Here is a 57,671-nt window from a genome sequence, read left to right on the forward strand (position 1 = left end):
TGTGATCATTATGAATTTATTCCGTGCCCCTTATGTGATTCCGAAAATGCGGAAAGAAGCAGCACATCCGGAACGTTATACAGAGGAAGAACGTTATAATCTTGTAAAATATGTGATACGTCTGATGAAGCTTTCCGGAAAAGTCCACACAAAAGCATATGGAACCGAGAATCTACCTGCAGAGGGTGGCTATATCATGTACCCGAACCATCAGGGAAAGTATGATGCATTAGGTATTATTTATACACATAAGGCACCTTGCTCTGTGGTTATGGATAAGTCGAAGTCGAATACCATATTAGTAAAAGAATTTATTGATTTAGTGCAGGGGAAACGGTTAGAAAAAGATAATGTCAGACAGGCGCTTACGATCATCAATGAAGTTGCAGAAGATGTGAAAAAAGGCAAGCGGTATATTCTGTTTCCAGAGGGTGGTTATGAGTTTAATAATAAGAATAAAGTAGCTGCATTTAAAGCTGGAAGTTTTAAATCAGCAATAAAATCAAAGGCTCCGGTTGTACCGGTTGCATTGATTGATTCTTATAAGGTATTTAATTGTTTTTCTATTGGAAAAGTAACGACACAGGTACATTATCTGAAACCTATTTTTTACGAAGAATATAAGAATATGAAATCCGGTGAAATTGCGTTGCTGGTACAGGAACGGATTGAACAGGTGATTGAAGCTTATGCTTAATCGAGTAGGACAGAAAGTGAATACACTTTTCATCCTGCTCAATTTTATTGTTTATCATTTATCACGCAGCCGGACAGCTTTGGCAGCCTGACGACGACGTTCATCAGCCTGGGCGGCATAATGTTTCCTGGTTGTATTTACATCTTTATGACCTAATACATCTGCAACAAGATAGATGTCACCGGTTTCCTGATATAGTGTGGTACCATAAGTGCTTCTTAATTTATGAGGTGTGATATTCTTAAGAGTAGTGACAAGCTGTGAATATTTTTTGACCAGCTTTTCCACAGAGCGGACACTCATGCGTTTCTTCTGCATGGATAAAAAGAGAGCATTTGTACTGCCTTCCATCGGAATGATCTGTTCACGTTCTCTGATATAATCGGATAATGCTTCTTCGACTTCTTCACCAAAATAGACAATAGATTCATAGCCGCCTTTTCTGTGGATCTTAATACCATTGTTTTTAAAATCAACATCAGTCAGATCAAGTCCGACACATTCAGACACACGGATTCCGGTTCCAAGTAATAAAGTCAATAAGGCAAGGTCACGTTTTTTTGTTTGTGCATGATATGCCTTTTGCCGTTCAGTCAGTTTTTCACCGGATTCTACTTCATCTAACAAAATCGCAACTTCATCAATATCTAAACGTATAATATTTTTTTCATGCAGTTTTGGCATTTTTACGAGTTCTGCCGGATTGGTAGAAATACGTTCTGTACGGAAGAAGAAGTGGTAAAAGCTTTTTAAACAGGCTAACTTTCTGGAAATGCCGCGTTCATTGTTCGTATGCTCAATATCATCTTTGATGTAATATTTAAGCCAGTTTAAGTATTCTTCAATGTCCTGTGCACAGATCTGATCTAAAATATCAAGTGGAAAGTCAGAAATCTTCATTTTCTTACAGACCGGATTGTTTTCATGCATGTATTCAAAAAATATCCTCAGATCATATGCATAGGCAATTCTGGTTCTCGAAGAAGTTGTCGGTTCGATCCCGATAAAATAATCTTTACAGAAATGTGGTAACGTCTGTAATAATTCACGCAGCTTTAATTCATTTTCAATATTTACCTTTTCGTAATATGCTTTATCTTTCATGGGAATATGCCTCGATTCCGTTTACAATGGCTGTAAACATTCTGTTTTTCACACCCGGATTGTCTAAGTTAAGCTGCCGGAGCAGCTGCTTTACATATTCACGTCTGGTAAATCCGTCTTTCGGACAGGGATTTTTCTCTACTGGAAGTTCATAACGGTTCTTAAATCCGATAACGTCAACTTCAGGAACATAGATCATAGGGCGGATCACCGTTAAATCCATCCTGTCAAGATAAGTAACCGGAGAAAAAGCATAAAACCGTCCCTCATAGATGAGAGAGAGCAGCATCGTTTCAATCACATCATCCTTATGATGAGCATAAGCAATCTTATTACAGCCGAATTCTTTTGCTTTATCATTTAACGCACCTTTTCTCATTTTGGCACAGAGAGAGCAGGGAGAGTCTTCTTTTCGCTGCTTAAAGATGATATCAGCAATTTCCGTATTGACAATATAATAGGGGACATCTAGCTGTTGACATAATGCCTTGATCTTATCTAAGTTGAAATCTTTGTAACCCAGATCAACCGTAATTGCAATCAGATCAAATTTATTAGGATAAAATTTTTGTAGATGTTTTAAGGCATAAAGCAGTGTTAAACTGTCTTTTCCACCGGAAATACCAATCGCAATTTTATCGTCTGGCTGTATCATTTCATAATCATCAACCGCTTTTCTTGTATAACTTAACAGTTGTTGTAATTTCATCATCAAACCTCCAAAGTTCATGTTACAGTTAAATTATAACCTATTTTTTATTGATTTGATAGACGCAAAACCTTTTATAAGTCCTCACAAATGTTTATAAACCAATGTGAAAATGGCTTAAAATCAAGGTTTTCCGCATATCTTCATTTTTCTTGTCATATCTCCGCATAAGGTGTTTTTGTAAGACCGGGCACCATTTTAGCACCACAGAATATAAGGAGGACGACATGAAAAACGAACTTTTGACTAAGGGTATTATACTTCCGTCCGGCGAAATCGGCAAGGATAAGATAAACCTTGTCGCCGGGGCAATCACGCAGCCGTTCGCGGAAATGGTATGGGTAACGACAGGCGGCGACATGGAAACAATCAACCGCCTTACCAACGTACTTGTAACCATGAACAACCCCACCGACCGGGGCAAGCTGTTCAAAATCATCAAACTGCTTTATGGGCTAATGGGCTTGCCTTTTTCAGAGGAAGCCGAGCCTATGGACGCAGACCCCGACGTTTTGGAATACTTCATCTTTTCTTTCATGGCAGACTTTGGAGAAGTCATGCAAGAACTGATAGCAGAAGAAATGAAATAGCGACCCGCACAGCGGCGTTTCTCACTCTCTCACTGGGAGAACAGGAACGCCGCTATTTTTATGCCCTCATGTTACGCAGTAGGGGCAAAAAAAGCCTTGATTTATCGGGCTTACAGAACGCAAAACAGAGGAAGCAAGGAAAAGATACCTTACCCCTCAAAATCCGCGTTCTACTGCGCAACAAATCTAAAGCAAAGGAGTGATGAAGCTATGGCAGTTTTCCGTGTGGAACGCAACACAGGCTACACCGTAATGAGCAACCACCACTTACGCAACAAGGAGCTTTCCTTAAAGGCAAAGGGGCTGTTATCTCAAATGCTGTCCCTGCCGGAGGATTGGGACTATACCCTTGCAGGGCTGTCCTACATCAACCGGGAAAGTATCGACGCTATCCGTACCGCCGTTTGGGAGCTTGAAAAAGCCGGATATATCACAAGGCGGCAGGGACGCGACGAGAAAGGCAAAATGACCGCAATCGAGTACACCATTTACGAACAGCCGCAGCCGCCGGAATTGGATTGCCCGGTATTGGAAAATCCAACAGCGGATAACCCGACAACGGAAAATCCGACGTCGGAAAATCCAATGCAATTAAATAAAGATATATCAAGAACTAACTTACAAAAAAAAGAAAAATCAAATACGGATTTATCAAGTACCCATTCCATTCCTATCCATTCCCTAAATCCCTTGCCTTATGGCGAGGACGAAGCGGCACAGCCGCCGGAACGGAAAGGAACGGAAAGGAACGACGCTTACAGAGTGTATGAGGAAATCATCAAGGACAATATCGAGTATAACATTCTCTTGCAGGATATGAAGTTTGACCATGACCGTCTGAATGAGATTGTTGACATTATCCTTGAAACGGTCTGTACGTCAAGAAAGAAAATCCGTATTGCAGGGGACGATTACCCCGCCGAGCTTGTGAAGTCAAAGTTTATGAAGCTGGACAGCGAACATATCCGCTTTGTCCTTGACTGTATGCAGGAGAACACCACGAAAATCCGCAATATCAAGCAGTACCTAAAGGCGGTTCTTTTCAATGCCCCGTCTACCATTGACAGCTATTATACTTCCCTTGTCGCTCACGACATGGCAAGCGGCGCATTATCCGGCAAGCCTAAATACGGCGACCCGGACTACTACACCTACAACGAGGGCGAAAGCCTGTAAACGAAAAAAGGAGGATTTACCACATGGCACAGAAAACAGGAGCTTTAATTTTTGACGAAACCGCTGACCGCTACGATATTCGCTTTGATATTGCCGACTATTACGGCGGCTTGCATTGCGGCGAGTGCATGGACGTATTCACAGGCGGCAAATGGAAGCCGACCCGGATTGAGTACGGGGACAACTGGTATCTTGTAGGTATCCGCGCCGAGGACTTGAACGGGCTGCGGGTGCGGATTTAACGGGGCGGCGTGAAGAACGGACGCCCTTTTTTCACGCCCAAAAGCGGCGTACCACCTTAACACTATCACTACTACCGGGAAAGGAGGACGGTAAACATTGCAAGATGAAATCAACGAAAAAGTGGTTGCGCTCTCTGTCAAGGGAGCGAAGCTGACCGCTGAAACGCTGCAAAAGGCAATCAAAGCCATGCTTGCACAGGCAAAAAAGCAGCAGGAAAAACAGCCCCACGGGAAGCAGACCCTAAAGCAGCTTGCGAAGCAGAACGCGGGGCTATCCAACATTGAGATAACCGAGGGCAATATCAAAGCCTTTGAGCAGACGGCAAAAAAATACGGTATCGACTTTGCCCTAAAGAAAGACAGCACCGAAACGCCGCCCCGTTATCTCGTCTTTTTCAAGGGGCGGGACGCGGACGCTCTGACCGCAGCCTTTAAGGAGTTTTCCGCAAAGAAGCTGACACAGGAGCAAAAGCCCTCTATCCGAAAGGCACTTGCCACATTCCGGGAAGCAGCAAAGCAGCTTAACGCGAACCGTCAAAAGACAAAATACAAGGACAGGGAGGTATCGCTATGAAGCCGAATATCAAGAAGCTGCTTATCCTAAACGCCCCCTATCTGCTCTTTGTGTATCTCTTTGATAAAGTCGGACAGGCGGTGCGGCTCTCGCCGGGGGCTGACCTCTCCGGCAAGCTGGTTTCCATTGGCAGCGGCTTTTCCGCTGCCTTTTCAAATGCCCTGCCGAGTTTTAACCCTATGGATTTGCTTATCGGCATTGTCGGGGCTGTCGTTATCCGGCTTGCGGTCTATGTGAAAGGCAAGAACGCAAAGAAATACCGTAAGGGCATGGAGTACGGCTCTGCACGTTGGGGCAATGCCGAGGATATAAAGCCATATATCGACCCCATGTTTGAAAATAACGTGCTGCTGACGCAGACCGAAAGGCTGATGATGAGCAGCCGCCCGAAGCACCCGAAGTATGCAAGAAACAAAAACGTGCTTGTCATCGGCGGCTCCGGCAGCGGCAAAACAAGGTTTTTTGTAAAGCCCAACTTAATGCAAATGCACAGCAGCTATGTTGTCACAGACCCGAAAGGAACGGTTTTAATCGAGTGTGGAAAGCTCTTGCAGCGGGGCGGGTACAAAATCAAGGTGCTAAACACCATCAATTTCAAGAAATCCATGCGGTACAATCCCTTCGCCTATCTGCGCAGCGAAAAGGATATTTTGAAACTGGTAAATACCATTATCGCCAACACCAAAGGCGACGGGGAAAAATCCGGCGAGGATTTTTGGGTGAAATCGGAACGGCTTTTTTACTGCGCCCTTATCGGCTACATCTGGTACGAAGCCCCGGAGAATGAGAAAAACTTTACGACGCTGCTTGAAATGATAAATGCGTCGGAAGCCCGCGAGGACGACCCGGAATTTCAATCCCCCGTTGACCTCATGTTTGAACGCTTGGAGGAAAAAGACCCGGAACATTTTGCGGTGCGCCAGTACAAGAAGTTTTTGCTGTCTGCCGGAAAAACAAGAAGCTCTATCCTCATTTCCTGCGGTGCGCGTCTTGCCCCCTTTGACATTCGGGAACTGCGCGAGCTGATGGAAACCGACGAAATGGAGCTTGACACCTTAGGCGACCGAAAGACCGCGCTTTTTGTTATTATCTCCGACACCGACGACACCTTTAACTTTGTTGTATCAATCCTTTACACACAGCTTTTCAATCTGCTTTGTGACAAGGCAGATGATGTGTACGGCGGGCGGCTACCTGTTCATGTGCGCTGTCTGCTTGACGAGTTTGCAAATATCGGGCAGATACCGAAGTTTGAAAAACTCATTGCCACGATAAGGAGCCGCGAAATCTCCGCGTCCATCATCTTGCAGAGCCAGTCGCAGCTAAAGGCTATCTACAAGGACAACGCCGATACCATTGTCGGCAACTGCGATACGACCCTGTTCTTGGGCGGCAAGGAGAAAACGACCCTTAAAGAAATGTCGGAAATCTTGGGGAAAGAAACCATTGACAGCTTCAACACTTCCGAAACAAGAGGACGGGAGCTTTCCCACGGGCTGAACTATCAGAAGTTAGGCAAGCAGCTTATGAGCGAAGATGAAATTGCGGTCATGGACGGCGGGAAATGTATCTTGCAACTACGCGGGGTGCGTCCGTTCTTCTCCGAAAAATACGATATTACCAAACACCCGAAGTACAAGTACCTTTCCGACTTTGACAAGAAAAATGCCTTTGACATGGAAAAGCACTTGCGCCGCCGTCCTGCAATCGTAAAGCCGGACGAGGTATTTGACTATTACGAAGTTGACGAAGCAGATTTGCAGGAGGACACAGAAAATGAATAAGCGTATCAGAAAGAAAAAGGCAAAACAGCAGCTAATCCGGGCTATCAGCGGGCTTGTGGAAGCTGCCGAGGAAATGCAGCGGGAACAGGAACGCAGGACAAGACAGGCAGGTATTTCCTATATCAAGTATATCGAAGCTGTCCGGGAACGGCAGTACGGCATTATGCCTGTCTACACACCACTTTTTGAAAAGGAGGGAGCTTAAAGTAAAAATAATAAACACGGGCTACATGGTACGCGCCCCTACTCCTTGCGCGTATCGCGGCAGGAAGCCGCACCCTTACAACTGAATACCGCCGCGCCGCAGCAACAAACGCAGCGCGGGGACTTATGACCGCGGCAGTTATCGAAAACTGACCGCCGTTTTTTATGCCCTTTTTCGGGCAGCCGCACAGCGGCAGAAAGGAGTTATATTATGGCATTTTTCAACAGCGCAGTAGGCGTTTTACAGACACTCGTTATCGCTCTCGGAGCAGGTCTTGGCATTTGGGGCGTTATCAACCTCTTGGAGGGCTACGGAAATGACAACCCAGGTGCAAAAAGCCAGGGCATGAAGCAGCTCATGGCGGGCGGCGGCGTTGCCCTTATCGGTGGCACCCTTGTACCTCTGCTTTCCGGCCTGTTCGGTTAAGCGGCGGGGTTAGCCTATGCAGAGCATACTTGACGCGATTAACGAATGGATAAAGGAAATCCTCATTGGAGCCATTAACGGTAATCTGTCAACTATGTTCGGGGACGTAAACGAAAAAGTCGGAACTATCGCCGCAGAGGTAGGACAAATCCCGCAGGGGTGGAACGCAGGCATATTTTCCATGATACAGAGCTTGTCGGAAAATGTGATTGTACCCATTGCGGGGCTTGTCATTACCTACGTTCTATGCGTGGAGCTTATCAGCATGGTAACGGAAAAGAACAATATGCACGATATTGACACGTTCATGTTCTTTAAGTGGTTTTTCAAGGCGTGGGTAGCGGTGTATCTCGTTACCCACACCTTTACTATCACTATGGCGGTGTTCGATATGGCGCAACACGTTGTTTCCGGCGCGGCGGGCGTGATCGGCGGCGATACGAATATCGACGTTGACGCCGCCCTCTCGTCCATGCAAGCCGGACTTGACGCTATGGAAATCCCCGAACTGTTACTGCTCGTTATGGAAACAAGCCTTGTGAGCCTTTGCATGAAAATCATGTCGGTGCTTATCACGGTTATCCTGTACGGCAGAATGATAGAGATTTACCTTTACTGTTCGGTATCGCCTATCCCGTTTGCAACTATGACTAACAGAGAGTGGGGACAGATAGGAAACAACTACTTAAAAGCCCTGTTCGCCCTCGGTTTTCAAGGCTTCCTCATTATGATATGCGTCGGCATTTATGCGGTTTTGGTTGGCAGCATGATTGTAGCGGACAACCTGCACAGCGCGATTTTCTCCCTTGCAGCCTACACCGTGATTTTGTGCTTCTCCCTATTCAAAACAGGCGCACTTGCGAAGTCAATCTTTAACGCACATTAAAGACCGAAAGGAGGTTTTCACTTGGCGTATGTACCCGTACCCAAAGACTTATCAAAAATCAAAACGAAAGTCGCTTTTAATCTGACAAAGCGGCAGATTATATGTTTTGCGGCAGCCCTCGCTATGGGACTACCGCTTTTCTTTTTACTCAAAGACAGCGCGGGAACAAGCATGGCGGCATTTGCAATGATTATCGTTATGCTTCCCTGCTTCCTCTTGGCAATGTATGAAAAACACGGGCAGCCCCTTGAAATCGTGATAAAGAACGTCATTCAGACAAAGTTTATCCGACCAAAGGAACGCCCCTATCAGACGGAAAATTTTTATGCCGTCATAGAAAAACAACGAAAACTGGAAAAGGAGGTATCGGCTATTGTCAATGGCAGAACGAAAAACCATGACCCGCGCGGTAAAAAATCCCGTGAAGCGTAAGCTGACCCGCGCAGAAAAGAAAGAAATCGCCGCCGTGATACAGGCGGCAAAGGGCGACGGGAAGCCCCGCACCGCACAACAGACCATTCCCTACTTGCAGATGTACCCGGACGGGATTTGCAGGGTAACGGAAAAGAAATACAGTAAAAGCCTTGTCTTTGAAGATATTAACTATCAGCTTGCACAGGCAGACGATAAGACAGCCATTTTTGAAAACTGGTGCGATTTTCTCAACTACTTTGACGCTTCCGTTTCGGTGCAGCTCTCTTTCATCAATCAGGGTGCAAGAAAGGAAAAGGCACAGGCGGCTATCGAAATTCCGGCGCAGGACGACGCTTTTAACTCTATCCGCAGGGAGTACGCGGATATGCTTAAAAATCAGCTTGAAAAAGGCAACAACGGACTGGAAAAGTGCAAGTACATTACCTTTTCCATTGAAGCGGACAATCTTGCGGCGGCAAAAGCCCGCCTTTCCCGTATCGAAACCGACGTACTCAATAATTTTAAGGTGCTTGGTGTAACCGCCCGCCCCATGAACGGACAGGAACGCTTGAACGTACTGCATGGGATTTTCCACCCGGAGGGCGAGCCGTTCCGTTTCTCTTGGGACTGGCTTGTACCGTCCGGGCTTACCACAAAGGACTTTATCGCCCCGTCCTCGTTCCGCTTTGGCGACGGCAGGACGTTTCGCATGGGGCGCAAGCTCGGTGCTGTTAGCTTCCTTGAAATCCTTGCGCCGGAGCTGAACGACCGTATGCTTTCGGACATTCTCGACCTTGAAAACGGAATTATCGTCAATCTGCATATCCGCAGTATCGACCAGAGCGAAGCAATCAAGACTATCAAGCGCAAGATAACCGACCTCGACAAGATGAAGATTGAGGAACAGAAAAAAGCGGTACGCAGCGGGTATGACATGGATATAATTCCGTCCGACCTTGCTACTTTCGGCAGCGAAGCAAAGAACCTGTTGCAGGATTTACAGAGCAGAAATGAAAGAATGTTTCTGCTGACGTTCCTTGTGGTAAACATGGCAGACACGAAGCGGAAACTGGATAATGACATCTTTGCTACGGCGGGCTTTGCACAGAAAAACAACTGCGCTCTGACCCGCCTTGACTATTTGCAGGAAGCGGGCTTTATGTCCTCTATCCCTCTTGGAGAGAACCTTATCCCCATTCAAAGAGGATTAACGACCAGCAGCACCGCTATTTTTATCCCGTTCATCACACAGGAGCTTTTTCAGCGGGGCGCAGCCCTTTACTACGGCTTAAATGCGCTGTCAAACAACATGATACTCTGCGACCGCAAGCAACTGAAAAATCCCAACGGGCTTATCCTCGGAACACCGGGAAGCGGTAAATCCTTTGCGGCAAAACGGGAAATGACAAACGCCTTTCTCATTACTGACGACGATATTATTATCTGCGACCCGGAAGCAGAATATTTTTCCCTTGTGCAGCGTTTGGGCGGGCAAGTGATACGCCTGTCGCCTGCCGGAAAAGGCATGGACGGCAAGCCCCAGTATGTGAACCCTATGGATATTAACCTCAACTACTCCGAGGACGACAACCCGCTTGCCTTGAAATCCGACTTTATCCTTTCCCTCTGCGAGCTTGTTATCGGCGGCAAAGAGGGCTTGCAGCCAGTGGAAAAGACCGTCATTGACCGCGCCGTTAGGAATGTGTACCGACCTTTCCTTGCAGACCCCGACCCGGCAAAAATGCCGATTTTGGGCGACCTCTACAACGAACTGCTGAAACAGCCGGAGCCGGAAGCTGCCCGCATTGCGGCGGCATTGGAGCTTTATGTTTCCGGCTCTCTGAACGTCTTTAACCACCGTACCAACGTGGAGCTTTCAAACCGCCTTGTCTGCTTTGATATTAAGCAGCTTGGAAAGCAGCTCAAAAAATTAGGTATGCTCATTGTGCAAGACCAGGTGTGGAACCGCGTTACCGTAAACCGCGCCGAGAAAAAGGCGACCCGTTACTATATGGACGAGTTTCATTTGCTTTTGAAAGAGGAACAGACCGCAGCCTATTCCGTGGAGATTTGGAAGCGTTTTCGTAAATGGGGCGGCATACCGACCGCTATCACGCAGAACGTCAAAGACCTTTTAAGCAGCCGCGAAGTCGAGAATATTTTTGAAAACTCTGATTTTGTCCTCATGCTCAATCAGGCACAGGGCGACCGGGCTATCCTTGCAAAGCAGCTCAACATTTCCCCGCAGCAGATGAAATACGTTACCCATACCGAAGCGGGCGAGGGGCTTATCTTTTACGGGAATGTGGTGCTGCCGTTCATTGACCGCTTCCCGACGGACACCGAGCTTTACCGTCTGCTTACGACAAAGCCGGAGGAAGTGAGCAAGCCATGAAAACAGACGTAATCATCAACCGCGACGCCCTCTATGCCCTGCGGGAGCTTCCGAGCGAAAGCGTGAACTGCTGCGTCACAAGCCCGCCTTACTATGGACTAAGGGACTACGGGCTTGACGCGCAGATTGGACGTGAGGACACGCCGGAGCAGTATATCGGGCGGCTTGTGGAAGTGTTCCGGGAGCTGCGCCGGGTACTCAAAGACGACGGGACATTTTGGCTGAATATCGCAGACACATACTGCGGCAGCGGCATGAAAGCGGGCTGCAAGCAAAAGGATTTAATCGGTATTCCGTGGCTTCTTGCCTTTGCCCTGCGCTCTGACGGGTGGTATTTACGCAGCGATATTATCTGGCTGAAAGAAAACCCTATGCCGGAAAGCTGCCGCGACCGACCGAGCCGCTGCTATGAGCATATCTTTTTACTGACGAAATCAAAGAAATATTACTATGACGCTGCCGCCATTGCAGAGCCGATCGCGCCGGGAACGGCTGCGCGCTACAGGCAAGGGCGCAGCGCAGGACACAAATACGCCGAGGAAGTACCAGGACAGGGCAAGGTACAGGGTATCAATCAGCCCCGCAGCGGCAGCTATTATGACGACGCCCTTATGCCGACCACAAGAAACAAGCGGGACGTTTGGCTTATCAATACCGTACCGTACAAGGGCGGGCATTTTGCCGCCTATCCCCCGAAGCTCGCGGAAACGTGCATACTTGCGGGCTGTCCGAAAGGCGGCGTTGTGATAGACCCGTTCTTTGGAAGCGGCACCACCGGGCTTGCAGCGCAAAGCCTTGACCGCCGCTATATCGGCATTGAACTGAACGCCGAGTATTGCGCCCTTGCAGGGGCGCGGATTGGAGGTGGTAACACTTGAAAGACCCATTAAAGCCCCGCGATAAAATCACGCAGAAAATGACCCGCGACGGGGCTATCGCAGAAAATCAGACCACGGGAGACACGGAACGTATCAGCAACCGCATACGGGACGCGGATTTACAAAAGACCCCGGAACAACAGGCGGCACAGGACGCTATGCAGCTTCCCCCGGTATCTGATACAAGCCCGCTTCCCCATGTGCCGGGAGCTGCCCCCAAAGCGGACACAGGCAAAACGGAGCGCGTCATGAAGCATATCGACGCCGCCCATACACGAAAAGCCAGTAAAAAGGCAGTACGAAAAGCACAGGCAGAAGCTACCGCCGGGACGAAATCTTCCCGGCTGCAATTTACCGACGAGGAACGCGCTGCCCCGGAGCTTGAAAAGTATATCAAGAAATCCGATAAAGCCGCCGACCGCTTGGATAAGGCAAAGGCAGCTATCCCCAAAGAAAAGAAACTGGTAAAAGAGCGCACCTTTGACGAAACCACCGGGAAAGGCAAGACCCGCCTGCACTTTGAGGAAAAGGACAAGCCGCCCGGATTTAAGGAGAAGCACAACCCGCTATCCCGCCCCACACAGGAAGCCGGGATTTTGGTACATAACAAAATCCATTCTGTCGAAAAGGATAATTCCGGCGTGGAGGGCGCACACAAGAGCGAGGAAGCCGCAGAACGGGGATTGAAGTACGGGGCGCGGAAAATCAAGCAGGGCTACCGCAACCATAAGCTGAAACCCTACCGGGAAGCGGCAAAGGCAGAAAAAGCGGCTTTTCGGGCAAATATGGACTTTCAGTATCACAAGACCCTGCATGAGAACCCGCAGCTAACCAGTAACCCCATTTCCCGGTTTTGGCAGAAGCAGAAAATCAAGCGGCAGTATGCAAAGGAAGCCCGCAATACCGCAAAGGGTATCAAGGGCGCGGCAGAACGCACCCGCAAGGCGGCAGCCAAAGCCGCCGAGAAAACGAAGCAGACCGCAGCATTTGTGGCAAGGCACCCGGCGGGTGTGGCAATCGCTGTCGGGGTGCTACTGCTCTTTATCATGGTTATGTCCGGGCTGTCCTCTTGTGGGGCAATGTTTTCCGGCACGTTAAACGGCGTGCTTGGAACGTCCTATACGTCCGAGGACAGCGACCTTGTGGAAGTGGAAAACAGCTACGCAGGATTGGAAAACGAGCTGCAAAGCAGGATTGACAATATCGAGCGCGACAATCCGGGCTATGACGAGTACCGCTATGACCTTGCAAATATCGGACACAATCCCCATGAATTAGCGTCTTATCTGACCGCAAAATACCAAAGCTACACCTGCGCCGAGGTACAGAGCGAATTACAGCGGATTTTCAATCAACAATACAAGCTGACGCTGACCGAGGAAGTGGAAATACGCTACCGGGAGGAAGAACGCACCGACACATGGACAGATGAGGACGGCAACGAGCATACGGACACCTACACGGTACAAGTGCCTTATGAGTATTACATCTTGAACGTCAAGCTGACGAATACCCCACTATCCACCATTGCGGAAAACAATCTGACCCCGGAACAACTGGAAATGTACCGGGTGTACTTACAGACAAGCGGGAACAAGCCCCTTATCTTTGGCGGCGGCTCTCCCGACACTTCCGCGTCGGAAGATTTAAGCGGCGTGGACTTTGTAAACGGAACGCGCCCCGGCAATACCGCTATCGTTGACCTTGCAAAACGGCAAGTCGGAAATGTGGGCGGCTATCCGTATTGGAGCTGGTACGGCTTTAATTCCCGCGTGGAATGGTGCGCCTGTTTCGTGTCCTGGTGCTACGGGCAAATGGGACTTTCCGAGCCGCGCTTTGCCGCCTGCCAGTCGCAGGGTATTCCGTGGTTTACTTCTCACGGACAATGGGGAGCGCGGGGCTATGAAAACATTGCCCCCGGCGACGCTATCTTTTTTGACTGGGATTTAGACGGCAGCGCAGACCATGTAGGACTTGTTATCGGCAGGGACGAAAGCCGCGTCTATACCGTGGAGGGCAATTCCGGCGACGCCTGCAAGATTAAGAGCTATCCCCTTGACTATGCCTGTATCAAAGGGTACGGGCTGATGAACTGGAACTGACACATTTTTTGAAAATCGAAAGGAGAAAAATTTTATGGCAATGAGTAAAATCGAAAGAATTGACAAGGAAATCCAAAAGACCCGTGAGAAAATCACGGAGTATCAGAACAGGCTGCGCGGACTGGAAGCACAGAAAACCGAAGCGGAAAATCTGCAAATCGTTCAGCTTGTGCGCTCTATGCGCCTTACCCCGCAGGAGCTTACCGCTATGCTTGCGGGCGGAGGTATTCCGGGCATTGCCCCTATGCCCGCAGACTATGAGGAACAGGAGGACAATGCAGATGAAGAATAAAATCCTTGCAAGCCTTACCGTACTTTGCGCCGCCCTTGTCCTTGTGGGCGGCTTTTCCGTTACCGCCTATGCACAGACCCCGACGGAAGAAACCGACGACAGCGGCGTAATCGTGGAAACCGAGCCGCAGCCCTTGACCCCGGAGGGCAACATGACCCTTGTGGACGACATTGACGGGGACGCTGCCGAGGATAAGCAGTTTATCGTCGTGAAAAGCAAAGGTGGCAACTATTTTTACATTATCGTTGACCGGGCAGCCGAGGGGGAAAATTCCGTCCACTTCCTAAATCAAGTAGACGAAAGCGACCTTATGGCGATTATCGGGGAGGAACAGACCGAACAACCCCCGGCTGTCTGCAACTGTACCGAGAAATGCAAGGCGGGCGAAGTAAACACCGCCTGCCCCGCCTGCTCTGTCAACATGGATAGCTGCACAGGCAAGGAAGCCACGCCGGAGGAACCCGCCGAGCAGGAGCAGCCCCAGAACGGCATGGGCGGGCTTTTGATTTTCCTTGTCGTGGGCTTGCTTGGCGGCGGCGCAGCCCTCTACTACGTTAAGTTTATGAAACCGAAACAGAACGTGAAAGGCAGCACCGACCTTGACGAGTTCGATTTTGACGAATACGACGAGGACGAGCCGGAAGAAGCTGACAGCGCAGACACCGAACAGGAGGACGAGGAAGAATGAAACTTGTGATTTGTGAGAAACCCAGCGTCGGGGCGGCGGTTGCCGCCGCCCTTGGCGTAAGGGAGAAGAAAGACGGATATATCGAGGGGAACGGTTATGTTATCTCTTGGTGTATCGGGCATTTGGTAGGACTTGCGGAAGCTGCCGCCTATGGGGAACAGTACAAAAAGTGGAGCTATGACAGCTTACCCATTCTGCCGCAGGAATGGCAGTACACCGTAGCTGCCGACAAGGGAAAGCAATTCAAAATCTTAAAAGACCTCATGCAGCGCAGCGACGTTTCGGAAGTCGTGAACGCCTGCGACGCAGGACGCGAGGGAGAATTGATTTTCCGCTTTGTCTATCATCAAGCGGGCTGCAAGAAGCCCTTTACCCGTCTTTGGATTTCCTCTATGGAAACGGACGCCATCAAAAGCGGCTTTGACAATCTGAAGGACGGGCGCAGGTATGACGCTCTCTATCATTCCGCACTATGCAGGGCAAAGGCTGACTGGCTTATCGGCATTAACGCGACCCGCCTTTTCTCCTGCCTGTATGGAAAAACCTTGAACGTGGGGCGCGTTCAGACCCCAACCCTAAAAATGCTTGTAGACCGGGACGCTGCCATTATGAACTTCAAGAAAGAAAAATATTACCATGTGCGCCTTATGCTCCCCGGCGCAGAAGCGGCAAGCGCGAAGATCTGCGCCGCTGATGAAGCGGGCAAACTGAAAGCGGCCTGCGAAGCGTCGGCGGCTGTCTGCACTTCCTTGACCCGTGAAAATAAAACCGCTATACCGCCGAAGCTCTTTGACCTTACCTCTCTGCAAAGGGAAGCAAACCGTATCTACGGGTACACGGCAAAGCAGACCTTTGACCTTGCACAGACACTTTATGAAAAGAAGCTGCTTACTTATCCGAGAACGGACAGCAACTATCTGACCGACGACATGGGCGACACAGCGGCGAGTATCGTATCGCTGCTTTGCGGCAAGCTGCCCTTTATGGCGAGCGCAGCCTATGAACAGAGTATTTCCCGCGTTCTGAACAGCAAAAAAGTATCAGACCACCACGCCATTATCCCCACTATGGAAATTGCAAAAACTGACCTTACTACGCTGCCGGAAAGTGAAAGAAATATCCTTATCCTTACCGGGGCGCGTCTGCTTATGGCGACCGCAGAGCCGCACGTTTACGAAGCGGTAACGGCGGTTTTCTCCTGCGCCGACCATGAATTTACGGCAAGGGGCAAGACGGTAATCGCTGCCGGGTGGAAAAACATTGAACGGCTTTACCGGGCTACCCTCAAAAAGAAGCCGGACAGCGACGACGAAAACGAACTTGTTTTAGATGTGCCGGACTTTACCGAGGGACAGACCTTTGAAAACCCTGCTGCAAAGGTTACGGAGCATGAAACGACGCCGCCGAAGCCCCACAATGAAGCGTCCTTACTTTCTGCTATGGAACGCGCCGGGAATGAGGACACCGACCCGGACGCAGAACGCCGGGGGCTTGGTACGCCCGCTACCCGCGCCGCTGTCATTGAAAAGTTAGTGGGAGGCGGCTTTGTGGAGCGCAAGGGCAAGCAGCTGCTTCCCACCAAAGACGGGACAAATCTTGTCTGCGTCCTGCCGGACAGCTTAACTTCTCCGCAGCTTACGGCTGCATGGGAAAACAATCTGACGCAGATTGCAAAGGGCAACGCCGACCCGGACACTTTCATGCAGGGTATCGAAACTATGGCACAGGAGCTTGTAAAAACCTATGCTTCCGTGTTAGGCGAGAAACAGGAGCTTTTCAAGACAGAAAAAACAGAGCTTGGAAAGTGTCCCCGCTGCAAGTCCCCGGTCTATGAGGGAAAGAAAAACTACTACTGTTCCAACAAAGAGTGCAGCTTTGCCATGTGGAAAAATGACCGCTTCTTTGAGGAATGGAAAACCGTCTTTACCCGGTCGATTGCCGCAGCACTTTTGAAATCCGGCAAGGCAACAGTCAAAAAGCTGTATTCTCCGAAAACAGGAAAAACCTACGACGGAACGGTGCTTTTAGCTGATACGGGCGGTAAGTATGTGAACTACAAAGTAACCATTTCAAAGGACAAAGAACTGGAATAGCAAGCATAGGAAGCGGGTACCCACTTCCGTAAAATCCCTGCCACTCATGTAGAGCTTGGCGGGGATTTTGCTTGTTGGGAAGTTTCCCAAACCCTCTAAAAATCCTCAAAAATCTTTGGCAGAAATGCGGGCGCACCGTAGTAGGACTATGTAACCACAAACGCAGCGTCCGCGCTGCCATACGCGAAAGGAGGTTTTACACATGGCAAGTTTGCGCGACAGCGTAAAGGACTATCAAGAGGAACTTAGGGACGGTATTGCATGGGTAGCATTTTGGAAACAGGGACGTTCATGGAACGCCGAGCTGTTTCATCTTGAAGTGGACGGTACTTTAGAACCGTTTGACAGGAGCCGGTTAGAGGAAATCAAAGCGGCTGACCCCGCCGCCGTTATTCTAAACGGCTACTACTGCGGGCATTTAGGCGAGAATATGAGCCTTGACGAGCTGACCGCCGGAGTGCGCTATCACTATGAAAACGGCAGGAATGACCTTGACGGTTTTATCGGGGCGCATGACGACAGGCTTCCCCCGGAGGTTATCGAGGAAGCAAGAGCCGCCGCCCATGCAGCGGGGCTTCCCTTTTCCGAAAAGCCCTACCGGGACGGGGAAGATTTTGACCCTTATATATTTGACGGAAGCATGAGCATTGAGGACTACGAACTTATGCACCGCATGATTGAAAAAGAAAGGAGCGAGCAAATGGACGAATGGAAAACAGGTTATTCCTCATACGACCATGACAGACTGGAAGCCGCCGACAAGATGAAGATTGAGCGCGGTATCTATTTTGACACGAAAGGCGCGGATATTTCCCCGCTGACCGCCTTACCCCTTGCCGAGCTTGTGAAGCTGCGGGAGGAAAGCGCGGCTGCGGAACAGACCGTTTTTGAAAATCTGAAAGTACAGGCTTCCGCATGGGAGGAACAGGCAGGAAAGACCTTGCTATTTGACAAGGCGATTGAGTATGCGAGAATACCCGAAGTGAAGCATACGGCGAACAAGTGGCAGGACGAGGACAACGACCGCCACACCATCAGCAACCGGGTATATAAAATGAGCTACCATGTGTATGAAAATACCCGCTACGACAGAAAAGCAGAGAAATCTATCCCGTACTCCTATACGTTATCTTGGAACATCTACACCAACAGCCCCCACGGGTACGGACAGGCAAAAATTGCCGGACAGGACAGAAAGGTATTTGCTGACCGGGCAGCTATGGAAAAATATCTGAACGGGCGTATCAAGGCGTATGAAAAACTTTTTACGGAAATCTCCCCGGCTATCCCGCCGGAATACGCGGAACAGTTTAGGGTAAACGGACAGCTCTTACCAGGCTACACCGTAGAGGGCGAGGAAATCAAGCAGCCCGCCGCCGACATTTCCGCCGCTGCACCGAGAACCGAACCGGGACAGGAAACGGAACAGTTTGCAATCCTGATTGACAGCCGCACCCGCTTTGAAACGGGAGAACCGGGTGGCTACTGGCTTTCCATGCCCGCCACAAAGGAAGAACTTCACAAAGCTATGCGAAGCGTCGGCATTACCGCTGACAATCCGCAGGATTTTTTCATTCATGGGTATTCTGACCGGGAGGACAGACACATTGCCCTGCCGTATGACATGGTATGCGCGGCACAGGTGGACGAGCTGAACTTCCTTGCGGCAAGACTGGAAACCCTTGACGCTTCCGGGATTGCCGCGCTGAACGCAGCCACGCAGCGCAGGAATGGTTTTGAGAATATCGGGCAGCTCATTGACTTTACCTATAACGAGGACTTTTTCGTGCATATCCCCGAAGTCCACACGCCCCGCGAATTGGGCGATTATTACCTTAACAAATCCGGCATGGTGCAAATGCCCGCTGAATGGAAAAACAGCATTGACCCTATCGCCTTTGGACGAAACGCCGCCGCGCAGGAAAAAGGCAGCTTTACGGAATACGGCTACCTTGTGGAAAGCGGCGACGAATGGGAGAAACACTTTGAGGGACGGGACGTGCCGGAGGAATACCGCATTATGAGCTACCCGCAGCCGACCATCGAACTGGACGCAGCCCCGGCAGTACAGACGGCGACCATTCCCGAAGCACAGCAGCAGGAGCCGCGCCCGGTTATCCCTATCGTGCTGACGAGCGAGAAGCCAGCCGAAAAGCTCAAAGAGATAACCGACCGCTTGGAGCAAGGCATTACGGAGCTGTTCGACAGCGAGCGTTACAAGGAATATCTGCGCGTCATGTCAAAGTTTCATAATTACAGCTTTAACAATACGCTGCTGATCGCCATGCAAAAGCCCGACGCTTCCCTTATCGCCGGATTTTCCGCATGGAAAAATAACTTTGGACGAAACGTGATGAAAGGACAAAAGGGTATCAAAATCCTTGCCCCGTCGCCGTTCAAGATTAAAAAAGAAATGGAGAAAATCGACCCGCAGACACAGAAAGCCATTATCGGCAAAGACGGAAAGCCCGTAACCGAGGAAAAGGAAATCACAATCCCCGCCTTTAAGGTGGTATCGGTCTTTGACGTATCGCAGACCGAGGGCAGGGAAATCCCCGATATTGCCGTAAATATGCTGACCGGGGACGTGGAGCATTACAAGGAGGTTTTCGCTGCCCTTGAAAAGACTTCTCCTGTTCCTGTCGGCTTTGAAAAAATCGAGGGCGGCGCACATGGTTACTACCACTTGGAGGACAAGCGTATTGCCCTTGATGAGGGCATGAGCGAGCTGCAAACCTTAAAGACACTTATCCATGAAATCGCCCATGCGAAGCTGCACGACATTGACCTAAACGCCCCTTTAGAGGACTTGGAGAACAGACCCGACCGCCGCACCCGTGAGGTACAGGCAGAAAGTATCGCCTATACCGTGTGCCAGCATTACGGGCTTGATACCTCTGATTATTCCTTTGGATATGTTGCCGGGTGGAGTGCCGGACGGGAGCTTGCTGAACTGAAAAGCTCTCTTGAAACAATCCGCAGCACCGCAGCGGAAATCATCAACAGCATTGATGAACATATCGCAGAGCTGCAAAAGACGCAGGAACAGGCGCAGGACGCGCCGAGGGAGAAAGCCGCCATGCCGGAGTACATTTACAAGATTGAAGCCAACCCCCGCACAACGGGCGACAACGGCCGCTTTTTCCTGCAAGCCTATCTCCCGCAGGAAAACGGCAGGGCAAAAATCGGGGACGTGCTGTATATCGGCAGCCTTGCAAAATGCCGGGAACTCATGGGCGGGCTGAACGCCGGAGAGCTGACGCAGGGAGAAGTAAAGGAGCTATATGCAAAGGCACAGGAAGCCGAAGCCGACAAAGACACCTTTTCCATTTATCAGCTAAAGCAAGGGGACGAAACGCGGGACTTCCGCTTCGAGCCTTACGACCGCCTGCAGGCGGCGGGAAATGCGGTTGATAAGGCAAACTATGAGATTGTCTATTCCGCAGAACTTACGCCGGGTACTTCCCTTGAAGATATTTACACCCGTTTCAATATCGACCACCCGAAAGATTTCAAGGGACACAGCCTTTCCGTTTCCGACGTGGTAGTGCTTCATCAGAACGGCGAAAATACCGCCCACTATGTAGACAGCGGCAGTTTTCGGAATGTGCCGGAATTTTTGCAGGAGAAGCAGTCGCAGCTTATCCCCGACGAGCATTTGACCGGGAAACAGATTAGAACGCCGCGCGGCAGTTTTTATGTATCGGATATGAGCGTTGAACAGATGAAAGAAGCCGGGTATGGACTTCATCATCAATCCGACGACGGGAAATATCTGATTATGGGAAACAGTACGCGGGCGTTTGCCGTTGCCGCCGAACAGCCGGAAAAAGCTAACCCGTTAAAACATATCGAGGACACTATCGAGCAGAACGACAATAACTTTGACGGTATCATCAACAACACGCCGCAGACGCCGACCGTGGACGCTCTGGAGCAGAAAGCAAAGGCGGGCGAGGTTATCTCCCTTGTTGACCTTGCCGACGCTATCAAAGCCGACAAGGAACAGGGAAAGACAGCAAAGCCGGAAAAGAAGCCCTCTATCCGGGCGCAACTCAAAGCAGATAAGGAAAAGGCACAGAAGAAACCACAAAAAAGCAAGTCGCAGGACTTAGAAAGGAGCTGACCGATTGGGTAAATTAAGTAAGTTTGAGAATGTGGACGTTATCGCTTCCCTTGAAGCGATTATGAAACAGAATACCGCTTTCTATCAGAGTGATTTTGAGATAGACAAACGGATTTTGCGAGAAGCAGCGTCAAGACCCGCTGCTGAAGAAAAACGGCTGCTATGGTTTTCTCGCCCGTCGGGGACGTGCTGCTTCCGGGAACGCGACGTTTTCCTAAAGGACACAAGGCAGCATAACACATGGCGGTTTTATGGGGAGCAGACCCGCGATAAAATCCTTGCCTATGCGGTGGAGCTGACCGGGAAAGAAAATGGGATAATCAAAGGCAATCTCTATGAGCTTGACTATCCGCAGCACTTCCGGGAAGTAGTCGAAAAATCTCTGCCCGCCGATAATTACACGCTGCTCTATGAGCATGGGGAACGGGTGCAGCCCGCCGGAATGTATTTTGACGGCAACCCCGACCCGCAGCTTGGGAAGTTTGAACGCTTTGAAGCGCAGCCTAATGACCCGGAAGCATTGCATTTTCTCATGCGGGAGGAAAAGCACAGCTATGACCGCTTAAAGCCGGGGGATTTCAAGGCGCATATTACCGCGTTGCATGACAGCCGGATTGAAGCCGAAGCACAGCGCATTGTAGCGGAAATGAAGCGGCAGGACAGCCCTAACAGCCCCAACAAAACACATTTCATGGTGGAGCTTTCGCCTTACTTTATGCAGTTAGCTTCTACAAAGGACACCGACCGTCTGTTTGCTATGCTGCCATACAAAACACTTTCTTTTTCTAAGATTGAGGGCAGGCATGGCACTTTTGCATTTTTAGACAAAAGCGAGGACAGAAGCCGGAATATCCGAAAAGCGCGCCCCTCTGTCCGGGCGCAGCTTACCGCAGACAAGAAAACAACCGCCCCGAAAAAGGCAGCGGCAAAAAGAAAAAATCACGATTTGGAGGTATGAGCATGAATAGATTTACTGTTGAGGAAACAAACCTTTTGAGCATTTACCATGAGGGAAGCAAGGCGCAGCTTATAGAGAACATGACCGCTGCGCTGCCTTACATGGACGCGGGATTACGGGAGCTTGCAAAGCGCACCCTTTCCAAAGTGAACGCGCTGACCGACGCCGAGTACAAAGAACTTTCCGTTTATCCTGCTGATGAAGTATGACCGGGATTAAGCGGCTGTCGCCGCGACAAAGCCGCAAGGTAAACACCCTTGTGAAAAAGGAGTGCTGCAACTGCGAGAATGGCAACTGTATTTTACTGGACGACGGGGACACTTGCGTATGCCCGCAGCTCATTTCCTATTCCCTGCTCTGTAAGTGGTTTCGGATTGCCGTACTTCCTCTTGATAAGCTGCTCTATGCGGAACTCTATCAGACCGAGGACAGAAAGAAATGTACCGTGTGCGGCGCGTTCTTTGCGTCCACCTCTAACAGCGTCAAATACTGCCCGGACTGTCGGAAGCGGATTACCCGCAGACAGGCAGCCGAGCGCATGAGAAAACGGCGCGCTCTTGTTACGCGGTAAGGGCGAAAAAAGCCTTGTTTTACAGGCTTCTGACAACCGTTTCCTCATAGGGCAAGGGCTTTATACCTTTTCCCTTAAAAACGGCGTTCTACTGCGTAACATTTCAGAACTGCACCCATAAGAAAACCGGGGCGCGGATAGTCTTTACTGACTGTCTGCGTCCCGGTTTTTCCTTTGCTATTTTTCCATGTTGATTTGAGGGGTTGCGCCCTTATCTGTGGTAAGTAAACGGTATATCGTAAGGGGGATATACCATGCAGCCACGACGAGCCGCCATATCAAAATGACCCCACCGATAATGCCGCCCAAAATGAAGTTGAGGGCAATGATACCCACCGTTCCGGCTATGTCATACCCATGCGGTACAAGCCATACGAACATACGGCGAATACCAAAGGGAATACCGCAGCACAGCCACACATAAAAGTAATTGGTCTGCCCGTCCTCTGTAAAGACGTTCTTAAACATGAAGAATAAAAACAATGCGATAACGGCGGGCAAAACGGTTCTCTTAAAAAAGTCTTTCCAAATTTCCCCGCGTGTCATGGTATCACTCCTTTTCTATTGGGAATTGTGGGATAGCTTCTAACAGTTTCAGTATGAGCGTTTGCCGTAAATCGTCGTCGATTTCCTCTTTTACGCTTCCGTCCGGCTGACGCTTTTTTACCATTGCAAGGCGGTTGATTTCGTCACCGTAACAAGCAAGCACTTTTTCCAACGCCCATTTTTCGCTCACAACGGCGGCGCGTATCGTTTCATAGTCCGGCATTTCCTGTTCCATTCTCTGACACTTCCTTTGCTGAAAATGTATCACTTTGGTATGTAACTACTGTTTTTGATAGGAACTATTATATCATACAAGTATGAACAAAGCTACTCCCCACGTTCTTTTCCTTTTTCCCGTTCCGGTTCTCTTGGCTGCCGTAAAATGCTGTCTATGTTCTGTTTGATAACGTCGTACTCTTTGACCTGTTTTTTCAGTCTGCCATAGTCGGCGTAAAGGGCTTCTTTCTGTTCCTGGAGCTTTTCATATTCCGATTGCAGCGCGGTGAGGTTCGGGAGCTTGGAAACGCCCGCCGCCTTTAATGCCTTTGCCGCTGCTTCATGCAAGATGATTTCGCGCTCATGGGCTGCCCGGTAACTGTCCTTATTTCTTGCTTTGCGGTATGCGTCATAGGCGGGTTTTGTCTTTTGGAACGTGGAAACATTCTTGATAAGCACCGCCATATCTGCAAGCCGTTTTTCCGCGCTCTTTAATGCGTCTGCCGCCTGTTCGCTCTCTGTCTGTATCTCTGCGATTTTTGCGGTCAAGTCGGTGTATTGTTCAATCTTGTGTTCCGTAATAAAATTCATGGTCTTAGCTGCCTGTTTCAGATTGTGGATTTTCGCCCATTGTTCATAACCCCGGCTCTGCGCCGCCTTGATACTGTTTTCAATATCAATGAGCAGGGACACGCCGCGTTCTGTCTTGGGAGCTTTGGCGGTGCGGGTACGCTTGCCCTCTATCCGTTCCCGGATTGCTTCCTCTGTATAATCTGCGCCGAGGGTTTTCAAACGGGTAAACCGTTCCTGTCCCGGAACCAAACAGGACACATATTTTCCCCGTTTGATTGTGAAGCCTTCTGCCTGTAACCGCGCGAGCAATTCTTCAAAGTCGGACACTTGGGGGATAAGGGTATCGACGGCAAGTTTCAATTTTGCTTTGGCGGTTTTCTCTTTCTTATACACCGCATAATTCTTTCCCTTGCCGCCTTTCTCCGGCACAAGGACGGACAAGCCGTTTTCCCGGCACAGCCTGTCGCTGATGTTGCGTATTCCGTAATAGGTGCGCTTGTTGGAAACATACTTGTGGTAGTCTACAAAGTTTACCGCACAAAAAATGATGTGGTTATGGATATGCCCTTTATCTATGTGAGTGGTAAGGACGTATTCATATTGCCCCTTTGTTACCGCGTCGGCAAGCTGTTTTCCGATTTCATGGGCTTTCTCATAATCGACTTCCCCCGGCTCAAAAGATTGTATCAAATGGTGTGCGAGGTTGTTTCCTCTGTCAAGAGCTTGCGACAATGTAAATCCGAACTCAATATCTGCCGTTTCATAGCTGCACCCGAACGAGGACACCAGCATTTTCCCGTCCGTCTTGTCCGGGTTTTGGATATAGTCAAGGGCTTTTTTTAACGTGCTTTTAATAGGCTTAATCTTTGTAACCGCCATATCTCCGCAAGCACCTCCTTGATTTCTTCTATATCCTCTTGGTAGACGCTGCCCGTCGCATTGACGCGCTTTGCAATCTGATTGACATTGACCCCGATTTTCTGTATCTCCGCTGTCATAGCTTTTATGTCGGCATGGTCTATCTGAATGATATACCCGTCGATTGCCATTTTCCGCAAGTAGGCTTCCATGTTCCGGGTAGGGACGAGCTGCATTTTCTGTTCAATGAACGCCCGTTCTTCCTCTGTTACTCTGAATTTAATTTGTACTGTCCGTTTCCTGCCGTTCATCGGCTCACACTCCTTTCCATTCCGAGGGTTTGGGACACTTCCCAACAAGCAATTTTCAACCGACGCGCCGCAGCGCAGGAGGGCGAAAATACGGAAAGGGTACCCCTTTCCTATGCTTGCTAAGAAACTTTCTCCCTTTATCCCTACTACATGGAAAATCTGATTTTGCCAAAGCAGGACAAAAGAAAAACGCCGCAAACTGCGACGTTTCAAACTGCTTTTTCTATGAAGAAACGAGGGAACTTTATTCCCCCGTTATTTCGTTGTTGGCTTCCTCAATCCCTTTTGCGGTAGCTGACAGGATTTTCAAATCCTTTTCGCTCATGCCGTTGAGCATGGTATCAAGCTGACGGCGGCGTGTGGACTTTTCCTGTTCCCGTTCCGGGAAAAAGAACTGGTCTACCGATACGTCAAGCAGGGTTACAAGCTCATACAAAATCTGCAAACTTGGGTGCTGCCCGCTGTTTTCAATGGACGCGATATATCGCGGCGCAATGTTCAGCTTATCCGCTAACTGGTTGCGGGAAATTCCCTTTGCTTTTCTTGCCGCTTTGATAGCCTGTCCGAAAGCCTTAAAATCAAACTTTTCTTTGCTCTGCTTCATAATCATTTCACCCAACTACATTGTATATTTCATCTCTCTTTCAAGATATGATTACACACATCATAGTATGGATAGAAATAGAGCATATCATGTACTTGCTATTATTCGGTTATCCGAGTATAATTATATTGATAATGTTTGAAGAAAGGACGGTTACGATATGGAATATATGTCTTGTCCCGAAGCAGCGGAAAAATGGGGTATTTCTGAACGGCGTGTGCAGATACTTTGTAAAGAAAATCGAATACCTGGTGTTTCAAAAATCGGTTATATGTGGTTGATACCCAAGAGCGCAGTAAAACCATTTGATAAAAGGATAAAAAGGAGTGTAGACAATGAATGAAAAAATTTTAGTTGTAGATGATGAAAAAGAGATAGCAGATTTACTTGAAGTTTATCTTAAAAACGATAATTATATAGTACACAAATATTACAATGGAATTGAAGCATTGGAATGTATTCAGAAAACGGAAATTGATTTGGCGATATTGGACGTTATGCTTCCTGATATAGACGGATTCCGTATTTGCCAAAAAATTAGAGAAAATTATTATTTCCCTGTTATTATGCTTACAGCTAAAATTGATAATGGCGATAAAATAATGGGGCTAACAATAGGTGCCGATGATTATATAACAAAACCTTTTAATCCCCTTGAAGTCATTGCAAGAGTGAAAACACAGTTAAGACGCTATCAGAAGTACAACAATCCAACAAAAAAGCAGTTTTTTCCAAAAAGTGAATATGACATTAGAGGATTGATTATCAATAAGGACACGCATAAATGCTTTTTGTTCGGAAAAGAAATATCTTTAACTCCTATCGAGTTTTCAATCCTTTGGTATTTATGTGAACATCAAGGCAAAGTTGTTTCAACTGAGGAACTATTTGAAAATATCTGGAAAGAAAAATATTTAGATAATAACAACACCGTAATGGCACATATAGGGCGGCTTAGAGAAAAATTAAATGAACCCGCCAAAAATCCAAAATTTATCAAAACAGTTTGGGGGGTAGGTTATGAAATTGAATAAAAATGAACAAAATTATCTGCTTACAATCCTGTTTAAAAGTTATATCTTACAGAGTGTAATTTGTTCGGGAATTATCTTAGTGTGTACGGTTTCGTTAGATATGGGACTTACTTGGGTACTGGATAGATATGTGGAACATTACTACCTGATATATAGGGGACTTTATGTTTATATGGTAGGGCTTATATTATGGGTAGTTTGCATTTTGTATTTGACTTATAAACTTTTGAAAAAGGTTGTTAATTATGTCTACGAGTTACAAGCTGCAACAGGAAAACTATTTGATAAATCAGTAGATTATATTGAACTCTCACCGGAACTAAGCGAAATTGCTATCAACATAAATCGCTTAAAGCAAGAAGCAGAAAACAATGCGCGACTTGCACAGGAAAATGAACAGCGCAAGAATGATTTGATTATGTACCTTGCACATGATTTGAAAACGCCGCTTTCTTCCGTCATTGGCTATCTAACACTACTGCATGATGATGAACAACAAATATCACAGGAGTTAAGAGAAAAGTATCTTTCTATTTCTCTTGATAAAGCAGAACGTCTTGAAGATTTGATAAACGAGTTTTTTGAAATCACACGATTTAACTTATCTAACATAACATTACAATACAGCAACATAAATTTGACCCGTTTATTAGAACAACTTATCTATGAATTTAAGCCCATATTAAAGGAAAAAAATTTGAAATGTACTCTCAATAGTACAAGCGACATTATGCTACATTGCGACGCAAACAAAATACAACGTGTGTTCGATAATCTCTTGCGTAATGCGGTAATTTACAGTTATACAGATACAGAAGTTGCAATAACCACAGAACTTCAAGAGAACACTATTGTAATTACTTTTGAAAATTTTGGGAATCCTATCGCAGAAGAAAAACTAAAACTAATATTTGAGCAGTTTTACCGAGTTGACACATCAAGAAATACTACAAGTGGTGGTGCCGGATTGGGACTTGCGATTGCGAAACATATTGTAGAACTACATAAGGGGACTATTGTTGCTCATAGTAAAGACGAGTGTATAAAATTTATAGTTACACTTCCACTTTCGTAGGAAAATCGTAAGAAATTCCGTAGCAAAAAAGAGGATTTTCTTGCGAACAATCATCAAAATTAAGGCTTTTATTTTGATATAATTATTGTATCAAGGTGAAAGCCTTTTATCTTTAAACGAAATATAATATACAATAACAAGGAGGTATGTTGGTGAAATACCAAAATCGAATTATGGCGTTACCTATGCTATGTATGATAATAATTGTGTTATCTGCCTGTTGTTTTGACGAGCAGAAAAATGAAACCAGTAACGTAAATCCAAAAGTACAATCCGTTGAAACGGTATCCGTTACTCGCGGTAATCTTACTCCAACGGTATCTGCTCACACAACTATTATTCCGGCTTTGGATTTTGTTTTATGTTCTTCTGTTGAGGGTACTTTTGAAGCCTGTTCCTCAGCCGGCAACAAAATTACTGAGGGTGGTGTGATTGGGAAAGTATCTGAAGAAGAAATAAAATCCCCAGTTGACGCAACGATTCTTTCTATTATCTCATCTAATGAGAGTGTTCCCAAAAATTATCCCTTAGCAACAGCTAAGTACACAGGTTTTGCTCTCAATATTGAAGCTGAAAATTTTTTGAAAATATTGCCGGAAAATGCAGCATTAAAAGCAAAGTTTCAAGTAGTTGATGGTGTGGGACCTACGGAAGCGATTGCAGTTGTAGTACCAGTATCAGAAAATGCAGAAAGCACATTGCAATGTTTAATTGGAAAAGATATTGATGTAAAACCCGGACAAAGTGCTACCGTTGTCATAACAGCCGAAACTAGAAAAGATGTGCTTTTGTTACCACTTTCAGTCATTGCGGGCAGACAAGGTAAGGGAATGGTAACCGTAATAAATGACGGAAAACAAATTCAAACAGAAGTTATGCTGGGTGCAACTGATGGTGCATATATAGAAATATTGTCGGGTGTAAATGAGGGCGATACAATTTCTTCTATTCCCCCAAACCTTGACCCAAGGAGTAAGGAGTAATTTGTAACATGGAAAAAACGAATGGAGGAAATTTAATTCAAATAAAAAACTTGGTAGCGACTGTTAATTTGAATAATGGTGATACCTTAGTAACTGTAAACAAAGCAAATATGGAACTAAAGCGAGGAAACAGCTATGCTATTGTAGGCAAATCGGGTTCAGGAAAAACAAGCCTTATATCAATTATAGGTTTACTCAACCACTCATATCAAGGCGAATTTCTTTATAATGGTATGTCTGTTTCCACTTTAACAGATAGCCAGCTATCTATGCTTCGAGCAAGTAATATCGGTTTTGTTTTTCAAAACTATTCTTTAATTAAACATTTAAGAGTTTGGGAAAATATTGAGCTTCCTTTACTTTATTCCAAAAAGAAAATGAATACAAGACAGCGGAAAGAAGCAATACGAAATCTTTTGCAAAGTGTTGGATTAGAAGGAAAAGAAAATGATTATCCATCTAATTTATCAGGAGGCGAACAACAAAGAGTGGCGATTGCCCGCGCACTTGCAGTATCGCCGGAAGCCATTTTATGTGATGAACCTACTGGTGCTTTAGATAAAAAAACCGGAAAACAAATTATGGACCTTTTACATCAAGTTGTGCTTAAAAATGGCATTATGCTTTTAATAGTAACTCATGACCTCGATATTGCAAAGACTTGTAATACAATTTTTGAAATGGACGGAGGGAGGCTTCAATGTGTTAAATATGATTCTTAAAGACCTTCGTATTTCTCCTCTAAGAAATATCTTAACAGGTATATCGATGTTTGTAGGAATTATTGCAATGATTAGTTCTGTCTTGGTGGGAACGCTTGGTAAAGAATATTTGATTTCTGTCAATGCACAGATGTATGGATGGAGTCCTACATATTCTTTTTCAATTACAGGATCAGATTTTCAAGATACCATTAAAATGGAGAATTTTTTTCGAGAAATTTACAATACTGATCATTTTGTGGCTGTTACCTTTTCCATGCTGGAAGAGATAACAGTTGCTCCAGTAGCGTCTGTCTCTTCTCTACAAGACATAAGTGACACTGTTTACAAAAAGACTGTACCCGTAGATGTTGTTTTTACTACAAGCACATATAACAAAATCTATAATTTGCCTATGTCATCAGGGGATTGGTTTGATTCTTCGGAAATAAATAAAACTCTGTGCATGGTAGTAAATAAAGCAGCACAGAATTATTTTGATACTTCATATGCTGTTGGAAATGTAGAAAGTAGTCTTTCATTAACACCATTTAATGTGGTAGGTACTGTGAATGACGGGACAGATATACCAACTGTATATCTTGACGCCCATTCAATAGAACTACTTGTTCCGAATATGTGGAAAGTAAAAAATGCAACTGTTCATTGGCATTCAGAAGCGGGAATTACCATGAGACAGATGTATTCGTCATTACATGACATTTTAGAAGATACAATAGGAGGAAATTTGGATATCATAGGGAAAAGTGATATTGGAGATACTTATAATTCCGTACTTTCTGTACTTCAATTAGGACTTTTGGTAACATCATTTTTATTGTTATTTGTTTCTGTATTAGGACAAATTAACATAGGGTTATCATCCTTGGAACAACGTACTCACGAATTACTAATTAGACGGGCGATTGGCGCTTCTCGTGCGAATATTGTTACTTTAGTGTTAGGCGCACAATTAACTATATCAGTGTTTGTTTGTATTGTTTCAATCCTGATATCCTTTTTCTTGGTTCAAGGCATGGGGTTATTTCTGCCTGTGGATTCTCCCGTAGCGGCACTGGAATATCCTATTCTTTCGGCAGTGGTAGCTGTTATAACATCCGTTGTTGTAGCGTTGCTTGGAGGACTATTGCCAGCGTTAAAAGCTGCAAAGCTTGAACCTGCATTGGCGCTTAGATAAAATAAATTTTATAAAATTGGAGGAAAAACATGAAAATATTATCTATGAAAACAACGATTTTTTTAGGAGCAATGCTTTCTTTATTGGTATGTCTGATGTTTACAGGTTGTTCAAATTCTGAAACAAATTCTACTTCAAGAGGACTCACGGATTTTGCACACATTGAAGAAGAATATCTTGCAACCATTGACAGTTTGAATTGGCCTGATGGCATTGCACTTCCTGATAAACTGGAAGATGAAGATACAGGAGCTTCCTTTCAGGTTGGTTATGGAGAAACGAGAGCTTCTTATTTGTGGGAATATTCATGGATGAAAGAATGGCTTGATACTTATAATACAGATCCAGAGCGAGCCGAAAAAGCATTAGAAGAATTGGAAAAAGCCTTCGACATGCCATATATGGGAATAGACCGGTGTGATGACGCAACTCGTAATTATTTGCGCGAAAATATAGATAAAGCAAAATTAGGTGACCCCTCTGGATTTACAGAAAGTATAAGAGCAAATTATGCCAATTAGATTTACCTATTAAATCTGACTGATTACTGTCGGAGGTGCAATTTATGAAAAGAAAATACAAGAGAAGGACGTCTCGTTTCGGAATATTTTTTGTTTTCCTTACTGCTGTAACGATAGCAGGTGTATTTTTCATACCGTGGGCAATGAAACCTGACAATTTTCGCAATGAGAAGAATAAAATCAACTCTTGGCTGAATGGAATTTTCTTTCAAGATTTTTATAATGCAAAATCCCTCATATTAGTTGACCTTTCTAATGACAATATATTTATTTCAAAGCGAGAAAACGAGCAACAGCTTCCTGCCAGCTTAGCCAAATTATTTGTCATTGAATACGCAGCAACACTTGCGGATTTAGATAGTATTGTTCCTGCAAATTATGAAGCAATCCAATTAACTAAACCTGGTTCATCTGTTGCGAATATAGACGCGAAAAAATATTTTCTCCACAATTTGTTTGCTGCCATGTTGGTTCCATCTGGAAATGACGCTGCTTATGTAGTCGCGGATTATTGTGGTTCTATTCTTTCACCACAAGCTAAGAATAGTCAAGAACGTATTAATGTTTTTATGGAACATCTAAATAATTACTTACAAAATCAAGGGTATGAAAACACAATTTTATATGACCCAAGCGGATATGATGTCAATGCTCTCACTACCGTTTCAGACCTAAAATCAGTATCTACTCACCTTTTAGAGAAGCAATGGTTTAGAGATATTGTTTCAAAGAGTAATTATACAGCTACTTTACCTGACGGAAGTACGCAGACATGGAGGAATACTAATACTTTTCTTGACCAAACATCAGAATATTACAATGAAAATGTTAAAGGTATCAAGACAGGTTCCTTATCTAATGACTATAATTTAGTTGTTCTTTATCAACAACATGGAAAGGAATTTTTAATATGTAGTTTAGGCTCTCAATCGGATTCTTCAAGATATGATGATGTGAATTATATTCTTAAAACAATAGATGAATCTGACTATTTAACTAAATGATTTCATCTGCCGGACGACGGCAAAAGAAAAAAAGCCGTCGCAGAGCAGACACATTTTCACGCGCCTACTCTATTTCGGCGGCTTTGATTATCAGAGCCGCCGTTTCTTTTTATCCATCTAAATTCCAACGACGACCCTCTACCATGTAAAGGCATGGCGGCTTTAGGAGGTAGCCGCCATGCACTTATCAACTTATCGACACAAATCGACATTCCCCCAATTATCAAAAAAAGTCTATCCCCTGCAACGGGGTATTTCGGGCATAAAGATGAACAATCACATCATCTAAATACTTTTTATGTTTCCTTTGCGTCTGTCTGCGCCTTGCAGATGGGCGCATTTTGCATTTTACAGAACTTTTTTCAAAGAAATTTTTGCTTTCGTCCGGCGTTTGAAAAAGTCGTCTGTATTATCACGCGAAAAGGGGAGGTACTACCACCTTTCGACAGAAAGGAGGTGAGAACATGGAACCTAATCGCAGAGAATTTCAAAAGCAATGTGCCTTTCAAAGTTTCTGTAAACGGGTGCTGCACAACGAAGCGTGCAACGCCCACGACGAAATCCGGCGACGCAGGAAACGGGAAGTATCGTTTTGCGACCTTGCCTTGCATGAGGAACGGCAGCTTTACACCGTTGACAAGTATTTTCAAGACGAAGAAGCTGAACCGCGTTATCAAATGGCAGGAAAAGAGATAACCCCGAAACTGCTGCTTGAAGCAATCCGCACTTTGCCGGAGGAAAAAAGGACTGCTATCCTGCTGTACTATTTCGAGGGCATGACCGACGTGGAAATCGGAAAGATGTTCAATACGTCGCGCAGCACGATACAGTACAGACGGACAAGCTCTTTTGAACTGTTAAAGAAATATTTGGAGGGACACGCTGATGAATGGGAAGAATGGTAAACAATCCGACTACCCGGAAATCGCCCTTGTTCCCTATCCCGTCATTGTGGCGGCGAGCAAAGGCGACCCGGACGCTATGAAAATAGTCTTGCAGCATTTCAGCGGCTACATAGCGAGCCTGTCCATGCGGAAGCTCTACGACGAGCGCGGCAACGTCTACTATGGCGTTGACGAGGACATACGGGAACGGCTGCAAGCAAGACTGATGAGGGCTATCCTCACATTTCGGGCTGATGAATAGTTGAGCATGACCGTAAAACGTCTTGTAACCCCTTTTCCGTTTTACGGCAAGCAGAACAGCCATCTTGTTCTTTGAAAAAGAAAGCGGCGCAAGAGAACGGCGACGCAGTATAGGGCAAATCGGATACGTTCCTTTTGTGCCGAGCCATACGGCGGGTGCGCCATGACTTCCCTTTCGGGAACGAGCGAACAACACTACACCGCAAAGCAAGTCAGCAGCTTGCGGGCGACGACACACAAGAGGGATAATGATACTCCCTTACAGCCACAGTCCGAGCGTTAGAAGCGTCGCAGGCAATGGGTAGGGCTGCGTGAGAACCACGCAGGAGTGAAATTCTCGTGGAGCTATGCTAATAGCCGTTCGATTAAAGCCCCTTTTATTCAAAAACATACCTTTGAGCCATTTTGAAAGGGGGTATTCCTATGGCTAAAAAGGAAACTACAAACCATGCCGCCCCTGTTTTGCCTATGCTGAAAACAGTAGAGCAAATGAGCAAGGTTAGCGGTATTGGAGAAAATAAATTACGCGAGCTTATGGATAACGGCGAACTGGAATACGTTCAAAACGGAAACCGCCGCTTGATTGCCGATACCGCTATATGGGATTGGTACGAGCGAGCGAAAACCGCCGTAAAGCCCCCGGCAGAGCAAGGGGGTTAAGTTATGGCAATCTCAACAAGACAGGTAAAAAACAAACGCGACAGCAACGGCGTACTGACCGGACGACCCGGCACAGTCTACGACGTAAACATAAAGTACACCGCCCCGGACGGAAAAAAGAAGTCGTATGCAAAAAAGGGCTTTGCCACCAAAAAGGAAGCAGCACAGCATGAAGCGGAAATGAAAACGAAGCTCCAAAATCCGGGGCAAGTTGCTTCTATTACTTCACAGAGGAAACAGACTGTCGCTGCCTATCTCAATGACTGGGTGGAAAGCTATGCAAGAGTGAACTTGCGCCCCTCTACTTATGACGGGTATAAAAAGACGATTGCAAACTATATCAATCCGTATATCGGCGGCGTTACCCTCAATCAGCTTACCCCTGCTATGGTAGACAAGATGTTTCAGCAGATTATAGACAAAGGCTTGAAGCCGTCCACCGCAGCCGGGGCAAAACGTGTTTTGAGTGTGGCGTTGAGCCATGCCCGCAAATACCGCTATATCGAAACCAACGCGGCAAAAGATACCCTTACGAAGTTTGGGAAAGGCGACAAGACCCCTGACCCTTACACGCCGGAACAGGTGAAAGCCTTAATGCAGCGCGTCGAGGGTACTGTTTGGGAAATGCCTGTTATCTTGGGCGGGCTTTACGGTATGCGCCGTTCTGAAATCTTAGGCTTGCGTTGGCGCAATGTGGATTTGGAGAACAACACCTTTGATGTTACCGAGCAGCTACCTTTCAAGGTACCGCCAAAAACAAAAGTCATTGAAGAAATGGCACCGCCGAAATCCAACGGCAGAAAGCTACCCATTACGGAGCTTGCCCGCCCGTTCTTCCTCAAACAGCTTGCCATGCAGGAAGTACAGAAAGAACAGGCAGCAAAAGACGGAAAGCCTTACTATGACAATGACCTTGTTGTAGCAAAGCCGGACGGCGCACCTATCGCCGCGTCGTGGGTGTCCTCTCAATTTGGAAAGCTGCTTGAAGATTTGGATATGCCGCACATTCGTTTTCACGATTTACGACATACGGCAGCGACCAATATGCACCAACTGACAGGCGACTTCTATACGGTTGGCGAAGTCTTGGGGCATACGCTTGCGGGTATCGGCGCGTCGCTTGGGCTTTCCATGAACTTTGAAGCTGTTACCGCCCGTTATGTGGACGTGCGGCTTGAACGAAAAAAAGAAGTTTTGGACGCTTACCATAGCGCGGTGGAAAAAGCAGCCCCGGAGAAACCAAAGGAAGCCGAGCCGAAAAAAGGAAAACGGGCAGCAAAGAAAAAACACAGCGAAATAGACCTTTAACCGCTGTATCTCTTTACTGCTCTTTACAACCTTTTATATGCCCGCGTGGAATTTGGGCACCATTTGGGCACCATTTACGGAAAAAGCACCATGAAAACAGAGGGTAAAAGAAACGCCGACAACTCACAAAAACGTAGTGTTCATGCGGGTTTTCGGCGTTTTCCTATCCCTTAACGGGCTTCTATTCATCTTGTGCGAGAGAGAAAAATTCTACTATTTTTTATATAAAATCTATGATATAATTAAGGAAAAGACTAACCGAAAGGGGAAAAGGTATGGGCACTGAAACAAATCAAAAGTTAAACAAACAGGAGGAAGAAGATAATATTCCGCTGATCGCAATCTGTTCCTTTGCTGTGATCACGATCATTATGATATTGCTTGGCATTATGATGTGTGAACTTCCGGTCGTAATGGTATGCAGTATCGTAATTTTAGAAACATTGATCGCTGTATGCCTGCATAATCTGCCAATCTGGGTACATGTGATGATCCTCGCAGCAGAAGTGACCGCAGGTATTTTATGTACACAGCTTGTCTTTATCGTCCTTGCATGTATTGTTTACGCAACTGCGATTTTAGCACTGCATTTTATTGAGGAATAACAGTGATGGAAGAACAGGCAGTCTGCAAGGTCAGTTATACCCGGCTGAAAGATCTGGCATTAGAGAACAGAGAGTTGTATTCTTATCAGAAGAAACTGGCAATGTGGATGTTAAAACAGAGTTTTTTAGATTTTTTTCAGATGGAATTGAAAGAAGAAGCGGTAGGCAGGACTTCATATGGAAAGCCATATTATAAAGAGGCGGAAAACTGTTATTTTAATATCAGCCATTGCAGACAGGCAGTATGCGTGGCAGTATGCCGGTATCCGGTAGGTATCGATGTAGAGAGTATGCGGAAAATCGGTCTGCCTGCAGTAAAAAAATGCTGCAGCAAAAGAGAATTGCAATATGTTTTTGCAGACAGGCAGATGTACAGCTGTGATCAGCAGTTATCGTTAGAAGGAACGAAACGTTTTTTGCATTTGTGGACGCTAAAAGAGAGTTATGTCAAAATGACAGGCGAAGGAATCCGAATGCCGCTGAATACGATTGATTTTGCATTAGGGGTGGTATCGGACAGGCAAAAACCTTTCACAGTTTTAAAATCTGGTGAGAAAGGCAGTACGTCTAGTCTGTATCTGGAAAATGAATTGATTATGGCATTGTCCATAAAAAAGGGCGATATTAAAACAGGGAGAGAGGTCATCTGGCAGGAATATGAGAAACCTGCATGGTAAGGAGGACGCATATGTATTCAGGGAAGAAATTGAAAAAAAGATTTTGTTCACTGTTTCTATCTGTGACAATGGTTCTGACAAGTGTACAGATGGTAGCAGCAGAAGAAACATCGTCGGATGTGATTGTTATTTCTACAGCAGAGGATTTAGCAAAGATCGGTACAGATAAAAAGTATCCGATGAATGGAGATTATGAATTAGCCGGCGATATTGATTTAAGCACAATGAAGTGGACACCGGCAGGCGGATATGTCGGAACAAAGGGAACGATCAGTGCCAAAGAAGCAAATGTATTTTCCGGTACATTTGACGGAAATGGTCATGTGATCAAAGGCTTGACGATCGATTTAGATGGTACAGTGTCTGCTGGAAAATATGCACAGGTCGGGCTGTTCAGTGTGATCGCTGGTGGAAGTGCAGATGATTATGCCATTGTAAAAAATCTGATCTTTACAGATGTAAATATTAAAACAGATTTTTCAAGTGGATATTCTACGATCGGAACATTAGCCGGTGAGGTCAATGGATATGCGAAGATCGATCAGGTTGCAGTTTTAAACGGACAGATTGAAAGTAATCCATCCAGACAGAATGACACCGTTGGAACCGGCGGCCTGATCGGTGAATGTCGTACAGACATAGATAACACAAAAGTAGACAATAGTAATATTTATATTACTAACTGCTATAACGGAGCGGATATTAATGCAAACGGCAGCCGGACAGATCTGCTCTATGCAGGCGGTATCATTGGAAGAATCGCAAAATCTGCCTGTGGTACAGTATCACAGTGTATCAATACAGGTTCTGTACAGTATGATGGATATAACGGATATGGTATTGCAGCAGCAGAAGCAGGAAATCAGGCATGTGTATCAACAGTTTCTAACTGCTATTATATTGATGGAAAAGAATTATCGACAGAGAATGGTGAAGCATCTGCCATTTCAGAAGCAGTATTAAAAAGCGGCAGTCTGCCGGAAGGATTTTCTTCTGAGATCTGGACGGCAAAAGAGAATTGTTATTTTATGCCATCTATCTGTTATCAGTCAAGTGCCGCTGAAATGATCTATCTATCAGGTTTATCCTTAGAGTATGTAGATGGAGAGAGTGAGAAATCAGTATCAAAGCCGATCACTCTGCCGCTTGAGACAGCAGACATCCCACTGACATGGACAAGCAGTAATGAAAAAGTTCTGACGATTTCAGGAGGTCAGGCAGTTCCAAATACAGACCAGATTCCGACAAATACACTTGTAATCCTGACAGCAACGACTCCCTCAGGATTTCAAAAGACCTACCGGATCACAGTCACAAGTTCCATCCAGAAAAACGCTGCATTTAGTGAAGGCTATGCAAAGGTCGGTACACCGCTTACAGTTACGATAGATAATGCAGCAGAAGATGAACAGTTTACCTATATATGGAAGATTGACGGAACAACAATAGAAAATACAAAAAACAGCTATACACCAACGGAAAATGATTTGGAAAAATTCATCGAAGTGAATATTGAAAGTTCCGATGGTATCTGCAGCTGGGATTTAAAAACTTATTGCAGCGAACTTCCGGTCATTTATATCGATACTGTAGACGGTACATCCGTTGACAGCAATACCGTTGCAGAAGCTGCTGCGATAAAAGTACAGGGAAATGATGAATTTTCCCAGTCAAAATACTGGTATGAAGGTGATACCACGATCAAAGGCAGAGGAAATTCCACATGGACAGAATCTGTCAATCAGGGTGTAAAACGGCCCTACAAATTAAAATTAGCATCCAAAGCCAATCTGTTAGGTCTTGGAGCCGGAAAAAGTAAGCACTGGGTACTGCTTGCAAATATGATCGACCATACGAATATGAGAAATGAGCTGGTGAATGAGTTTGCAAAAGATATCGGTATGGAATATGCCGTATCAGATACGGATGTCGTTCTGATCTTAAATGGAGAGTATCAGGGTATCTATGAACTTGCGGAGCATCTGCGCGTAGCATCCGACCGTGTCAATGTATTTGACTGGGAAGATCTTGCAGGTACGATTGCAAAGAAAATCAGTAAGAAAGATGCTTCAGTCAATGAAGATGCTCTGAAAACAGCAATGGAACAGGATTATAGCTGGTTAAACGGTTCTTTTACTTTCCAGAACAAGACTTATCAGATTGCAGACTATTACAAAGATACAATCCCTGAAGTGACAGGTGGATTTATGCTGGATATGGATTTTCGGAGTACCTATTCTTCTTATGCCGATAAATATATCTCGACATTCCGGTCCTCAAATGGAATACCAATGTTTTTCAGGGCACCGGAATATGCAAAGACAAGTCCTGCAATGATGGCTTATGCATCAAATTATATCAACACCTATGAAGCTTCTTTAAAAAGTGAAGACTACATGACTACTTATGAGGGAAATGAGATCAATTATACAGATCTTTTTGATATGGATTCACTGGTTCAGTACTGGCTGGTCTGCGAATATACAAATAACTGGGATTCCATGAAAAACAGCACCTATCTGTATAAAGACCTTACCGGAAAAGCAAAGATGGGACCTGTCTGGGATTATGACTGGGCATTTGGAAATATCAATATGTACAGTATGACAGGACCGTTTGTAGTAGATAACTGGCATACGACTTTAACGGGTATCTCAACCGGACAGGGCGGTTTTTGTGAGCAGTCTTACCAGTCAAAGCAATGGAACCGTTATCTTGTCAAAGATCCGTATTTTGTGACAAAGGCATATGAAACCTATCAGAAGAACCGTCCGACTGTCATAGAAGATATGATCAAAGACGGCGGCAGGATTGATACCTTAGAAAAGAAATACGAAACAGCCTCTCTTGCAAATGATGATAAGTGGTCATATTCTTATCGTAATTACAGTGGATTTGCATATGTCAATGGAGAAAAACAGTATACGAACAGCCAGACATACCACGATGCAGTAGCTTCCTTAAAAACATTTATCACAAAGCGTGTAAACTGGATGGATCAGCAGTTTACAAGTGTAGAAGATCTGTACAGATCACTTGGCAATACTGTTTCCGATAAGGTTGCCATTACACAGCATACCGACGAAACAACCGGAAAGACCATTGTCGATATCAATGTATCTGACAGCGAGGCCGCATATGTGGAACTGCTTATCAATGGAAAGCCGCTGAAAGCAGAAGATGGCAGTAATTTCCTTGCACTTACATCAGGAAAGGCACAGGCAGTTCTTTCTGACAGCCAGTTAGAAACACAGAGCGATGTAAGAAATACATTACAGGTACTTGCATTAAATACACAGAAAAATTACCTGAGTAACATCACGAATTTCATCAATTTTACGAAGAAGCTCACAAGTGATCCGGATAAAAAACCAGACACAGGCGATACGACCGATCCGGATAAAAAACCGGACACAGGCGATACGACCGATCCGGATAAAAAACCGGACACAGGCGATACGACCGATCCGGATAAAAAACCGGACGCAGGCGATACGACCGATCCGGATAAAAAACCAGACACAGGCGATATAGCTGCTCCAGATAATAAGCCGGCAACAGGTGATACGACCAGTTCTGACAATAATAATCAGACAGGAACAACGGATAGCAGTCAGTCAGGGCCTTCGACAACAGTTAAAACAACGAAGCCGTCGATCAAAGTGACAGGCAGATCATCTGTAAAACGGAAAAAATCGATTACCTTAAAATTAAAGATCACAGGTATTTCCGGTAAGGTAAAAGTATCCTTAGATAAAACAGGCAAAAAATTGTTAAAGGTTACAAAAGCAGATAAAAAGAAAGTCACCTTAAAAGCAAAGAAGAAAAAAGGAACGGCAAAAGTGACGATCCGCTGTGGAAAATACAAAGTGACAAAAAAGATTAAAGTAAAATAATAAGACAGAGCCGGCAGGAAAAAACTGCCGGCTTTATTTTACATATGTTTCTGATACCATTTTTCTAATATACGGATCGCACCGTAAAGTCCCATGGCAATGATACATAAGATCAGAATGGATAGGATCACCCAGTCTAATTTAAAGATCTGGCTGCCATAGATGATCAGATATCCCAGACCGCATTTCGAGGCGATAAACTCCCCAATGATCACACCGACAAGGCAAAGGCCGATATTGCTTTTCATCAAACCGATGATATTGACAAGATTCGCCGGCAGGATCACTTTTAAGAGTGCATGATTTTTACTGCCGCCTAATGTCTGGATTAATTTTAGTTTTTCAGGATCGACTTCACGGAATCCGATGTACAGATTTAATATGGTACCAAATATAGCAACTGACATACCGGTTAAAATGATCGTTTTGTAATTGGCACCCAGCCATACGATCAGAAGCGGTGCGAGTGCAGATTTTGGCAGGCTGTTTAATACAACAAGGTAAGGATCAAGTGTTTCGGTAAGTGTTTTACTGTACCAGAGCAGGATCGTGACAAGCAGGGAAGTGACCATAACCAGAAAGAAACTGATCAGCGTTTCTGCCAATGTGATGACGATATGATAAAATAAAGTATTTTCTTTTGTCATGCGGCAAAAACATAACAGTAATTTTGATGGACTGCTGAAGATAAAATCATCCACAAGTCCCATGCGAGTACTGCCTTCCCATAATACCAGAAATAAAAATAGTATGCCAAAACGGTATAGCTGGATCTTGATCTTATGTACTTTGTGAGCATTGACATAGGCAATCTGAGCCGCTGATAGATGATTATGGTTCATGGGGGTTTAACTCCTTCCAGATAAGATTAAAATAATCCTTAAATTCACTGGTATTCCGACGCTCTAACGGTGACATGTCTTTTGGGAAATCTGTCGTGATGATCTTTTTTACCATTGCCGGAACGGCCGTCAGCACGATGATCCGGTCACCAAGACTGACAGCTTCGGACAGGTCATGTGTGACAAGGATTGCTGTTTTTTTTGAATTTCTGATGATACTTCCAATATCATCGCTGACCTGTAAGCGTGTCTGGTAGTCAAGAGCGGAAAACGGTTCATCTAATAAAAGTAATTCAGGATGCAGAAGCAATGTACGGATCAGTGCGGCACGCTGGCGCATTCCACCCGAAAGCTGCGAGGGTTTTGCATCTTTAAATGGATAAAGACCATAGAGTTTGAGCAGATGGTCAGCTTCCTGTATGCTTTCTGGTGATAATTTCTTTTGTATTTCAAGACCAAGAAGAATATTTTTTCTAACGCTCCGCCACTCAAAGAGATGGTCATGCTGTAACATATACCCGATATTAGAACGGTTTTTATTAGACAGAGGTTCTCCGCAAAATTCGATCGTGCCGGATTCCGGTTCTAACAGACCACATAAAAGTGATAAAAGTGTAGATTTTCCGCAGCCTGATGGGCCGACAATACTTACAAATTCCCCTTTTTTTACCTGAAAATCAATGTTGCGCAGTGCAGGCGTTTCTCCCTGTAATGTGTGGTAAGTATAATTAACATGATTACATGTGATCAGAGGTTCCATGAATGTTCCCGCCTTTTTGTGTATATAATGTAGTTTATGTCGGTTGCTATTTTTTGACACATAAGGTAAAATAGATACAGTTCGCAAATTGCCTGTAAATGGAAATGCATACGAAATGGAGAAGATTAAGATGAACCGGAATTACCAGAAAGAGTTAGATCAACTCTTAGAACGATTACAGCAGGAAGAAAAAGTTCCCAAATTGCTTCTGCACAGTTGTTGCGCACCATGCAGTTCTTATGTAATCGAATATCTTTCTGCATATTTTCATGTGATGGTTTTTTATTACAATCCGAATATCTATCCAGATGCCGAATATGATAAACGTGTTGCCGAACAGCAGCGCTTTATAAAAGAATTTCCAACAAAATATCCGGTAGACTTTATCAGCGGTACATTTGATAAAGAACGGTTTTACCAAACCGTAAAAGGATATGAGCAGATCAAAGAGGGCGGCGAACGGTGTTTCCGCTGTTATGAACTTCGCTTATCAGAAACAGCAAAGTTAGCGAAACAGTTAGGTGTGGATTATTTTACGACAACATTGTCGATCAGTCCGCTTAAGAATGCAGTAAAGTTAAATGAGATCGGAGAAAAATTAGCAGAAGAATATCAGATTCCCTATTTAAACTCCGATTTTAAGAAAAAAAATGGATATAAACGTTCCGTAGAACTTTCGAATGCATATGGCATGTATCGTCAGGATTATTGTGGATGCATTTTTTCAAAACAGGAACGGGAAGCAGAAAAAGAAAGGAGAATATAGATTATGGCACAGTTATGGGGAGGACGCTTTACAAAAGAAACTGATAAGTTAGTATATAATTTCAATGCGTCCATATCATTTGACCAGAAATTCTATAAACAGGATATTGAAGGCAGTAAGGCACATGTGGCAATGCTTGGAAAACAGGGCATTTTAACACAGGATGAAACACAACAGATCACAGCTGCCTTAGATGAGATCTTAGCAGACGTAGAGTCAGGAAAACTTGCGATCACCGATGAATATGAAGATATTCACAGTTTTGTAGAGGCAAATCTGATCGACCGTTTAGGGGATACCGGTAAAAAATTACATACCGGAAGAAGCAGAAACGATCAGGTTGCTTTAGATATGCGTCTGTATACAAGGGCAGAAGTGAAAGAAACCGATGAATTGGTAAAAAAACTCTTAGAAACAATCCTTGGCATTATGGAAGAACACACCGAAACGATTATGCCGGGATTTACTCATTTGCAGAAAGCACAGCCGATCACCCTTGCACATCATATGGGTGCATATTTTGAAATGTTTAAACGTGACCGTCTGCGTCTGCATGATATTTATGAGCGTATGAATTACTGCCCATTAGGTTCGGGTGCATTAGCCGGAACCACATATCCTTTAGACAGGGATTATACAGCAGAACTCCTAGGATTTTACGGACCGACATTAAACAGTATGGACGGTGTATCCGACAGAGATTATCTGATCGAATATTTATCAGCATTAGCAACGATCATGATGCATTTAAGCCGTTTTTCCGAAGAAGTGATCATCTGGAATTCAAATGAATATCAGTTTGTGGAAATTGACGATGCATACAGTACCGGAAGCAGTATCATGCCGCAGAAGAAAAATCCGGATATTGCAGAATTAGTCCGGGGTAAGACAGGCAGAGTCTATGGTGCTTTAGTTTCCCTGCTTACTACAATGAAGGGAATCCCACTTGCATACAATAAAGATATGCAGGAAGATAAAGAACTGACATTTGATGCGATCGATACAGTCAAAGGCTGTCTTGCCTTGTTTGAGGGAATGTTAGCTACGATGAAGTTCAATAAAGAAGTGATGAGAAAAAGTGCAAACCATGGATTTACCAATGCAACCGATGCAGCAGATTATCTGGTAAATCATGGAGTGCCATTCAGGGACGCACATGGTATCATCGGACAGATCGTATTGTATTGCATTGATAAGAAAATTGCGATCGACGATATGAGCATCGAGGAATTCAAGCAGTTTTCCGATGTGTTTGAGCAAGATGTTTATGATGCGATCTCCATGGAAACCTGTGTCAATAAACGTTTGACGATCGGAGCACCGGGTAAGGCTGCAATGGAGAATGTCATCGCATTAGAAAGAAAATATTTGAATGAAAATCCGTAATCGGTTACAGATATTTCAAAAATTTGGTACATATGTATAAGAAAAGTGCAATTCACCTGATATTTTTTGATAATATGTGAATTGCATTTTTGATTGATTCATTTTAAGATATTTAAAGAAAGACAAATGTACGTGTAGGACGTACAGGAAAACTGAGGAGATAAGAACATGAGCGAAAAATTAAAAGTGGGCATTTTAGGTGGAACAGGAATGGTAGGACAGAGATTTATCTCTCTGTTAGAGAATCATCCATGGTTTGAGGTAACAACCATTGCAGCAAGTCCAAGAAGTGCAGGAAAAACATATGAAGAAGCAGTTGGCGGACGCTGGAAAATGGATACACCAATGCCGGAAGCTGTTAAAAATATCATTGTAAAAAATGTAAACGAAGTAGAAGCAGTAGCAGCTTCTGTAGATTTTGTATTTTCCGCTGTTGATATGACAAAAGAGGAGATCAAAAAGATCGAAGAAGATTATGCAAAGACAGAAACACCGGTTGTTTCTAACAATAGTGCACACCGCTGGACACCGGACGTACCGATGGTAGTACCAGAGATCAATCCGGAACATATGAAAGTAATTGAGTTCCAGAAGAAACGTTTAGGAACAACAAGAGGTTTCGTAGCTGTAAAACCAAACTGCTCGATTCAGAGTTATGCACCAGTTTTAACAGCATGGAAAGAGTTTGAACCATATGAAGTAGTTGCTACTACTTATCAGGCAATTTCAGGAGCAGGAAAGACATTTAAAGACTGGCCGGAAATGGTAGGAAATATCATTCCATATATCGGTGGAGAAGAAGAAAAGAGTGAGAAAGAGCCGCTTCGTATCTGGGGCGAGATCAAAGATGGTGTGATCGTGCCGGCTGCCTCTCCAGTGATCACATGTCAGTGTATCCGTGTTCCGGTATTAAACGGACATACAGCAGCTGTATTTGTAAAATTCAAAAAGAAACCGACCAAAGAGCAGTTGATCGCAGCATTAGAAAACTTCAAGGGAGTTCCACAGGAATTAGATCTTCCAAGTGCTCCAAAGCAGTTCATCCGCTATTTAGAAGAAGACAACAGACCACAGGTTGCATTAGATGTCAACTTTGAAAATGGTATGGGAATCAATGTCGGAAGATTAAGAGAAGATACCGTATACGATTGGAAATTTGTAGGTTTATCCCACAATACCGTACGTGGTGCAGCAGGTGGAGCTGTATTGTGTGCAGAACTGTTAAAAGCACAGGGATACATTACAAAGAAATAAGCAGACAGTATGGTCATTGTTTATGGGTAAGATAGTGAACTGTAACAGATAGCTGTTACAGTTCACAGGTATCCCTGCGAACTGCAACTTCGCAGCCCCATTTAAATTTTGCTACGCAAAAGGGGGGCTGCTCACGCCCGAATCACGGTCATACGCACCTAAACAGCAAGGTGTTTAGGTGCTGTCTGAACAGTAACAGATAGCTAGCATTCGATAGTCCGTCAGGCAGATTTGTTTGACGGGCTATCTTTATGTGTGCTACAATAAAATGATGGTAGTAACCGGCAGCATGGTAATTATAAATGTGCCGGCTAGTGATTTATGATGTCAGAAAAAGGGTAGGATGATATGTCAGAGAAAACGGCAGAAGTCAGATTATTAGAATATCAGTACCAGAAGAAAACGGATCAGATATTCGTGCTTTATGGTACAAAGGGCTGTGGAAAAGAAGAATATCTCAGGGAATTTCTAAAAGAAAAAGATTATTTTTATTATAGAGCCAGAGAACTATCTGATTTAGAGCAGAAAAGAGTCTTTATAAGAGAATTACAGGAAAAGTATTCCAAGGAAACGGCGCAAACGGAGTATTTAGAATGTCTGCAAAGCTTATTAGAGGACAGAGAGGGAAAATTTGTCCTTGTGATCGATGAATTTCAATATCTGATCAAAAAAGACAGCGATTTCATACAGACACTGTCACAATTAAAGAAAACAGAAGCCAAAAGCGGTGGAACGCTTCTGATCCTGCTCTGTAGTTCATCTGTGGTATGGGTAGAACAAAAAATGCAGGCAGCCCTAAAAGATGCATTTTTCCTGATCGATGATATCCATAAGATCACAGAGAAGAAGTTTTTAGATATCGTCAGAAGATTTCCGGATTACGGAGTCAGTGAATGTGTTGAAGTATATGGGATCATAGGAGGCATGGAAGAATATCTAAACTGCTGGGATGGAGAGAAATCCACAAAAGAAAATGTCTGTGAACAGATCTTGTCGGCAGATGGACGGCTGTTTGGTGAAGCAGAACAATATATCCGAATGGAACTTCGTGAATTATCCGTTTATAATACGATCTTATCAGCAATCGCATCCGGTCATAGAAAGTTGAATGAATTATATCAGTTTACCGGATATTCCAGAGCCAAGATCAGTGTCTATATGAAACATCTGATGGAATTAGGCGTGATCGAAAAAGTGGTTTCATTTGAAACCGGTGGCTGGGAGAATGCACAAAAAGGTATCTATCAGATCCGGCATACCTTTATCAATTTCTGGTTTAAGTTTGTATTCCCTCACTTATCAGACTTATATCTGCATACGCCACAGGAATTTTATGACCGTCATATAGAAGGGGCATTAGAAGAATATCTAAACCGCTATTTTACCGGTGTCTGTATGGAATATATGGAATTGTTAGATCAGATACATAAACTTCCGGTCGAAATCAAAAAAATCGGAACATGGATTGGAAAACAGGGAAATATTGATATCATTGCACAGAATAGCATACGTGAAAACGTGGTCGGTATCTGCAACTGGTCAGAGGAGAAGATGTCCTATGCCCGTTATGAGCAGTTAGAAGAATTGTTAAAACAGGCAAGGATCAAGGCAAAGCACTATTTTCTCTTTTCGGCAAAGGCGTTCGATGAAGAACTGATCAAAAAGTCAGAGGAAGATGAGCGATTTTCCTTAATCGATATGACAGAATTATAGAAAGAGGGTAACTATGAGGATAAGAGATAGTTATAAAAAGAGGACTTAATTTATGGGGAAATCGTTATATATAGCCGAAAAGCCGAGCGTTGCACAGGAATTTGCCAAAGCCTTGAAGATGGATATGAGAAGCTATAACGGTTATCGCGAAGGAGAGGGAGCAGTTGTAACATGGTGTGTAGGACATCTTGTCACTATGAGTTATCCAGAAGTTTATGATATGAAATATAAAAAATGGAGCCTTGCAACACTTCCATTTATCCCACAGGAATTTAAGTATGAAGTGATCAAAAGTGCTTCTGCACAGTTTCAGATCGTAAAGGGGCTTTTAAATCGGGAAGACATTGATACGATCTATGTCTGTACAGACTCTGGACGTGAAGGGGAATATATCTACCGTTTAGTCGAACAGATGTCAGGAGTGAAAGACAAAAAAAGAAAACGCGTCTGGATCGACTCACAGACAGAAGAAGAAATCTTAAGGGGAATACGGGAGGCAAAAGATCTCTCAGAATATGATAATCTTGCAGACAGTGCATATCTTCGGGCAAAAGAAGACTATTTGATGGGAATTAATTTTTCAAGACTTTTAACATTGAAATATGGAAATGCGATCGCATCTTATCTGCATGAAAAATATTCCGTGATTTCAGTCGGACGAGTAATGACCTGTGTGCTTGGAATGGTTGTACGAAGGGAACGGGAGATCAGGGAATTTGTAAAAACACCATTTTACAGAGTGCTTGCAAAATTAAATCTTCAGGGAAGGAAGATTGATGCCGAATGGAGAGTGAATCCAGATTCTATTTATTTTCAATCCCCGAAATTATATAAAGAAAACGGTTTTTTGAAGGAAGAAACCGCAAAGGAACTGATCGTATCTTTAGAAAATCTTCCAATGTATGTCGAAAAAGTAGAAAAGAAAAAAGAAACAAAAAATCCGCCATTGTTATATAATCTTGCAGAATTACAAAATGACTGTTCAAAATTTTTTAAGATCAGTCCAGATGAAACCCTTGCCACTGTGCAGGAGTTATACGAGAAAAAGCTAGTAACCTATCCACGTACCGATGCGAGAGTTCTTTCCACAGCAGTTGCAAAAGAGATCCATAAGAATATCGGTGGGCTTCGCAATATTCCGGGAATGCGTCCTTTCGCAGAAGAAGTTTTAGAAAAAGGAACTTATCAAAATATTGCGAAAACAAGATATGTCAATGATAAGCAGATCACAGACCATTATGCGATCATCCCGACAGGACAGGGATTTGGTGCACTAAAAAGCGTCAATGAACGTGGCGTCAATGTATATGAAGCCATTGTAAGACGGTTTTTAGCCATATTCTATCCTCCGGCAATTTATCAGAAAGTGACATTGACAACTGCGGTAACAATCGAAAAAGCTTCTGAAAAACAGCAGAAAGAACAGTTCTATGCAAGTTTTAAAGTGCTCGCAGATGCAGGATATTTAAAAGTAATGAATTATTCCTTCCAGAAAAAGAAAACGGCAGCCAAAGAAGATGCAGAATCTTCAGAATCTGGTGAGGAGATCGGAGATGAAGATCTTTTAGCACATATTTCTTCGTTGAAGAAAAAAGATCTGCTTGACATGGAAGGATATGAGATCAAAGAGGGCGAAACTTCACCGCCAAAACGTTACAATTCCGGTTCGATGATCCTTGCAATGGAAAATGCCGGACAGTTGATCGAAGATGAAGAACTGCGTGCACAGATCAAAGGAAGTGGAATTGGTACAAGTGCTACACGAGCAGAAATCTTAAAGAAATTAGTGGCAAACAAATACCTGGCACTTAATAAAAAAACGCAGATCATTACCCCGACGCTGATGGGCGAAATGATCTATGATGTGGTAAATGCGTCAATAAGGTCATTATTAAATCCAGAATTAACAGCAAGTTGGGAAAAAGGACTGACCTATGTGGCAGAGGGAAGCATCACTTCAGACGAATACATGGAAAAGCTGACGAATTTTATCAAAAGCCGTACTAGTGGTGTGCTGGGACTGAACAACCAGTATTTACTGCGAGGACAGTTCGACAAAGCAGCACAATTCTATAAGACAAAGAAATAAATAAATCTAGATTTAATAAAGGAGAATCAAAAATGGAACAGTGTAAAGTAACCAATTTATATGATCTGAAAGAAACAATCGCAGCCGAATTATTAGAAAGCGTGGAATATCCATGGGAGGCGTTAAAAGGGATCAGTGATTTTATCCGTAAGATCGGACCAACATTAGATACCGATATCTATGAACAGAAAGGGGAAGAAATCTGGGTAGCAAAAAGTGCAAAAGTTGCTCCAACCGCATATTTAAATGGACCATTGATCATTGATGAAGATGCAGAGATCCGTCATTGTGCATTTATCAGAGGAAGTGCGATCGTAGGAAAAGGTTCTGTCGTAGGCAATTCCACAGAATTAAAAAACGTGATCATCTTTAATTCCGTACAGGTGCCGCATTATAATTACGTCGGAGATTCTATTCTCGGACATAAATCCCATATGGGTGCAGGTTCCATTACCTCTAATGTAAAATCAGATAAGACATTAGTTGTAGTAAAAGATAACAATGAAGAAATTAAAACAGGTTTAAAGAAATTTGGAGCCATGTTGGGAGATCATGTAGAAGTTGGATGTAATTCAGTTTTAAATCCGGGAACTGTTATCGGAAGATGCAGTAATATCTATCCATTATCCATGGTCAGAGGAGTCGTTCCGGCAAATTCTATATATAAGAACAAAAACGAAATCGTGACCAAAGCAGTAAAGTAAACAAAAAACAATAAAAGTACTTTACGAATCCAAAAAAATATGCGAAAATAAGAAGCAGTGTGCAGAATATGTTGATATATCTGCATCTGTATAATGATTTAGTCGAAAGGAGTCTTATAATGATTTACACTAAGGAAGTCGAAAACATGTGTCCGGTAGCAAAAGGCGCAAAACATGAACCAGCTCCAATCCCAGAAGAAGGAAAATGGGTTCATTCCAAAAAAATTGAAGATATTTCAGGATTTACACACGGTGTAGGCTGGTGTGCACCACAGCAGGGTGCCTGTAAGCTTTCATTAAATGTAAAAAATGGTGTAATCGAAGAAGCATTAGTAGAAACAATCGGATGTTCCGGTATGACACATTCCGCAGCTATGGCAGCAGAGGTTTTACAGGGAAAAACAATTTTAGAGGCATTGAATACAGACTTAGTCTGTGATGCGATCAATACAGCAATGAGAGAATTATTCTTACAGATCGTTTACGGACGTACACAGAGTGCATTCTCTGATGATGGACTTGCAATTGGTGCTGGTCTTGAAGATTTAGGAAAAGGACTTCGTTCTCAGGTTGGTACAATGTACGCAACAAAAGAAAAAGGTGTTCGTTACTTAGAGATGGCAGAAGGATATGTAACAGGTATTGCTCTTGATGCCGACAACGAAGTTATTGGTTATCAGTTCGTTTCCCTTGGAAAAATGACTGACTTCATTAAAAAAGGTGATGATCCTAATACAGCTTGGGAGAAAGCAAAAGGACAGTATGGCCGTGTAGCTGATGCTGTTAAGATCATTGACCCAAGACAGGAATAGGAAAGGAGAACGAAAGCAATGGCATTATTTGAATCATATGAAAGAAGAATTCCACAGATCAACGCTGTGTTGAATAGTTATGGAATCAGCTCTATCGAAGAAGCTGAAAAAATCACAAAAGATGCTGGACTTGATGTATACAATCAGATCAAAGGGATCCAGCCTATTTGTTTTGAGAACGCTTGCTGGGCTTACACTGTAGGTGCTGCAATTGCAATCAAAAAAGGTGCTGTAAGAGCAGCAGACGCTGCAGCAGCAATCGGAGAAGGCCTTCAGGCTTTCTGTATTCCGGGATCTGTTGCTGACCACAGAAAAGTAGGTTTAGGACATGGTAATCTTGGAAAAATGTTATTAGAGGAAGAAACAGAGTGTTTCTGCTTCTTAGCAGGACATGAATCTTTCGCAGCTGCTGAAGGTGCGATCGGAATCGCTGAGAAAGCAAACAAAGTTCGTAAAAAACCATTACGTGTTGTATTAAACGGACTTGGAAAAGATGCTGCACAGATCATTTCCCGTATCAACGGATTTACATTTGTTGAAACAAAATATGATTATAAAGAAGCAAAATTAAATGTTGTATATGAAAAAGCATACTCTGATGGACTTCGTGCAACTGTAAAATGTTACGGTGCTGATGATGTTCAGGAAGGTGTTGCTATCATGCATCACGAAAACGTAGGTGTATCTATCACAGGTAACTCTACAAACCCAACACGTTTCCAGCATCCGGTAGCAGGTACATACAAAAAAGAATGTATCGAGCAGGGTAAGAAATACTTCTCAGTTGCATCCGGCGGTGGTACAGGACGTACACTTCATCCGGACAACATGGCTGCAGGACCAGCTTCTTATGGTATGACAGATACTATGGGACGTATGCATTCCGATGCACAGTTCGCAGGTTCTTCTTCCGTACCGGCTCACGTAGAAATGATGGGTCTGATCGGTGCAGGTAACAACCCAATGGTTGGTATGACTGTAGCAGTAGCAGTAGCTATCGAAGAAGCACACAAAGCAGGAAAATGCTAATATTTGATACAATCAGATAATCGGGTTCGAAAGAACTTAAAAAGAAACTTCTTACATTCTTAGGAATGTCGGAAGTTTCTTTTTTTGTATGGTTTCTTTTGGTATATGAAAAGCAGATGAATTTAACAGTAAAATTTCTTGTAATCTGAAATCCGTTGGACTATAATAATCGGTAATATACAGAGTCGAACAGAAATGAGGAATGATTATGAAGAAAAAAATTTGTTACAGCCTTTTACTTCTCGTATCAGTTCTGATACTTTTTGCAGGCTGTGGAGAAAGCAAAAAAGAAACAAAAACCGTTCATAAACAGCCGGTCAGACAGGAAAAGCCGGAAGAAGAATCCGAAGTAAAAGCCGCCTTTAGCGAAGAAGAAACAGAAGAAGGCAGCGAAGAACAGACAGGAACAGAACTTCCGACAGAACAGATCGAGGCCACAGAAACAGAGGATACAGAAGCATCCGCAGAGATCGATGCCATTGTAGCAACCAAAGATACCTATGATTACGTTGCTCTTGGTAATTCCATTACCTGTAATGATATTGATGATGAGGGTTTATGGTGGGGTAACTGGGGTATGGCAGCATCAAATGAAGATAATGACTACATCCATATTGTTTCGAAATGGTTAGGTGCCCAGTCCGTAAAACCGGTAACAACAACCGTACTTGATTTAAAAAAATGGGAACTTGCATCAGACCGGAATACGATCCAAAAGGATTATGAAGAATATTTCAATGAATATACCGATCTTGTGACGATACAGACAGGCGAAAATATTACAGAATATATGGAAACATTAGGTATGGACTACGACAGTTTAGTCAAAATGATCAGGGAAAAAGCACCAAATGCCCAGATACTGATGTTAGGAGAAGTCCTCTGGCCATCCGAGGATATCGAATCCGCAAAACATGCCGCCTGTGATGCCTACGGCGTTACATTTATAGATATGACGGAATTTTTAAACGGCTATGAAAGCTTTTATAAATCTGCGATCGGTGCAGAAGTGGCAGGGACAGACGGAGAGAGCCATACGATCACAAATGAAGTCGTTGCGGCACATCCGAATGATGAAGGAATGGCATGTATTGCCCAGCAGGTGATCAACCAGATACAGATCCAGAACTGATCACAGTAAAAGCAGTCAGTAAACAGATTTTCTTATTTAAAACATGAAAAAGATGAAAGATCCAGAAAACGGATTTTTCATCTTTTTTTGTTTCCAACAATATATAGTTAATATATGAGTAATGGCAGACATATATAGTAAAAACACACAAATAATTCTGGAAATAATTATCATATATCACGAAAATTACAAATGAAGTCGAAAAAAATTCTCTTTTACTCGTCAATCTGTTAAACTATGAGCATGGTTCGTTATTTCGGACACTATATATACATGGAGGGGTAATATGCTAGAACAATCATATTATGACAAGGCAGATGAGATCATCAGCCAGCATGGCAAGATGCAGAAGTTTTTAATCCCGATCATTCAGGATATACAGACTTACTACCGGTATCTTCCGCCAGAACTATTAAGCTATGTTGCAAAATGTTTGGGGATCAACGAGGCAAAGGCTTACAGTGTTGCAACCTTTTATGAAAATTTTTCTTTTGAAGCAAAAGGAAAATATGTAATTCGTGTATGTGATGGAACCGCCTGTCATGTACGGAAATCAACAGCTATATTAGAGCAGATCTATAAGGAAACCGGTCTTAAAAAAGGCAAGCATACAACAGAAGATATGCTTTTCACATTAGAAACGGTATCGTGTTTAGGAGCCTGTGGACTTGCTCCGGTATTAACTGTAAATGATGTTGTACATCCGGCAATGACACCGGAAAAGGTGCATGAATTATTTGAAGAATTGAAAGGTGCAGAGAATAAATGAGATTAGAAAATAGGGAATCTTTAGCAAAAAAGCGTGAAGACGCAAAAGCGGCGATGAAACAGCCGAAACATCGTATTTTAGTCTGTGCAGGCACAGGCTGCTTAGCAGGCGGTTCTGCAAAAATCTATGACAGATTCGTAGAACTTGCGGCAAAAGAAGATGGCGTGGAAGTTGCATTTGGTGATGAAGCACATCAGGGCATCCATACGGGAGTAAAGAGAAGCGGATGCCATGGATTCTGTGAAATGGGACCATTGGTGCGTATTGAGCCAAGCAACTATTTATATATCAAAGTCAAAGAAGACGACTGTGACGAGATTTTTGAAGAATCAATCTACAATGACCGTCCGGTAGAACGTCTTTTATATGAATCCGAAGGTGTTAAATACGAAACACAGGAAAAAATACCTTTTTATGCAAAACAGACTAGATTAGTGTTAAAAAACTGTGGACATATCGATGCAGAAAACATAGATGAATACCTTGCAGTAGGCGGATATCGGGCATTAGAAAAAGTTTTATTTGACATGACACCGCAGGAAGTCATCGATGAGATCTTAGAATCCAATCTAAGAGGAAGAGGCGGCGGCGGTTTCCAGACCGGATATAAATGGAAACAGGTTGCCAGACAAAAAGAGACCGAACGCTACGTTGTTTGTAATGGTGATGAGGGTGATCCGGGAGCATTTATGGACAGAAGCGTTATGGAAGGCGATCCGCATAAAATGTTAGAAGGAATGATGATCGCAGGCTATGCAGTCGGTGCGGCCGAAGGATATATCTATGTGCGTGCAGAATACCCATTAGCGATCAATCGTCTGAAACTTGCGATCGCACAGGCAAATGAAGCAGGCTTATTAGGAGAAAATATTTTAGGAACAGGATTTCATTTCCAGATACATATCAATCGTGGTGCAGGAGCATTTGTCTGTGGGGAAGGAAGCGCACTGACAGCTTCGATCGAAGGCGAACGTGGGATGCCACGAACAAAACCACCAAGAACTGTTGAACAGGGACTTTTTGGAAAACCAACCGTATTAAATAATGTAGAAACCTATGCAAACGTTCCAATGATCATCAATGAAGGTGCCGCATGGTATCATACGATCGGAACAGAAGGAAGTCCGGGAACAAAAGCATTTGCATTGACGGGAAGTGTAAAAAATACAGGACTGATCGAAGTGCCGATGGGAACAAACCTGCGTGATATCGTCTATGATATCGGTGGTGGTGTCAAAAATGACGTTCCATTCAAAGCAGTGCAGATCGGCGGACCATCCGGTGGCTGTTTGGTGACGAGAGATCTTGATGTAAAATTAGATTTTGATTCTTTAAAAAAATTAGGTGCAATGATCGGTTCCGGTGGACTTGTCGTAATGGATGAGAATACCTGCATGGTAGAAGTTGCCCGTTTCTTTATGAATTTTACACAGAATGAAAGCTGCGGAAAATGTGTACCATGCCGGGAAGGAACCAAACGGATGTTAGAGATCCTTGAAGATATTGTAGCCGGTAAAGGAACCGAGGAATCCCTGACAATGCTTGAAGAATTAGGTGAGGCAATTACGAATACCGCACTTTGCGGATTAGGAAAGAGTGCAGCACTTCCGGTACTTTCCACGCTTCGGAATTTCAGGGAAGAATATTTAGAGCATGTGGTAGAAAAACGCTGCAAGACAGGAAACTGTCAGGCATTGCAGAATTATAAGATTTTACCGGAAGTCTGTAAAGGATGTTCTAAGTGTGCAAGAAATTGTCCAGTTAATGCGATCAGCGGAAAAATAAAAGAACCTTTTGTAATCGATCAGGCAGTCTGTATCAAATGTGGAACCTGTTTGGAAAACTGTCCATTTGGTGCAATCGTAAAGGAAAGTTAGGAGGGAACGTGACATGGATTATATTACAATAGATTCTAAAAAAGTGCCGATCGAGGGAGAAAAAAATGTCCTTTCCCTGATCCGTAAAGCAGGCATTGACCTGCCGACATTCTGTTATCATTCAGAATTGTCCATTTATGGAGCCTGCCGTATGTGCGTGGTAGAAGATGAGAGAGGAAAGATATTTGCCTCCTGTTCCGAACAGCCAAGACCGGGAATGGTGATTTATACAAACACAAAACGGATACAGAAATACAGAAAACTCATTATGGAATTACTGTTGGCTTCACATTGCAGGGATTGTACCGTCTGTCATAAAAACGGCATGTGCGAACTGCAGTCTTTAGCATACAAAGTCGGTGTGCATGATGTGCGTTTTCCAAATACACGCGAAGAGCGGCCGATCGATATGAGTTCACCAAGCATCGTGCTTGATCCAAACAAATGTATTTTGTGTGGTGACTGTGTGCGTACCTGTGATGAAATTCAGGGAGTAGGTGCGATCAATTTTGCATTTCGTGGCTCAAAGACACAGGTAATGCCGGCATTCGATAAAAAAATCAGTGAAACAGAGTGTGTCGGCTGTGGACAATGTGCAGCCGTCTGTCCGACAGCAGCGATCTCGATACGTTCTAATGTATCCGTCGTATGGGATGCGATCGAAGATAAAAACATACGTGTGGTAGCACAGGTTGCACCGGCAGTCCGAATTGCCGTCGGCGATCATTTCCAGATCCCAAAAGGAGAAAATTCTTTTGCAAAATTAGTCGAAGCACTTCGTATCATGGGATTTGACCAGATCTACGATACCAACTTTGCGGCAGATTTAACCGTAATGGAAGAATCCGCAGAATTTGCGGCAAGATTAGAAAAAGGAGAAAAATTACCATTATTTACATCCTGCTGTCCGGGATGGGTAAAATACTGTGAAAATAAATATCCGGAATTTGCAGAAAATATTTCGACCTGCCGTTCCCCACAGGGAATGTTTTCCGCAGTGATCAAAGAATATTACAAGGAATCAGATGAAAAAGAAGGCAAAAAGACCGTTGTCGTATCGATCATGCCTTGTACCGCAAAAAAAGGCGAGATCTTAAGAAAAGATAATTTTACTGATGGCAGACAGGACACGGACTATGTACTGACGACAACCGAAGTCATCCGTATGATCAAACAGATGGGTATCCAGTTCGATAAGATCTCCGGTGAATCGGCAGATATGCCATTTGCCTTAGCATCCGGTGGTGGTGCGATCTTTGGAACAACAGGCGGTGTGACAGAAGCCGTTTTGCGAAGGCTTTCCCCAAACAAAGATTATCAGACCTTGCGGGATATCAGTTTTACAGGCGTCCGCGGTGAGGAAGGTATCAAAGAAACCGTTGTAGACTATCAGGGCAGAGAAGTAAAAATTGCTGTTGTAAACGGACTTGCAAATGCCGGGAAACTGCTTGACCGTATCAAAGCCGGTGAAGTGACTTACGATTTTGTGGAAGTGATGGCATGTAAACGAGGATGCATCATGGGTGGCGGACAGCCGGGACCTGCAGGACCTAGAACGAAGCAAAGACGTATGGAAGGCATCTACAAAGTCGATAAGAGCAGCAATATCAAGTCCTCCGATGAGAATCCGGCAGTCGTTGCGCTGTATCAGGATTTCTTAAAAGGAAAAGAGCATCGCTTATTACATAGAAACCTAAAATAAAAACATAAAGT

Annotated in this window: 56 protein-coding genes (1 of these 56 cut by a window edge); 47 read left to right on the forward strand and 9 right to left on the reverse strand. The window is 44.3% G+C overall.

What is annotated here, in order from left to right; translation table 11 throughout:
• Positions 1–697, forward strand: the 3' portion of a protein-coding gene (locus H8S17_RS05750; protein ID WP_186866587.1) for a lysophospholipid acyltransferase family protein. It extends 17 nt beyond the left edge of the window; the window shows 697 of its 714 coding nt (coding positions 18–714); its start codon lies beyond the left edge, outside the window; its stop codon occupies positions 695–697.
• 54 nt (positions 698–751) lie between these two features.
• Here the strand turns inward: H8S17_RS05750 and H8S17_RS05755 are convergent, their stop codons facing one another.
• The gene (locus H8S17_RS05755) at positions 752–1,801 is read right to left on the reverse strand and encodes a tyrosine-type recombinase/integrase (protein ID WP_186866588.1); all 1,050 of its coding nucleotides are present in this window, start codon (positions 1,799–1,801) and stop codon (positions 752–754) included.
• Positions 1,791–2,510, reverse strand: a complete 720-nt coding sequence (locus H8S17_RS05760) for a tRNA lysidine(34) synthetase (RefSeq protein WP_186866589.1) — start codon at positions 2,508–2,510, stop codon at positions 1,791–1,793. The genes H8S17_RS05755 and H8S17_RS05760 overlap by 11 nt, the downstream gene beginning before the upstream one ends.
• 227 nt (positions 2,511–2,737) lie before the next feature.
• Between H8S17_RS05760 and H8S17_RS05765 the strand changes: the two genes are divergently transcribed.
• The 19 genes from H8S17_RS05765 to H8S17_RS05855 all read left to right on the forward strand — a co-directional run bounded on the left by H8S17_RS05765 (position 2,738) and on the right by H8S17_RS05855 (position 22,910).
• Positions 2,738–3,100 (forward strand): hypothetical protein, encoded by a 363-nt coding sequence (locus H8S17_RS05765; protein WP_005422970.1) that lies wholly within the window; start codon positions 2,738–2,740, stop codon positions 3,098–3,100.
• A 210-nt stretch (positions 3,101–3,310) separates the two neighbouring features.
• Positions 3,311–4,276, forward strand: coding sequence for a DUF6017 domain-containing protein (locus H8S17_RS05770; RefSeq protein ID WP_005928536.1), 966 nt, complete (start codon positions 3,311–3,313; stop codon positions 4,274–4,276).
• A 23-nt stretch (positions 4,277–4,299) separates the two neighbouring features.
• The gene (locus tag H8S17_RS05775) at positions 4,300–4,518 is read left to right on the forward strand and encodes a DUF5348 domain-containing protein (protein ID WP_005422968.1); all 219 of its coding nucleotides are present in this window, start codon (positions 4,300–4,302) and stop codon (positions 4,516–4,518) included.
• Between the two features lie 97 nt (positions 4,519–4,615).
• Entirely contained in the window at positions 4,616–5,092 is a 477-nt protein-coding gene (locus H8S17_RS05780) for a PcfB family protein (RefSeq protein WP_005928540.1), read from the forward strand.
• Entirely contained in the window at positions 5,089–6,876 is a 1,788-nt protein-coding gene (locus tag H8S17_RS05785; RefSeq protein WP_005928544.1) for a VirD4-like conjugal transfer protein, CD1115 family, read from the forward strand. Before H8S17_RS05780 ends, H8S17_RS05785 begins: the two co-directional genes overlap by 4 nt.
• A complete protein-coding gene (locus tag H8S17_RS05790; RefSeq protein WP_005928546.1) occupies positions 6,869–7,081 on the forward strand; it encodes a hypothetical protein in 213 nt (70 codons plus the stop codon). Before H8S17_RS05785 ends, H8S17_RS05790 begins: the two co-directional genes overlap by 8 nt.
• Before the next feature lie 210 nt (positions 7,082–7,291).
• Positions 7,292–7,507 (forward strand): Maff2 family mobile element protein, encoded by a 216-nt coding sequence (locus tag H8S17_RS05795; protein WP_005928550.1) that lies wholly within the window; start codon positions 7,292–7,294, stop codon positions 7,505–7,507.
• Positions 7,508–7,523: 16 nt separating this feature from the next.
• A complete protein-coding gene (locus H8S17_RS05800; protein WP_186866590.1) occupies positions 7,524–8,393 on the forward strand; it encodes a VirB6/TrbL-like conjugal transfer protein, CD1112 family in 870 nt (289 codons plus the stop codon).
• Positions 8,394–8,414: 21 nt separating this feature from the next.
• Complete coding sequence (locus H8S17_RS05805; protein ID WP_186866591.1) at positions 8,415–8,825, forward strand: PrgI family protein; 411 nt, start codon at positions 8,415–8,417, stop codon at positions 8,823–8,825.
• Complete coding sequence (locus H8S17_RS05810; RefSeq protein ID WP_186866662.1) at positions 8,773–11,202, forward strand: VirB4-like conjugal transfer ATPase, CD1110 family; 2,430 nt, start codon at positions 8,773–8,775, stop codon at positions 11,200–11,202. The genes H8S17_RS05805 and H8S17_RS05810 overlap by 53 nt, the downstream gene beginning before the upstream one ends.
• The gene (locus H8S17_RS05815; protein WP_005928563.1) at positions 11,199–12,080 is read left to right on the forward strand and encodes a DNA-methyltransferase; all 882 of its coding nucleotides are present in this window, start codon (positions 11,199–11,201) and stop codon (positions 12,078–12,080) included. The genes H8S17_RS05810 and H8S17_RS05815 overlap by 4 nt, the downstream gene beginning before the upstream one ends.
• Before the next feature lie 38 nt (positions 12,081–12,118).
• A complete protein-coding gene (locus H8S17_RS05820) occupies positions 12,119–14,182 on the forward strand; it encodes a C40 family peptidase (protein WP_035393412.1) in 2,064 nt (687 codons plus the stop codon).
• 34 nt (positions 14,183–14,216) lie between these two features.
• Complete coding sequence (locus H8S17_RS05825) at positions 14,217–14,474, forward strand: DUF4315 family protein (RefSeq protein ID WP_005928569.1); 258 nt, start codon at positions 14,217–14,219, stop codon at positions 14,472–14,474.
• A complete protein-coding gene (locus H8S17_RS05830; RefSeq protein WP_015542401.1) occupies positions 14,464–15,162 on the forward strand; it encodes a DUF4366 domain-containing protein in 699 nt (232 codons plus the stop codon). The genes H8S17_RS05825 and H8S17_RS05830 overlap by 11 nt, the downstream gene beginning before the upstream one ends.
• The gene (locus H8S17_RS05835) at positions 15,159–17,255 is read left to right on the forward strand and encodes a DNA topoisomerase 3 (protein WP_186866592.1); all 2,097 of its coding nucleotides are present in this window, start codon (positions 15,159–15,161) and stop codon (positions 17,253–17,255) included. The genes H8S17_RS05830 and H8S17_RS05835 overlap by 4 nt, the downstream gene beginning before the upstream one ends.
• Before the next feature lie 202 nt (positions 17,256–17,457).
• Positions 17,458–21,381: a YodL domain-containing protein gene (locus H8S17_RS05840; protein WP_186866593.1), complete on the forward strand. Its 3,924-nt coding sequence runs from the start codon at positions 17,458–17,460 to the stop codon at positions 21,379–21,381.
• A gap of 4 nt (positions 21,382–21,385) precedes the next feature.
• On the forward strand, positions 21,386–22,339 hold the full coding sequence (locus H8S17_RS05845) for a hypothetical protein (protein WP_117688310.1): 954 nt from the start codon (positions 21,386–21,388) through the stop codon (positions 22,337–22,339).
• Positions 22,336–22,548: a transposon-transfer assisting family protein gene (locus H8S17_RS05850; RefSeq protein WP_117688309.1), complete on the forward strand. Its 213-nt coding sequence runs from the start codon at positions 22,336–22,338 to the stop codon at positions 22,546–22,548. The genes H8S17_RS05845 and H8S17_RS05850 overlap by 4 nt, the downstream gene beginning before the upstream one ends.
• Positions 22,545–22,910: a cysteine-rich VLP domain-containing protein gene (locus H8S17_RS05855; protein ID WP_117688308.1), complete on the forward strand. Its 366-nt coding sequence runs from the start codon at positions 22,545–22,547 to the stop codon at positions 22,908–22,910. Before H8S17_RS05850 ends, H8S17_RS05855 begins: the two co-directional genes overlap by 4 nt.
• A 177-nt stretch (positions 22,911–23,087) precedes the next feature.
• Here H8S17_RS05855 and H8S17_RS05860 read toward each other — a convergent pair whose 3' ends face one another.
• The 5 genes from H8S17_RS05860 to H8S17_RS05880 all read right to left on the reverse strand — a co-directional run bounded on the left by H8S17_RS05860 (position 23,088) and on the right by H8S17_RS05880 (position 26,018).
• Complete coding sequence (locus tag H8S17_RS05860) at positions 23,088–23,456, reverse strand: DUF6050 family protein (RefSeq protein ID WP_005928622.1); 369 nt, start codon at positions 23,454–23,456, stop codon at positions 23,088–23,090.
• Between the two features lie 4 nt (positions 23,457–23,460).
• Positions 23,461–23,691 carry a helix-turn-helix domain-containing protein gene (locus H8S17_RS05865; protein WP_117688307.1) on the reverse strand — a complete coding sequence of 77 codons (231 nt, stop codon included), beginning with the start codon at positions 23,689–23,691 and terminating at the stop codon, positions 23,461–23,463.
• A 92-nt stretch (positions 23,692–23,783) separates the two neighbouring features.
• Positions 23,784–25,124, reverse strand: coding sequence for a relaxase/mobilization nuclease domain-containing protein (locus H8S17_RS05870; RefSeq protein ID WP_117688306.1), 1,341 nt, complete (start codon positions 25,122–25,124; stop codon positions 23,784–23,786).
• A complete protein-coding gene (locus tag H8S17_RS05875) occupies positions 25,085–25,414 on the reverse strand; it encodes a plasmid mobilization protein (RefSeq protein WP_005422959.1) in 330 nt (109 codons plus the stop codon). Before H8S17_RS05875 ends, H8S17_RS05870 begins: the two co-directional genes overlap by 40 nt.
• A 244-nt stretch (positions 25,415–25,658) precedes the next feature.
• A complete protein-coding gene (locus H8S17_RS05880) occupies positions 25,659–26,018 on the reverse strand; it encodes a helix-turn-helix transcriptional regulator (RefSeq protein WP_173907081.1) in 360 nt (119 codons plus the stop codon).
• Between the two features lie 160 nt (positions 26,019–26,178).
• On the opposite strand from H8S17_RS05880, the gene H8S17_RS05885 reads away from it, so the two are divergent.
• The 15 genes from H8S17_RS05885 (at position 26,179) to H8S17_RS05955 (ending at position 40,825) form a co-directional block, all read left to right on the forward strand.
• The gene (locus tag H8S17_RS05885) at positions 26,179–26,361 is read left to right on the forward strand and encodes a helix-turn-helix domain-containing protein (RefSeq protein ID WP_005422953.1); all 183 of its coding nucleotides are present in this window, start codon (positions 26,179–26,181) and stop codon (positions 26,359–26,361) included.
• Complete coding sequence (gene vanR, locus H8S17_RS05890) at positions 26,354–27,052, forward strand: VanR-ABDEGLN family response regulator transcription factor (RefSeq protein WP_186866594.1); 699 nt, start codon at positions 26,354–26,356, stop codon at positions 27,050–27,052. Before H8S17_RS05885 ends, vanR begins: the two co-directional genes overlap by 8 nt.
• Positions 27,039–28,127, forward strand: a complete 1,089-nt coding sequence (locus H8S17_RS05895; protein WP_005422949.1) for a sensor histidine kinase — start codon at positions 27,039–27,041, stop codon at positions 28,125–28,127. The genes vanR and H8S17_RS05895 overlap by 14 nt, the downstream gene beginning before the upstream one ends.
• A gap of 146 nt (positions 28,128–28,273) precedes the next feature.
• Positions 28,274–29,110, forward strand: a complete 837-nt coding sequence (locus H8S17_RS05900) for an efflux RND transporter periplasmic adaptor subunit (protein ID WP_005422947.1) — start codon at positions 28,274–28,276, stop codon at positions 29,108–29,110.
• Between the two features lie 8 nt (positions 29,111–29,118).
• Positions 29,119–29,832: an ABC transporter ATP-binding protein gene (locus H8S17_RS05905; protein WP_005422944.1), complete on the forward strand. Its 714-nt coding sequence runs from the start codon at positions 29,119–29,121 to the stop codon at positions 29,830–29,832.
• Complete coding sequence (locus tag H8S17_RS05910) at positions 29,822–31,009, forward strand: ABC transporter permease (protein WP_005422943.1); 1,188 nt, start codon at positions 29,822–29,824, stop codon at positions 31,007–31,009. Before H8S17_RS05905 ends, H8S17_RS05910 begins: the two co-directional genes overlap by 11 nt.
• A gap of 29 nt (positions 31,010–31,038) precedes the next feature.
• Positions 31,039–31,530, forward strand: a complete 492-nt coding sequence (locus H8S17_RS05915; protein WP_227235243.1) for a hypothetical protein — start codon at positions 31,039–31,041, stop codon at positions 31,528–31,530.
• Between the two features lie 44 nt (positions 31,531–31,574).
• A complete protein-coding gene (locus tag H8S17_RS05920) occupies positions 31,575–32,534 on the forward strand; it encodes a D-alanyl-D-alanine carboxypeptidase family protein (RefSeq protein WP_005422939.1) in 960 nt (319 codons plus the stop codon).
• A 464-nt stretch (positions 32,535–32,998) separates the two neighbouring features.
• Positions 32,999–33,439 (forward strand): RNA polymerase sigma factor, encoded by a 441-nt coding sequence (locus H8S17_RS05925; RefSeq protein ID WP_065532039.1) that lies wholly within the window; start codon positions 32,999–33,001, stop codon positions 33,437–33,439.
• A complete protein-coding gene (locus H8S17_RS05930) occupies positions 33,420–33,680 on the forward strand; it encodes a helix-turn-helix domain-containing protein (protein ID WP_022263773.1) in 261 nt (86 codons plus the stop codon). The genes H8S17_RS05925 and H8S17_RS05930 overlap by 20 nt, the downstream gene beginning before the upstream one ends.
• A gap of 422 nt (positions 33,681–34,102) precedes the next feature.
• Entirely contained in the window at positions 34,103–34,339 is a 237-nt protein-coding gene (locus tag H8S17_RS05935) for a MerR family transcriptional regulator (RefSeq protein WP_065532041.1), read from the forward strand.
• 3 nt (positions 34,340–34,342) lie between these two features.
• Positions 34,343–35,647: a tyrosine-type recombinase/integrase gene (locus H8S17_RS05940; RefSeq protein WP_117613365.1), complete on the forward strand. Its 1,305-nt coding sequence runs from the start codon at positions 34,343–34,345 to the stop codon at positions 35,645–35,647.
• Between the two features lie 275 nt (positions 35,648–35,922).
• Entirely contained in the window at positions 35,923–36,252 is a 330-nt protein-coding gene (locus H8S17_RS05945; protein WP_178051905.1) for a hypothetical protein, read from the forward strand.
• Between the two features lie 5 nt (positions 36,253–36,257).
• Positions 36,258–36,929 (forward strand): 4'-phosphopantetheinyl transferase family protein, encoded by a 672-nt coding sequence (locus H8S17_RS05950; RefSeq protein WP_186866595.1) that lies wholly within the window; start codon positions 36,258–36,260, stop codon positions 36,927–36,929.
• 11 nt (positions 36,930–36,940) lie between these two features.
• The gene (locus H8S17_RS05955) at positions 36,941–40,825 is read left to right on the forward strand and encodes a CotH kinase family protein (protein WP_186866596.1); all 3,885 of its coding nucleotides are present in this window, start codon (positions 36,941–36,943) and stop codon (positions 40,823–40,825) included.
• 38 nt (positions 40,826–40,863) lie between these two features.
• Here the strand turns inward: H8S17_RS05955 and H8S17_RS05960 are convergent, their stop codons facing one another.
• Together H8S17_RS05960 and H8S17_RS05965 are read right to left on the reverse strand one after the other, a co-directional pair.
• Positions 40,864–41,667: an ABC transporter permease gene (locus H8S17_RS05960; RefSeq protein WP_186866597.1), complete on the reverse strand. Its 804-nt coding sequence runs from the start codon at positions 41,665–41,667 to the stop codon at positions 40,864–40,866.
• A complete protein-coding gene (locus H8S17_RS05965; protein ID WP_186866598.1) occupies positions 41,657–42,427 on the reverse strand; it encodes an ABC transporter ATP-binding protein in 771 nt (256 codons plus the stop codon). The genes H8S17_RS05960 and H8S17_RS05965 overlap by 11 nt, the downstream gene beginning before the upstream one ends.
• Before the next feature lie 115 nt (positions 42,428–42,542).
• Between H8S17_RS05965 and H8S17_RS05970 the strand changes: the two genes are divergently transcribed.
• From H8S17_RS05970 to H8S17_RS06025, 12 genes are all read left to right on the forward strand, one after another.
• Positions 42,543–43,193, forward strand: a complete 651-nt coding sequence (locus H8S17_RS05970) for an epoxyqueuosine reductase QueH (protein ID WP_186866599.1) — start codon at positions 42,543–42,545, stop codon at positions 43,191–43,193.
• 3 nt (positions 43,194–43,196) lie between these two features.
• Positions 43,197–44,579 carry an argininosuccinate lyase gene (gene argH / locus H8S17_RS05975; protein ID WP_186866600.1) on the forward strand — a complete coding sequence of 461 codons (1,383 nt, stop codon included), beginning with the start codon at positions 43,197–43,199 and terminating at the stop codon, positions 44,577–44,579.
• Between the two features lie 168 nt (positions 44,580–44,747).
• Positions 44,748–45,833, forward strand: coding sequence for an aspartate-semialdehyde dehydrogenase (gene asd, locus H8S17_RS05980; RefSeq protein ID WP_178051007.1), 1,086 nt, complete (start codon positions 44,748–44,750; stop codon positions 45,831–45,833).
• 348 nt (positions 45,834–46,181) lie between these two features.
• Positions 46,182–47,546, forward strand: coding sequence for an ATP-binding protein (locus tag H8S17_RS05985; protein ID WP_186866601.1), 1,365 nt, complete (start codon positions 46,182–46,184; stop codon positions 47,544–47,546).
• A 52-nt stretch (positions 47,547–47,598) separates the two neighbouring features.
• The gene (locus H8S17_RS05990; protein WP_186866602.1) at positions 47,599–49,635 is read left to right on the forward strand and encodes a DNA topoisomerase; all 2,037 of its coding nucleotides are present in this window, start codon (positions 47,599–47,601) and stop codon (positions 49,633–49,635) included.
• A 32-nt stretch (positions 49,636–49,667) separates the two neighbouring features.
• The gene (locus H8S17_RS05995) at positions 49,668–50,339 is read left to right on the forward strand and encodes an LbetaH domain-containing protein (RefSeq protein WP_186866603.1); all 672 of its coding nucleotides are present in this window, start codon (positions 49,668–49,670) and stop codon (positions 50,337–50,339) included.
• A gap of 119 nt (positions 50,340–50,458) precedes the next feature.
• Positions 50,459–51,151 (forward strand): iron-sulfur cluster assembly scaffold protein, encoded by a 693-nt coding sequence (locus H8S17_RS06000; protein WP_178051011.1) that lies wholly within the window; start codon positions 50,459–50,461, stop codon positions 51,149–51,151.
• Positions 51,152–51,169: 18 nt separating this feature from the next.
• Positions 51,170–52,180, forward strand: coding sequence for a GGGtGRT protein (locus H8S17_RS06005; protein ID WP_186866604.1), 1,011 nt, complete (start codon positions 51,170–51,172; stop codon positions 52,178–52,180).
• Positions 52,181–52,388: 208 nt separating this feature from the next.
• Positions 52,389–53,312 carry an SGNH/GDSL hydrolase family protein gene (locus H8S17_RS06010; RefSeq protein WP_186866605.1) on the forward strand — a complete coding sequence of 308 codons (924 nt, stop codon included), beginning with the start codon at positions 52,389–52,391 and terminating at the stop codon, positions 53,310–53,312.
• A 286-nt stretch (positions 53,313–53,598) separates the two neighbouring features.
• Positions 53,599–54,081 carry a complex I 24 kDa subunit family protein gene (locus H8S17_RS06015; RefSeq protein WP_178052000.1) on the forward strand — a complete coding sequence of 161 codons (483 nt, stop codon included), beginning with the start codon at positions 53,599–53,601 and terminating at the stop codon, positions 54,079–54,081.
• Positions 54,078–55,958: an NADH-quinone oxidoreductase subunit NuoF gene (locus H8S17_RS06020; RefSeq protein WP_186866606.1), complete on the forward strand. Its 1,881-nt coding sequence runs from the start codon at positions 54,078–54,080 to the stop codon at positions 55,956–55,958. The genes H8S17_RS06015 and H8S17_RS06020 overlap by 4 nt, the downstream gene beginning before the upstream one ends.
• Before the next feature lie 13 nt (positions 55,959–55,971).
• Positions 55,972–57,660, forward strand: coding sequence for a [FeFe] hydrogenase, group A (locus tag H8S17_RS06025; protein ID WP_186866607.1), 1,689 nt, complete (start codon positions 55,972–55,974; stop codon positions 57,658–57,660).
• Positions 57,661–57,671 lie beyond the last annotated feature (11 nt).

Source organism: Roseburia zhanii (assembly GCF_014287635.1).
Classification (GTDB): domain Bacteria; phylum Bacillota; class Clostridia; order Lachnospirales; family Lachnospiraceae; genus Roseburia_B; species Roseburia_B zhanii.

Coding starts and splice junctions, on each gene's coding strand:
- H8S17_RS05955 (WP_186866596.1), top strand. CDS start 36,941: ATGTATTCAGGGAAGAAATTGAAAAAAAGATTTTGTTCACTGTTTCTA.
- vanR (WP_186866594.1), top strand. CDS start 26,354: ATGAATGAAAAAATTTTAGTTGTAGATGATGAAAAAGAGATAGCAGAT.
- H8S17_RS05900 (WP_005422947.1), top strand. CDS start 28,274: ATGTTGGTGAAATACCAAAATCGAATTATGGCGTTACCTATGCTATGT.
- H8S17_RS05760 (WP_186866589.1), bottom strand. CDS start 2,510: ATGAAATTACAACAACTGTTAAGTTATACAAGAAAAGCGGTTGATGAT.
- H8S17_RS05790 (WP_005928546.1), top strand. CDS start 6,869: ATGAATAAGCGTATCAGAAAGAAAAAGGCAAAACAGCAGCTAATCCGG.
- H8S17_RS05925 (WP_065532039.1), top strand. CDS start 32,999: ATGGAACCTAATCGCAGAGAATTTCAAAAGCAATGTGCCTTTCAAAGT.
- H8S17_RS06025 (WP_186866607.1), top strand. CDS start 55,972: ATGGATTATATTACAATAGATTCTAAAAAAGTGCCGATCGAGGGAGAA.
- H8S17_RS05800 (WP_186866590.1), top strand. CDS start 7,524: ATGCAGAGCATACTTGACGCGATTAACGAATGGATAAAGGAAATCCTC.
- H8S17_RS05870 (WP_117688306.1), bottom strand. CDS start 25,124: ATGGCGGTTACAAAGATTAAGCCTATTAAAAGCACGTTAAAAAAAGCC.
- H8S17_RS05755 (WP_186866588.1), bottom strand. CDS start 1,801: ATGAAAGATAAAGCATATTACGAAAAGGTAAATATTGAAAATGAATTA.
- H8S17_RS05995 (WP_186866603.1), top strand. CDS start 49,668: ATGGAACAGTGTAAAGTAACCAATTTATATGATCTGAAAGAAACAATC.
- H8S17_RS05920 (WP_005422939.1), top strand. CDS start 31,575: ATGAAAAGAAAATACAAGAGAAGGACGTCTCGTTTCGGAATATTTTTT.
- H8S17_RS05770 (WP_005928536.1), top strand. CDS start 3,311: ATGGCAGTTTTCCGTGTGGAACGCAACACAGGCTACACCGTAATGAGC.
- H8S17_RS05960 (WP_186866597.1), bottom strand. CDS start 41,667: ATGAACCATAATCATCTATCAGCGGCTCAGATTGCCTATGTCAATGCT.
- H8S17_RS05950 (WP_186866595.1), top strand. CDS start 36,258: ATGGAAGAACAGGCAGTCTGCAAGGTCAGTTATACCCGGCTGAAAGAT.
- argH (WP_186866600.1), top strand. CDS start 43,197: ATGGCACAGTTATGGGGAGGACGCTTTACAAAAGAAACTGATAAGTTA.
- H8S17_RS05765 (WP_005422970.1), top strand. CDS start 2,738: ATGAAAAACGAACTTTTGACTAAGGGTATTATACTTCCGTCCGGCGAA.
- H8S17_RS05820 (WP_035393412.1), top strand. CDS start 12,119: ATGACCCGCGACGGGGCTATCGCAGAAAATCAGACCACGGGAGACACG.
- H8S17_RS06015 (WP_178052000.1), top strand. CDS start 53,599: ATGCTAGAACAATCATATTATGACAAGGCAGATGAGATCATCAGCCAG.
- H8S17_RS05840 (WP_186866593.1), top strand. CDS start 17,458: ATGGCAAGTTTGCGCGACAGCGTAAAGGACTATCAAGAGGAACTTAGG.
- H8S17_RS05835 (WP_186866592.1), top strand. CDS start 15,159: ATGAAACTTGTGATTTGTGAGAAACCCAGCGTCGGGGCGGCGGTTGCC.
- H8S17_RS05865 (WP_117688307.1), bottom strand. CDS start 23,691: ATGGAACAGGAAATGCCGGACTATGAAACGATACGCGCCGCCGTTGTG.
- H8S17_RS05815 (WP_005928563.1), top strand. CDS start 11,199: ATGAAAACAGACGTAATCATCAACCGCGACGCCCTCTATGCCCTGCGG.
- H8S17_RS05855 (WP_117688308.1), top strand. CDS start 22,545: ATGACCGGGATTAAGCGGCTGTCGCCGCGACAAAGCCGCAAGGTAAAC.
- H8S17_RS05990 (WP_186866602.1), top strand. CDS start 47,599: ATGGGGAAATCGTTATATATAGCCGAAAAGCCGAGCGTTGCACAGGAA.
- H8S17_RS05935 (WP_065532041.1), top strand. CDS start 34,103: ATGGCTAAAAAGGAAACTACAAACCATGCCGCCCCTGTTTTGCCTATG.
- H8S17_RS06010 (WP_186866605.1), top strand. CDS start 52,389: ATGAAGAAAAAAATTTGTTACAGCCTTTTACTTCTCGTATCAGTTCTG.
- H8S17_RS06005 (WP_186866604.1), top strand. CDS start 51,170: ATGGCATTATTTGAATCATATGAAAGAAGAATTCCACAGATCAACGCT.
- H8S17_RS05945 (WP_178051905.1), top strand. CDS start 35,923: ATGGGCACTGAAACAAATCAAAAGTTAAACAAACAGGAGGAAGAAGAT.
- H8S17_RS05825 (WP_005928569.1), top strand. CDS start 14,217: ATGGCAATGAGTAAAATCGAAAGAATTGACAAGGAAATCCAAAAGACC.
- asd (WP_178051007.1), top strand. CDS start 44,748: ATGAGCGAAAAATTAAAAGTGGGCATTTTAGGTGGAACAGGAATGGTA.
- H8S17_RS05970 (WP_186866599.1), top strand. CDS start 42,543: ATGGAGAAGATTAAGATGAACCGGAATTACCAGAAAGAGTTAGATCAA.
- H8S17_RS05905 (WP_005422944.1), top strand. CDS start 29,119: ATGGAAAAAACGAATGGAGGAAATTTAATTCAAATAAAAAACTTGGTA.
- H8S17_RS05810 (WP_186866662.1), top strand. CDS start 8,773: ATGGCAGAACGAAAAACCATGACCCGCGCGGTAAAAAATCCCGTGAAG.
- H8S17_RS05885 (WP_005422953.1), top strand. CDS start 26,179: ATGGAATATATGTCTTGTCCCGAAGCAGCGGAAAAATGGGGTATTTCT.
- H8S17_RS05850 (WP_117688309.1), top strand. CDS start 22,336: ATGAGCATGAATAGATTTACTGTTGAGGAAACAAACCTTTTGAGCATT.
- H8S17_RS05795 (WP_005928550.1), top strand. CDS start 7,292: ATGGCATTTTTCAACAGCGCAGTAGGCGTTTTACAGACACTCGTTATC.
- H8S17_RS05880 (WP_173907081.1), bottom strand. CDS start 26,018: ATGAAGCAGAGCAAAGAAAAGTTTGATTTTAAGGCTTTCGGACAGGCT.
- H8S17_RS05895 (WP_005422949.1), top strand. CDS start 27,039: ATGAAATTGAATAAAAATGAACAAAATTATCTGCTTACAATCCTGTTT.
- H8S17_RS05860 (WP_005928622.1), bottom strand. CDS start 23,456: ATGACACGCGGGGAAATTTGGAAAGACTTTTTTAAGAGAACCGTTTTG.
- H8S17_RS06000 (WP_178051011.1), top strand. CDS start 50,459: ATGATTTACACTAAGGAAGTCGAAAACATGTGTCCGGTAGCAAAAGGC.
- H8S17_RS05965 (WP_186866598.1), bottom strand. CDS start 42,427: ATGGAACCTCTGATCACATGTAATCATGTTAATTATACTTACCACACA.
- H8S17_RS05910 (WP_005422943.1), top strand. CDS start 29,822: ATGATTCTTAAAGACCTTCGTATTTCTCCTCTAAGAAATATCTTAACA.
- H8S17_RS05775 (WP_005422968.1), top strand. CDS start 4,300: ATGGCACAGAAAACAGGAGCTTTAATTTTTGACGAAACCGCTGACCGC.
- H8S17_RS05830 (WP_015542401.1), top strand. CDS start 14,464: ATGAAGAATAAAATCCTTGCAAGCCTTACCGTACTTTGCGCCGCCCTT.
- H8S17_RS05915 (WP_227235243.1), top strand. CDS start 31,039: ATGAAAATATTATCTATGAAAACAACGATTTTTTTAGGAGCAATGCTT.
- H8S17_RS05985 (WP_186866601.1), top strand. CDS start 46,182: ATGTCAGAGAAAACGGCAGAAGTCAGATTATTAGAATATCAGTACCAG.
- H8S17_RS05930 (WP_022263773.1), top strand. CDS start 33,420: ATGAATGGGAAGAATGGTAAACAATCCGACTACCCGGAAATCGCCCTT.
- H8S17_RS05785 (WP_005928544.1), top strand. CDS start 5,089: ATGAAGCCGAATATCAAGAAGCTGCTTATCCTAAACGCCCCCTATCTG.
- H8S17_RS05875 (WP_005422959.1), bottom strand. CDS start 25,414: ATGAACGGCAGGAAACGGACAGTACAAATTAAATTCAGAGTAACAGAG.
- H8S17_RS05940 (WP_117613365.1), top strand. CDS start 34,343: ATGGCAATCTCAACAAGACAGGTAAAAAACAAACGCGACAGCAACGGC.
- H8S17_RS06020 (WP_186866606.1), top strand. CDS start 54,078: ATGAGATTAGAAAATAGGGAATCTTTAGCAAAAAAGCGTGAAGACGCA.